Origin of the sequence: Planotetraspora mira, from assembly GCF_016863275.1 — a bacterium.
Lineage (GTDB): Bacteria > Actinomycetota > Actinomycetes > Streptosporangiales > Streptosporangiaceae > Planotetraspora > Planotetraspora mira.
The window spans coordinates 1-56590 of record NZ_BOOO01000004.1 but is presented as its reverse complement, the minus strand read 5'-3'; the positions used below and the strand labels follow the sequence as shown (position 1 = coordinate 56590).

The following is a 56590-nucleotide window of genomic DNA, read 5'->3' as shown; positions in this document are numbered from 1 at the left end:
GAGCCCCACGCCGCGATGACGGCGAAGGCGTCGGCTCCCTGGTCGACCAGTTCACGGGCCAGCTCGGGGAATCGGATGTCGTAGCAGGTGATGAGGCCGATCCTGAGCCCGGCCAGCTCCACGACGACCGGTGCGTCTCCCGGCGCGACGAGCTCGGACTCCCGGGCGCCGAACGAGTCGAACAGGTGGATCTTCCGGTAGGCCCCGGCGAGCCGCCCCGTCTCGTCGAGCGCTACGGCCGTGTTGAGGACCCGGCCGTCGCCGGCCGGTTCGAAGACCCCCGCGATGACGGCGATGCCGTGCTCCCTGGCCGCGTCGGCGAGCCCGGTGACGAACGGGCCGTCGAGAGGCTCGGCGGCCTCCGCGACGCCCCTGCCGAACCGGGTGAGCGTCGCCTCGGGGAAAACGGCCAGGTCGGCGCCTTCCGCCTGGGCGAGAGCGTCACGAACGGTCTCGAGGTTCGTCTTCGGATCGTGGTCGATGGGGATCTGGCACAGGGCTATGCGGGTCACGGATCCCAGTCTGCCGGTTGACGACCGGTTCCCACCAGGTGAGGGACCGCCAGACCCATTCCAGCGGGCCGTACCGGAAGCGCGTCAGCCACCACCGGCTGAACGCGGCCTGCGCGACGAGCGTGGCGACGGTCACGCCGACCACGGCCGTTCCCGTGCCGTCCGCTCTCAGCAGCGGCACCGCGGCCAGGATGACGGCCGTGCTGCTCACGTAGTTGGTCAGCGCCATCCTGCCGAGTGCCTCGAAGACGGCGGTCCGCCGGACGACGAGCAGGAAGCCGGTGCCGTACGCGGCCGCGCCGCACAGGGCCGCCGCCTGGTAGACCCCGCCGCCGGGCGGCGAATGGTTCCACCACCACGTCAGCGCCACGGCGAGCACCGCGCTCGTCCCGAACACGACCGGCGACGCCAGGCGCGCGGCTCCGCCGTACCTGACCGTGGCCAGGCCGAGCAGGAACAGCGCGGCGATCAGCACGTACGGCTTGCCCGTGACCATGGCGGCGACCGTCGTCCCCGTGCCGGCGAGCAGGACGACGGGGGTGGGCAGGAAGCTCACCGGGAGGAGGACGGTGACGCCGAGGATCGCGTACGGCAGCAGCACCTCACCCGGTTCGACCCACCAGTGGACGGCGCCGAGCAGGGCCAGGACGACGAGCCGCCGGAGCAGCACCAGCCGCGGATGACCGGTTCGCGACCGCGCCGACTGCAGGAACAGCGCGAAGCCCATGCCGAAGAGGAACGCGAAGATCGGATAGAAGCGGCTCTGGAACAGGTTGCCCATCACCCAGTCGATCGACGTCGACTTCCGGTGGGCGAGGGTGTGCTGCCAGGTGTTGACGAGCATGATCCCGCAGATCGCGAGCCCGCGGAGCGCGTCGAGCGAGCGGACGCGGCCGGTCACCGGGGAGTGGTCCATGCCGGCCAGTCCACCACGGACCCCGGGGCCGGTCACGAGATTCTGACGATCTGGAAGCCGGCGTCGGCGAGGATCCGCGGCAGGCTCAGCACGGTGTCGCGGTCCTTCTCCTTGGCGTCCGCCGACAGCCTGTCCCAGCTGTCCAGGTCGGGATGCCGTCTCCGCTCGGGGTCCCTCATCGGGCCCCACGCCCAGCCGTTCCTGATCAGGTCTTTGAGCCAGCGCTCGTGCTCCATCTGCGAGAGCCGCTCGATCTCGTGGTCCTTGAAGGCGAAGGCGAGTTCCGGCTCGACCCGCGGGGCGAGCGCGCAGCCGATTGCGGCGAGTTTGCGGCCGATGTCCTCCGCCTGCGCCCGGTTGGCCGCCTTCAGATGCGGGGGCAACCCGTCCCAGCCGACCATGGAGGCGTTCGCGGCGGCGGTGGTGTGGCGGGCCGCGTTGACGAGGAGGTAGTTGTCGTGGATCGCCCGCGCGAGGGTTTCCACCAGATCCTCGGTGATCAGCTGAGGATCGCCCGCCGCCTCGTTGATCGCGAAGATGCGCAGGGCCCCGGAGAGTCCTTCGAGCAGCCGGACGTCGTCGAAGGCGCTGCCGAACGTGGCCGTCTGCTCGACCCGCACGACCAGGGAGCCGGGCCCGCAACACCATAGCCTCAGGGATGTGAGCGCCGTCTTGAGCGCCAGGTCCTGGTCGGCGTAGCAGACGAACACCCGCTGGGGCGTCTCTCCGGGAAGCAGGTCGGTCAGCGGCAGGTCGCTGGGCGAGACGTCGTGGCAGGTGAGCGCGCACACCTCGCTGATGAACTCGAATCTGCGACACAGGGCGGGCGCGGCCTGGCTCGCATGGGCGTCGATCACCGTGACGGGCAGGCGGTGCGGAGGGGAGCCCTGCAGCCGCCGTCGCCTGGCGATCTCGGTGAGCAGGCTGCGGCCGAACGCGTCGAGCCCGATCACCACGATGGGGCGGTCGTTCACGATGGGGTGCTCTTCGAGCAGCACGCGGGCGGCCAGTTCGTCGAGGTTGAAGAAGTCCAGTCGCAGACGCGGCGTGCCGGGAAGGCTGAGCCTGCGCGCCCGGAGGGCGGCGCACAGGTCGGGGTCGGATATGTGCGCGTACGCGGAGAGGGGGTGCCGCTCACCGCTTCGGGGCATGCCGTGCGCGGCCAGCGCGATGGCGGTGTTGACGGAGCTGTCGGCTTCGCAGGCGTACAGCACCGAGGCCCGCTGCACGCCGGCGGCCCGCAACGTCGAAGGGCTCCGGGCGTCCCCGTTGACGTAGAGGACCTTGTTGTCGCCCATGGGAGGGGTGGCCGACGGGCCGATCATCACGATTCTCTCGCTCGTGCGGCGGAGTTTCTCGACCAGGGCGATCGCCACCGCTCCGGATCCGCAGACGACGACGTGGTCACGGGATTCACGGGCGCGTATCCGGCGCATTTCTGAAGAAAGGAGCAGACGGGCGCCTTCGACCAGGGTGTAAACGGTGACTCCTGGCGCCGCGAACCGGGCGAATTCCAGCGCGCCCGGCAGAGGCCCGTTTCCGTCGAGAGGGGCGGAGTCGAAGACGAACAGTTGCAGGTCCCAGTAGAGGAGGTCGAGACGTGTGGGGGGCCGGCCCTCCATGACCGGCGCGAGGATGTCCAGTCCGACGTATCCGGCCACCAGTGCCGCGAGCCCGAGAATCACGAAGGCGACCCGTACCACAAAGGTCGCGGAAAGCGTCATTCCTCTCTTCCTTCGCTGGGTGGCACGTGCCAAAGGACCTGTCCCTAGAAAGTAACCCGGCGAAACAGCACCATCTAGAGCTGTTAAGCGTGAAGTCGGCCAATCAGCCCGAATTAGTCTTTTCATCCGAATTCGCAGAGGCTCGTCCTGGTGCGGAGGAGGCGCGGCGACCGTCCGGCCGGGCTATGGGACCGGGGCCGCCCGGGCATAAAGTGGCCGCTGTGGAAGAGCCGCTGGTGGGACGGATGCGCGAGTTCGGCACGACCGTCTTCGCGACGATGACGAAGCTGGCCGTGGACACGGGTTCGATCAACCTGGGCCAGGGCTTCCCCGACACCGACGGGCCGGCCCGCATGCTTGAGCACGCCATCGAGGCGATCAAGGGCGGACTGAACCAGTACCCGCCGGGCCCTGGCGTCCCGGAGTTGCGGCAGGCCGTCTCCGATCACCGTAAGGACTGGTACGGCCTGTCCTACGACCCCGGCGCCGAGGTCCTGGTCACGGTCGGCGCCACGGAGGCGATCGCGGCCGCCGTGCTCGCCGTCTGCGAGCCCGGCGACGAAGTGATCGTCTTCGAGCCCTTCTACGACTCCTACGGCGCGGCCGTCGCGCTCGCCGGAGCCGTGCGCAGGCCCGTGACCCTGCGGGTCGACGCGGGCCGCTTCACCTTCGACCCCGCGGAACTGGCCGCCGCCGTCGGTACCCGGACCAGGGCCGTCCTGGTCAACTCTCCGCACAACCCCACGGGGACCGTCTTCACCCGGGCCGAGCTCGAGGAGATCGCGGCGGTCTGCGGGGAACACGACCTGATCGCCATCACCGACGAGGTCTACGAGCACCTGACCTTCGACGGCGTCGAGCACATCCCGCTCGCGACCCTTCCCGGCATGCGGGAGCGAACGATCATGATCTCGTCGGCCGGCAAGAGCTTCAGCGTGACCGGCTGGAAGACCGGCTGGATCTGCGCGCCGCCTTCGCTGACGCGGGCCGTCCAGACGGTCAAGCAGTTCCTGACCTTCACCTCCAGCGCCCCCTGGCAGCTGGCCGTGGCGTTCGCGCTGCGCGAGGAGATGGAATGGGTGGCCGCGCAGCGGGCGGCCCTGCAGGCCAAGCGCGACCGGCTGATGGCGGGATTGCGCACGGCCGGGTTCGAGGTGCTCCGCCCCGCCGGCACCTACTTCGTCCAGACCGACATCCGCCCGCTGGGGTTCGACGACGGCCTCGAGTTCGCCATGCGGCTGCCCGAGCTCGCCGGCGTGGTCGCCATCCCCACCCAGGTCTTCTACGACCGCCGGGAACGCGGGCGACATTTCGTGCGCTTCGCCTTCTGCAAGAGGGACGAGGTCATCGACGAGGCCGTCACCCGCCTCCAGCGTCTTGGCTGAAGTGTGCCTGTCACCTGCCTGTGAAGTGCTTGCATGGCCTTGGCACCGTTTTTAACCGGGCGTTAAGGTTTCAAGGTCATGAATTGGAAACGCAAGGTCAACTCGAAACTCGTCGGCCTGACCGGGTACTCGATCAAGCGGCCCGACTCGATCCCCGAGATGTTCATGCGGATGCCCAACGACGCCGTGCGGCCTCCGGCCGATCGTGCGACCGACCGCCTCCTGCGCGACCCCGTGTTCGTGTTGTCCTCGGTCCGCTCGGGGTCGACGTTGTTGCGCGTCATGCTGAACTGCCACTCCGAGATCCACGCACCCCACGAACTGCACGTGCGCCGCCTGTCGGTCAATCTCCCCACCGAGCCGTTACGGCAGGCGATGGACACCCTGGGGCACACGCAGAGCGACATCGAGCACATCCTCTGGGACCGCCTCCTCCACCGGGAACTCGCCAGGAGCGGCAAGCGCATCCTCGTGGAGAAGACGCCGAGCAACGTCTTCGCCTGGCGGCGGATCTCGACGTGCTGGCCGGAGGCGCGGTTCATCTTCCTGATCAGGCACCCGATGTCGATCGCCCAGTCCTGGGCGGAGGCGGATCCCGAGCGGCGTTCCCCGGAGGAGGCCGTCCGGCACACCTTGAACTACATGACGTACCTGGAGAACGCCAGGAGCCGACTGGCGGGCCTGACCGTGCGGTACGAGGAACTCACGGACGAGCCGGAGACCCAGCTGAGGCGGATCTGCGAGTTCCTCGGCGTGGACTGGGAGCCGTCCATGTTGCGGTACGGCGAACGGCAGGACGAGGAGTTCGTCAAGGGCATCGGCGACTGGCGGGACAAGATCCGGTCCGGTGCCGTCCAGCGGGGGCGGGCCCTTCCGTCCCCCGAGGACGTGCCGGAAGCGCTCCACGACATCAGCCGCAAATGGGATTACATGTAAGGGGCGGGCCCGTTCAGTCGCGGTTGTTGTGCATCGCCCGGGTGAGCACGTAGGCCAGGTTCACCACGGCCAGGACGCCGAAGACGAGCATGAGGCCGAGCGTGCCCGGCACGTTGGAGGACACGATCGCCACCAGGGGGATGGACAACGCCAGCGAACCCAGGCCGAGCGTCATCTGCGCCCAGTCGAGCGGCGGACGCTTGCCCTTCTTCTCGGCCAGCCGTGAGTCGATCACGGCGTTGACCCTGTCGACGAGCGATTCGGCCAGCTCCAGTTCGTACTGGGGGCCGAGCTCGCGGCGGGCGGCGAAGGCCGCGCCGACTTCGTTGGGTTCCAGCTTCTCGGGGGGCATAGATCGATTCTGCCGTCATTTCGCGCCACTGCGGCAGATCCGCGCCAAAGATGCGAAGGCTTGCCGAAGGATAGGCGTTCGATGGGCGATATTCGCCAATGTAGGGCCGCCGTGAGCTGGATAGTTTCGCGATGTGGGCGGACGCATACTGATCGCACTGGGCGGCAACGCCATGACCGCTCCCGACGGGAGCGCCGCGCCGGCTGACCAGCATCGGGCGATCGGGCGGGCGATGACACACGTCGCGAGCCTCATCAGGGCCGGTCACGAGGTGATGCTCACCCACGGCAACGGTCCACAGGTCGGCAACATCCTGCTGAAGAACCAGCTCACCGCCCACGTGCTGCCGCCGGTCCCGCTGGACTGGTGTGTCGCGCAGACGCAGGGCACGATCGGCACCCTCATCATGAACGCGCTGGAGCGGGCGCTGGCACCCGAGCGGGCCCGGCTGGCCACCGTGGTGACCCGGACGCTGGTCGATCGCGACGATCCCGCGTTCCACGATCCGGTGAAGCCCATCGGGCAGTACTTCGAGGAGGCGGAGGCCCGCCGCATCGAGGGCCGGGGCCAGACCTGGCGGCGGTTCGAGCGCGGCTGGCGCAGGGTCGTCGCCTCACCTGAGCCGGTGGAGATCCTCGACGCGCCCGCCGCGATCGCCCTCATGGAGGCGGGGTACACGGTGGTCGCCGCCGGAGGCGGGGGAGTGCCCGTCGTCCGCGGCGCGGACGGCGCGCTGGACGGCGTCGAGGCCGTCATCGACAAGGACCTCGCGGCCGCGGCGCTGGCCAGAGCCGTGCACGCGACGGACCTGGTCATCGCGACCGATGTGCCGAACGCGGTCATCGGGTTCGGCACGGCGTCCGCCCGGCCGATCGAGGAGATAACCACGGACGGGCTCCGCGTCCTGCAGGCCGCCGGGCACTTCGCCAGCGGCAGCATGGGGCCGAAGGTGGAGGCGGCCCTGCGCTTCGCCGAGGACGGCGGGCAGCGGGCGGTGATCACCTCGTTGGAGCACATCGGCGAGGCGCTATCAGGAAATATCGGTACAAGGGTATCCAGAGGGGCGGAGAGATAGATGCCGGATCCGATCGAGGTACGGAAAGTCGCCATCGAGAGCGTCACCGACGCGTCCGGGCTCGCCAGGCTGATCGACGACGGAGTCATCGAGGCCGACCGGGTCCTGGCGGTGATCGGGAAGACCGAGGGCAACGGAGGGGTGAACGACTACACCCGCATCCTCGCCGACCGGGCCTTCCGCGAGGTGCTCGTGGCCAAGGGGACGCGGTCGGAGGACGAGGTCAGGCAGGTTCCCCTCGTCTGGTCCGGCGGCACCGACGGCGTGCTCAGCCCGCATGCCACCGTCTTCGCGAGCCTCGACCCGGCCAAGGCCGTGCCGACCGACGAGCCGCGGGTCAGCGTCGGCGTGGCGATGAGCGAGGTGATCCTGCCCGAGGACATCGGCAGGCCCGCGATGGTGGAGAAGGTGGCCGCCGGAGTGCGGGAGGCCATGAAGATCGCGGGAATCGACGACCCGGCCGACGTCCACTACGTGCAGACCAAGACCCCGCTGCTCACGCTTTCGACGATCACCGACGCCAAGCGGCGCGGCCACTCGGTCGTCACCGAGGACACGCTCAAGTCGATGGACATCTCCAACTCCACGACCGCGCTCGGCATCGCCGTCGCGCTGGGGGAGATCGAGATGCCCGCGGCCGAGCAGATCCACAAGGACCTGTCCCTCTACTCGTCGGTCGCCTCGTGCTCCAGCGGCGTCGAACTCGACGTGGCCCAGATCGTGGTGGTCGGCAACGTCCGGGGCATCGGCGGCCGCTACCGGGCGGGTCACTCGGTCATGAAGGACGCCCTGGACGCCGACGGCATCTGGGAGGCCATCCGCGACTCCGGAATCGAGCTTCCCGAGCGGCCCCACCCCGACGATCTGGGCGACCGGCTGGTCAACGTTTTCATGAAGTGCGAGGCCGACCCCTCGGGACGGGTCCGCGGACGGCGCAACATCATGCTGGACGACTCCGACGTGCACTGGCACCGGCAGATCAAGGCCACCGTGGGAGGCGTCGCGGCCAGTGTGACCGGCGACCCGGCCGTGTTCGTCTCCGTCGCGGCCGTCCACCAGGGCCCCTCGGGAGGCGGCCCCGTAATCGCCATAGCCGACCTCGCTGGGTAGGGTCGTGAGCCGTGCCCGCCATTCCGCAGCCCCTGCGACCTGACGACGACGGCGGCGCGGACGCGTCGGTCTCCGCGGCCCTTTCCGGCTTCCAGGCCGGGACGGCGACCGCCGCCGACGTGCTCGTGGCCATCGGCGAGGCCCGGCTGCTCGTGCCGGTCGTGGCCCTGCTCACCGAGTCCGAGGTGGGGGAGCACGGGCTGAGGCAGGAGAAGGAGAGCGAGATGGCGCTCCCCAAGCTCGTCGGCAAGGACGGCCGGGAGGCCGTCCTCGCCTTCACGGGGGCCGAGTCGATGCGGAGGTGGCGCGCGGACGCCCGCCCCGTCCAGGCGACCGCCCCCCAGGTGTGCCAGGCCGCCCGCCACGAGGACGCGGCGGCCGTGGTCGTCGACGTCGCGGGGCCAGTCCCCTTCGTGATCGAGGGCGGCATGCTGCAGGCCCTCGCCACGATCGAGGAGGCCAGACGCGACTCGTCGGCCGTCGACCGCCTGGTGGAGGCGCTTCCCGGTGCCACCGTGGCCAGGGTGGGCGGCGAACCGCCGCGACGATGGTGGACCAGGAGACGGCGCGGATAGGGGCGGGGCCATGGCTGTTCAGGTGGCCCTGCCCGTCGCCGTCGCGGCGGTTCTCGGGCTGATCGCCGGTTCGTACGCCCGCGCCGTCGCCGACGGGTTCGGCGCCGAGGTGGACGACCACCGCAAGGAGGCCCGGCAGGCCTTCGCACGGGCGATCCGGATCGTCCCCTTGCCCCGCCGGCCGTACCTGATCGAAGGGGCGACCGCGCTCGCGGCCGGGCTGGTCACCTGGCGGCTCCACGACGACTGGCTTCTCGCGCCGTGGCTCTACGCGGTGGTGGCGGGGATCGCCCTCGCCGTGATCGACTGGCGGACCTTCCGGCTGCCCGACATGATCACGCTGCCGTCCTACCCGATCATCCTCGTGCTCCTCGCCCCCTCCGGGCACCTGGCCTCGGCCGTGATCTGGGGACTCGCGCTCATCGGCATCTACGCCGTCCTGTGGTTCATCCGTCCCACCGGGCTGGGGCTCGGAGACGTCAAGCTCGCCGGGATCGTCGGCATGCTCACCGGCGCGCTCGGCTCGCAGGCCGCGATCGTCGCCGGGCTGGGCGGCCACCTCCTCGGCGCGATCTACGCGGTCGGCCTGCTGGTCACGCGCCGGGCAAATCGCACCACCGAGTTCCCCTTCGGGCCGTTCATGCTCGTCGCGGCCCTCGTGGCGGTGCTGACCCGCGTGTGACACATGGAAGACTTGTCACCATGTTGCGCTGGTTGACGGCAGGGGAGTCGCACGGCCCCGAGCTTCTCGCGATCCTGGAGGGCCTGCCCGCGGGAGTGGCGGTGACCACCGCCGAGATCGACGAGGCGCTGCGCCGCCGCCGCCTCGGCTACGGCCGCGGCGCGCGGATGAAGTTCGAGCAGGACGTGGTGACGATCTCCGGCGGCGTACGGCACGGCCGCACGCTCGGCTCGCCCGTGGCCATCCGGGTGGGCAACTCCGAGTGGCCCAAGTGGGAGACGGTGATGGCCGCCGACCCGGTCGACCCCGAGGTCCTCGAGGGGCAGGCGCGCAACGCGCCCCGATCGCGCCCGCGACCCGGCCACGCCGACCTGGCCGGCATGCAGAAGTACGGCTTCGACGACGCGCGCCCGGTGCTCGACCGGGCCAGCGCCCGGGAGACCGCCGCTCGTGTGGCACTCGGCCAGGTCGCCCGGAGCTTCCTCAAGCAGGCCCTCGGCGTCGACATCGTCAGCCACGTGGTGGCCATCGGCGGGGCGTCCGCGCCCGGCGGCGTCATCCCCGGCCCCGGCGACATGGTGGCGGTCGACGCCGATCCCGTGCGCTGCGTGGACCCCGCGGCGAGCGCCGCGATGGTGGCCGAGATCGACAAGGCGCACAAGGACGGCGACACGCTTGGCGGCGTCGTCGAGGTCCTCGCCTACGGCCTGCCGCCGGGTCTCGGCAGCTACACCCACTGGGACCGGCGCCTCGACTCCCGGCTCGCCGGCGCGCTGATGGGCATCCAGGCGATCAAGGGCGTGGCGGTCGGCGACGGCTTCGAGACCGCGCGCCGGCCGGGCTCGCGGGCCCACGACGAGATCGAGAACACCGCCGGCGGCGTCCGGCGGATCACGAACCGGGCCGGCGGCGTCGAGGGCGGCATGACCAACGGGGAGCCCCTGCGGGTCAGCGCCGCCATGAAGCCGATCTCCACCGTTCCCCGCGCGCTCGCGACGGTCGACGTGCTGACGGGCGAGGCGGCCACGGCCCACCACGAGCGCTCCGACGTGTGCGCTGTGCCCGCCGCGGCGATCGTCGCCGAGGCGATGGTCGCACTCGTGCTGGCCGACGCCGCCGTCGAGAAGTTCGGCGGCGACTCGGTCGAAGAGGTCGCCCGCAACCTGGCGGGTTACCTCTCTTCTCTGGTGATCAAGTAATAAGGTTTGTGATCATGAGTTCCGCGTCTCAACAGCCCGCAGTGGTCCTCATCGGGCCGCCGGGTTCCGGCAAGTCGACCATCGGCCTGCTCCTCGCGGACCGCCTGGGGCTGTCCTTCCGCGACACCGACGCCGACGTCGAGACGGTCGCGGGCAAGCCCGTGAGCGACGTGTTCGTCGAGGACGGCGAGGCCAGGTTCCGCGAGCTGGAGGCGGTGGCCGTACAGGCCGCGCTGGAAGGCCACGACGGCGTGGTGTCGCTCGGCGGCGGAGCGGTCCTGCACGGTCCGACCCAGGAGCTGCTGGCCGGCCATCGGGTCGTCTACCTGCGGGTGGGGCTCGACCAGGCGGTCAAGCGGGTCGGCCTCGCCTCCGCCAGACCCCTGCTGGTGCTCAACCCGCGCAGCCAGCTCAGGAAGCTGATGGAGGAGCGCCGTCCGGTCTACGAGCGGCTGGCCGTCACCACGGTGGAGACCGACGACCGGGAGCCCGCGGACATCGTCGCCGAGATCGCGGCCACGTTGTGACCGCCACGCGCATCACCGTGCGGGGGGACAACCCCTACGACGTCGTCGTCGGCACCGGCATCCTGGGCGAGCTGCCCGGACTGCTCGCCGCGGGCGTCCGGACGGTGGCGGTGGTCCACCCGGCGAGCCTTCCCGAGATCGCGCGCCCGGTCTGCGGAGTTTTGGAGAATGCCGGGCTCGAGGTGCTCTCCCTGCCGGTCCCCGACGGGGAGGCGGCCAAGTCCGTCGAGGTCGCGGCCGAGCTCTGGTCGGCGTTCGGACGTTACGGCGTGACGCGGTCCGACGCGGTCGTCGGCGTCGGCGGGGGAGCGACCACCGACCTGGCCGGGTTCGCGGCGGCGACCTGGCTGCGCGGCGTGCAGGTGGTGCAGGTCCCGACCACGTTGCTGGGCATGGTCGACGCGGCCGTCGGCGGCAAGACCGGCATCAACACTCCCGAGGGCAAGAACCTCGTCGGCTCCTTCCACCCACCCGCGGGTGTCCTGTGCGACCTGGCGACGCTGGTGAGCGTGCCCCGCGAGGACTACGTCGCCGGCCTCGCCGAGGTGATCAAGGGTGGCTTCATCGCCGACCCGACGATCCTCATGCTGATCGAGGACGACCCGGCCGGTGCCTGCACGCCGGAGGGCGGGCACACCCGCCAGCTGATCGAGCGGAAGATCCAGGTCAAGGCCGACGTCGTCGGCGCCGACCTGCGCGAGAGCGGCGTGCGGGAGATCCTCAACTACGGTCACACCCTGGCCCACGCGATCGAGCGGGTCGAGCACTTCCACATCCGGCACGGGGAGGCCGTGGCGATCGGCCTCGTGTACGCGGCCGAGTTGTCCCGCCTCGACGGCCGGATCGGCAGGGACGTCGTCGAGCGGACGCGCTCCATCCTCACCTCGGTCGGGCTGCCCACGGCCTACCGCAAGGAGGCGTGGCCCGAGCTACGCGACCACATGCGGGTCGACAAGAAGAGCCGCGGAGCCACGTTGCGCTTCGTCGTGCTCGACGGGATCGCCAAGGTGTCGCGCCTGGAGAACCCGTCGGAGGAACTACTCGAAGCCGCCTACCGGGAGGTCGGCCGATGAGGGCCGTGCTCGTGCTGAACGGTCCCAACCTCGGTCGTCTCGGAAGCCGGGAGCCCGACGTCTACGGCGCGCAGACCTTCGACGACCTGTCGGCCCTGTGCCGGGAGACCGGCCGGGAGCTCGGCCTGTCGGTGGAGGTCAGGCAGACCGACGACGAGGCGGAACTGGTCGGCTGGATCCACGAGGCCGCCGATTCCCGCACCCCCGTCGTCCTCAACCCGGCGGCGTTCACCCATTACTCCTACGCGTTGCGCGACGCGATCGCCCAGCGGACGGCACCCCTGGTCGAGGTGCATCTGTCCAACCCCAGCGCCCGGGAGGAGTTCCGCCACACATCGGTCGTGGCGGCCGTCGCGACGGGGACGATCGCCGGTTTCGGCATGCGGTCATATGAACTGGCACTCCGCGCTATCGCCGATACTGGTGAGTAACGACTGATACAGCAGAGCAAGGCGGGGTTCGATGAACTACAGGTCATATGTCGCAATAGGAGATAGTTTCACCGAAGGCCTGAACGACCCCCTCCTCGCCGGTCCGCCCGTCGTCACAGGTCAGGTGACCAGGTACCGCGGGTGGGCCGACCGGGTGGCCGAGCGGCTGGCCGAGCAGGAACCCGGGTTCACCTACGCCAACCTGGCGATCCGCGGCAAGCTCATCGACCAGATCGTCGAGTCGCAGGTGCCGCAGGCGGTCGAGATGCGACCGGATCTGATCAGCTTCTGCGCGGGCGGGAACGACCTGCTCCGGCCGGGCGCCGACCCCGACCGGATGGCCAAGAAGCTCGCGTCGGCCGTCCGGACCCTGCGCGGCAGCGGCGCCGAGGTGGTGCTGTTCACCGGCATGGACCCCCGGGACACGCCGATCATGCGCGTGGCACGCGGAAAGTTCGCCATCTTCTTCATGCACGTCCGGGGGATCGCCGACCTGTACGGCTGCCGCCTGGTGGACATCTGGTCGCTGCAGTCACTGCGGGACTGGCGGGCGTGGAGCGCGGACAGGCTGCACCTGAACGCCGAAGGCCACCGCATCGTCGCGGGGAAGGTGCTCGACGTGCTCGGCGTCCCGTCGGACGACTGGCGGACGACCTGGCCGGCGCGCGAGAAGGTGGACGCGAGGCTCAAGCGTCGCGAGGACGTCCAGTGGGTGCGCGAACACCTGGCGCCGTGGGTCGGCCGCCGCGTGCGGGGCACGTCCTCCGGCGACGACCTCGACCCCAAGCGCCCGGGTCTGACTCCGCTCATCTAGCGAGAGCGCTCTCACGCGACGTAGGCTCGGGGGATGGAGCTTACGGGGATCCGTACCTATCCATTGAAATCCGCGATGGGACTGTCGCGTGAGAGCGCTCTCGTGCATCCGTGGGGGCTCGAGGGGGACCGCCGCTGGGCCGTGGTGGGCGAGGACGGCGAGAACCTGTGGCTCGGTGAGTTCCCCCGCATGGTCTCGGTGCGGGCCCGCGACCTCGCCGGCGGAGGTCTCACGCTGTCTGCTCCGGGGCTCCCCGACCTGACGGTCCCCCCTGCGACCGGCCCCGCCGTGCCCGTCGGGTTCTCCGGTCTCGACCGGGCCGTCGCCGCCGACGAGACGGCGCACGCGTGGTTCACCCGGCTGCTGGGCTGCCCGGCGCGGCTCGTCTGGCTGGACGACCCTCGCCTGCGGCCGGTCTCCGCCCGTCACGGCGGGCTTCCCGGAGACGTCGTCAGCTTCGCCTGGGACGCTCCGCTGCTGCTCACCTCGGCCGCCTCGCTGCGCCGCCTGGACGACTGGATCGCCGAAGGCGCCCTGGAACGGGAGGAGGAGGCGCCGCGGCCGCTGTCGGTCGCCAGGTTCCGGCCCAACGTGGTCGTCGACGGCGCGGAGCCGTACGCGGAGGACGGCTGGGCGGGGGTCCGCATCGGCGAGGTGGACTTTCGCGTCTCAGAGCTGTGCGACCGCTGCGCCGTCACGACGATCGATCCGGACACGCGGGTCAAAGGCAGGGAACCGCTGCGGACGCTGGCCAGGCACCGCCGGTGGGACGGCAAGACCTGGTTCGGCGTCCGGCTGGTGCCGAGGAACCCCGGCACGATCCGCGTGGGGGATCCCGTCACGCCCTCGTGACGCTGTTCGATCGCGGTTCAGGGGAAGTTCGCCCAGCGTGCAGGGGTTATGGGGAGCCATGGTCTCCGTTCGCTCCTAGCGTGGGCCCCGCTCGTGCCGGCCGGTGGCCGGCGTGCCGAGGCGACGGGTGAGGAGAACCTTGAACGTGAAACGATTGAAGCGACGACGCGTGGTGGCATCCGCCGGGGCGCTGATCGCGGCCGCGATGCTCTCGCTGGGATCGACATCCGCGGTCGCGACGACCGGCGGGCACAGTGCCGCAGAGCACGAACGACTCCGGGTGATGACGCTCAACATCTTCTACGGGGGCGACGACCTCGATCTGAAGACCGGCGATTTCTGCGCGAAGCCGAACGGGTGCCCGCAGACCCTGGTGCAGATCGAACACGCCATCACGCAGGCGCGTGCCGACATCGTCGGGGTGCAGGAGCCGGAGCGGGACGTCGAGAGGATCGCGTCGGCGCTCGGCTGGTACGGCAGCGACCGGGCCCATGTGATGTCGCGGTTCCCCATCATCGATCCGCCGGGCGGCAACGGCCTGTACGTGTACGTCGAGGTGGCGCCGGGTCGTGTCGTGGCCGTCGCCAACACCCACACGCCGTCCGACCCCTATGGCCCGTATCTCGTCCGGGACGGCGGCACGGTGAAGCAGGTGCTCGATCTCGAGCGCAAGACCCGGCTGCCCGCCGTACAGGACCTGATCGAGGTGCTTCCGTCGCTGGCACGCAAGGGCATCCCGGTCATGCTGACCGGAGACTTCAACAGCCCCTCCCACCTGGACTGGACGCCTGCGGTCGCGGCTGAGCGCCCGGAAGTCCCCTACGCGGTGAAGTGGCCGGTCAGCAGCGCTCTCGCGGAGGCGGGACTGCGGGACACCTATCGGGAGGCCCATCCGGACCCCGTCGCCGTCCCCGGGTTCACCTGGACGCCAGGCAGCCCCGAGGCCGACGCGCACGAGGTGTTCGACCGGATCGACTGGGTGCTGACCGCCGGTCCGTCCCGCACGATCGACAGCACCGTGGTCGGCGAGAAGGGCGGGCCCGACGTCGGCGTGGGTGTGTCGCCCTGGCCGACCGACCACCGGGGAGTCGTGTCCACGCTGGACGTCGTGCCGGCGGTGCCTCAGGTTCTGGTGGCACCGGCCACCCGCCGGGTCACGATCGGCGGGAACCTGCCCGTCACCTACCACGCCCCCGGACGGCAGGGCGAGCGGGTGGAACTGCGGGACGCGAAGGGCCGGGCCGTGACCTCGCGACCGACGAGTTCGAGGACCGACGGCACGGTCACGTTGTCGGCCAAGGGCCTGCGCCGCGGCGCCTACGACGTCGCCCTCGTCTCCCGCGGCAAGGTGGTCTCCAAGGCGCCGGTCTGGCTCTACCCCGCCGGCGAGCCGACCAAGGTGTCGGTCGGCAAGAGCAGCTACAAGCAGGGCGAATCGATCAAGGTCGACTGGTCGAACGCACCCGGCATGGGTCTGGACTGGGTCTCGGTCTACGCCTGCCCGGGCGGCAAGTGCCAGGACACCTCCGAGTACCTCGTGTACACCTACACCGGCTCGGCGATCGAAGGACAGGCGAAGATCGGACCGAAGTCGATCGGAGCCGACTCCTCGTGGCCGCTGGCCCCCGGCCGGTATGTCGTGAGGCTTCTGCCCGACGACGGTCTGGTCTCCGTGGCCCAGTCGGCCATGTTCACGGTGACCAAGTAGCGACCGGGAAGTAGCGACCGGGGAGTGGCGATCGCCTACCCGGTCAGGCTCCGTCCGTGAGGCGGGTCAGCGCCTCACGGACCTTGGCCGGGTCGGTCGTGCGCCAGAACGGCGGCAGCGAGCCCAGCAGGAACCCGCCATAACGGGCGGTGGCCAGCCGGGGGTCGAGCACCGCCACCACGCCCCTGTCGTTCATCGACCGCAGCAGGCGGCCCGCGCCCTGCGCCAGGAGCAGCGCCGCATGCGTGGCCGCGACCGCCATGAAGCCGTTGCCGCCGGTCGCGGCGACGTGCCGCTGTCGTGCGGAGGCCAGCGGATCGTCGGGCCGGGGGAACGGGATGCGGTCGATGATGACCAGGGTGAGCGACGGGCCGGGCACGTCCACGCCCTGCCACAGGGACAACGTTCCGAACAGGCACGTCGCCGGGTCGGCGGCGAACTGCTTGACCAACTGCGAGGTCGAGTCGTCGCCCTGGCAGAGCAGCGGCACGTCCAGCCGCTCGCGCAGAGCCTCGGTGGCGGCCTTCGCGGCCCGCATCGAGGAGAACAGTCCGAGCGTGCGCCCGCCCGCGGCCTCGATCAGCTCGGTGATCTCGGTGAGGTACTCCTCGGGCAGGCCGTCGCGGCCGGGCTGCGGGAGGTGCTTGGCCACATAGAGGATCCCGCTGCGCGGGTGGTCGAAGGGCGAACCGACGTCGAGGCCGGTCCAGTCGTCTCCGCTGAGCCCCCACTGGCGGGCCATGCCGTCGAAGGAGCCGCCCAGTGCGAGGGTGGCGCTGGTGAGGACGACCGTGCGGTCGCCGAACAGCTTGTCGCGCAACATCCCGCCCACCGACAGGGGCGCCACGCGCAGCGTCGGGGGGATCCGGCCGCGCCCCTCGTCGAGCCAGACGACCTCCGCCCGGTCGGCCTCGGAGTCTCCGCCGAACGCGTCGAGCATGCGCTGGGCGGTGTCGTGCACCTCGTCGAGGGCGGTGAACGTCGCCTTGCGCAGGCCGGCGTTCTCCGGGTCGTCCTTGTCCTTGTTCCGCGGGCCCAGGGCCTTGATGCAGGCGTACGCGGAGTCACGGACCAGGGCGAGGGTCAGGCCCAGCGACTGCGGCAGGTCGTCGACCCGGCCGGGCGGAGCGGCGGCGAGCAGGGCCGCCAGGTCCTCACCGGCCTCCTGGAGCCGGTCGGCCAGCGCCTGCTCGATCAGCCTTCCCACACGGCGGACGGCGACACCCACCGTGCTCTCCGACAGCTCGTCGGTGACCACCGACGTGACCCGGTCGACCAGCTCGTGGGCCTCGTCGACGACGACGACGTCGTGTTCCGGCAGGACGGGGAAGTCCTCCATCGCGTCGATGGCGAGCAGCGCGTGGTTGGTGACCACCACGTCGGCCTGGCCGGCACGCTCCCTGGCCAGCTCGGCGAAGCACTCCGCGCCGCTCGGGCAGCGCTGCGCGCCGAGGCATTCCTTGGCGTGCACGGAGAACTGCCGCCACGCCTGGTCGTTGACGCCGGGGACGAGTTCGTCGCGGTCGCCCGTCTCGGTCTCCGAGGCCCACTCCTGGATCCTCTGGACCATGCGCCCGGTCGCGCTCACCTCGCGGGGATCGAAGAGCTGGTCCTCCTCGTCGTCGGGCATGCCCGCGCCCATCTTGTGGCGGCACAGGTAGTTGCGGCGGCCCTTGAGGATCGCGAACTCCGGCCGATGGTGGAGCACGCCCTCGAGCGCGTCGGCGAGCCTGGGCAGGTCGCGGTCGACGAGCTGGCGCTGCAGGGCGATCGTGGCGGTCGACACCACGACGGCGTTGTCGGTCTCCGCGGCATGCCTGATGGCGGGCACCAGGTAGGCGAGCGACTTGCCGGTGCCCGTGCCCGCCTGGACCGCGAGGTGCTCCTTGCCCTCGACGGCGTCCCGCACCGCCTGGGCCATCTTGACCTGCCCGGGGCGCTCGGAGCCGCCCAGCTCCGTCACCGCGGTGGTGAGCAGTTCCTCGACGGGCGGGAGGTCGCGACTGTCCTTGGGCACGGGAGAACGCTACCCGCTGCCGCCGACATCCGAGGCGTGAGCGGACGGTTGCATCCTGGCGTTCCAGGAGCCGGAAATCGTCTCCCGTGGCACACTAGGCGTCACACTCTCAAGGTCAACGACGATCTACCGAGTAGGGGACAAAGAGGACAGGAAAGACGTTCGGTAGGGTTTCCCGAGGTCGAGTGGACGGATAAGGGCAGGTAAAGGCACTATGTCTGTCATGTCGGAAGTTGTCCCGTTGCCATCATTCGGTGAGGTGTTCTTCGACGCCCGCGGCCAGGACCGGGTTCTCCGGGTGACCTGGCACGAGGGAACGCTGGTCCTGAGCCTGTGGCGCGGCGAGATGTGCACCGGGAGTTTCCGGATGCCCATGGATGACGTCGGGCGCCTCATCGACGGTCTCGACGACGGCTACGCGGAGGCGGGCGGTCAGTACGTCGACGACGGACAGGATCCCGGCACCGGCCCCATGGCCCGTCAGGACGCGGTCCAGCCCGAGTACCCCGGACAGCCCGAGTACCCCGGACAGCCTGAATACGCCGGGCACTCCGAATACGCCGGACATCCTTCCGACTATCCCGCTCCCCAGGCCGAATACCCGGACTACCCCGGCACCGGCCAGTACTCGCGCCCGGCGCCGGACCAGTACGGCGGGCCGGCACAGGACCAGTACGGCGGGCCGGCACAGGACCAGTACGGCGGGCCGGACCCGTATGGGGGCCCCGCGCCTGACGCGTACGGAGGGCCCAGCGGCCCGCAGCCGCCGATGGGGTCGAACGACGTCCTCGTGGCACGCGGGGCTCCGCCCAGGGAGGCTCCCCGCGAGGTGCCCCGCGAGCGGCCGTTCGCCCCCGGTCCCTACGAGGAGCCGCCCCGCCAGTACGGCGCGCCGCCCCCCGGTCAGCAGGGCCAGCCCGGTCACCCGGGTCAGCAGGGCCAGCCCGCTCATCCGGGTCAGCAGGGCCAGCCCGCTCATCCGGGTCGGTCCGGCCGTCCAGGTCAGCCCGCCGGAGGTCACCCCGGCCAGCAGGGCCGCCAGCCCAGGCCCGTCGCGGGACATCCCGGTCAGCCCGCAGCGGGACATCCCGGCCAGGCCGGCTACCAGTACGACACGGGTCCGCAGACCCCGCCGTACCCGCCGCAGCCGCAGGGGCGGGTCGACCCGAGCGACCCGCTCGGCCTCGGCCAGGGCCGGCCGTACCCGCAGGACTACCAGCAGGAATACGGTCAGGACTATCCGCAGGAGCCCATGTACGCCACGGGCGAGCGCATACGGCCGGACCAGCGGCCGGAGCAGCGGCCGGACGACCCCCGGGACGATCAGCGCGTCTGGTGACGAGCCTGGCGGGTCATCGAGTGCCCCGATATAAGTAACCTCATCGGTTGATGGACATCTCCACCGCATCGCAGTTCCTGTTGCTTCCCGCCGGCGCCCTGGCGGTCACCGCCGTCGCGAGACGGCGGGGGTGGTCCGCGCCCCTGTTGCTCGTGGTCGCGGGCCTGGTCGCCTCGTTCGTTCCCGGGATGCCCGGCTACGGGCTGGACCCGGAGGTCGTCCTTTCCGTGTTCCTGCCGCCGATGCTCTACTCGGCGGCGCTCGACAGCTCATATCTCCGCCTGCGTGCCGTGAAGCAGGTGGTCGGGCTGCTCGCGGTCGGGCTCGTCCTGTTCAACACGGTCGTGATCGGGCTCATCGCGCACGCGCTGATCCCGCGACTGCCGCTCGCCGCGGCGTTCGCGCTCGGGGCCATCGTGGCCCCGACGGACGCCGTGTCCGCCATCGCGGTCGGCAGGAAGCTCGGCCTGCCGCGAAAGTCGATCACGATCCTCGTCGGGGAGGGCCTGTTCAACGACGCCACGGCGCTCACGGCGTACCGGGTGGCCGTCGCGGCGGCCGTGGCGGGCACCGCGGCCGACCTGTTCGGCGCCGGTGCGGAGTTCCTCTACTCGGCCGGGGCCGGCATCGTGATCGGGCTCGCCATCGCGTACGTCGTGGCGGCCGTGCTGCGCAGGCTCAGCGACTCGCTGATCGCCAACGGGATCTCGCTGCTCGTCCCGTACGGCGCCTACATCGCGGCGGAGGCCGTGCACGCGTCCGGAGTGATCTCCGTGGTGATCGCCGGAATCTATCTGGGCCACCAGATGAGCCGCACGAGCTACGGCACCCGCATCCTGTCCGGCGCCGTGTGGAAGGTCGCCGATCTCGTGCTGGAGTCGATCGTGTTCGCCCTGATCGGCCTGCAGGTGCGGCCGATCGTCATGGGGCTGGCGGATGAGAACCTCACCCGGGTGGGGGTGTACGCGGTCGTCCTGTTCCTGCTCGCCGTGGTCCTCCGGGCTGTGTGGGTGCCGATCACCGTCTACGCGCCGAGGCTGATCAGAAGGGTGCGTGAGCGGGAGGCGCGGGCGCCCGCCTGGCGCAACGTGGTGCTCACGAGTTGGGCGGGCATGCGCGGGGTGGTCTCCCTCGCCGCGGCCTTCGGTCTGCCGAAGGACTTCCCTCAGCGCAACCTGGTGTTGTTCCTGACGTTCGCCGTCGTCATCGGCACCCTGATCGTGCAGGGACTGTCGTTCCCGTGGCTCATCAGGCGGCTCGGCGTGTCCAACGACGCGGAGCGCTACTCCGACGACCTCGCGGAGGCGGCTGCCCAGCAGGCCGCGTCGGCGGCCGCGCTGGCGCGGCTCGACGAGCTGATCGCCGACGGCGTCCTCGACGTCCATGAGGAGGTCGTCGAGCAGTTGCGGTCGCGCGCCGAGCGTACGGCGCTGCGGGGGTGGGAGAGGCTCGGCGGAGGCACCGGCCTCGACGGCGCGGAGACCCCGTCGACGGTCTACCGGCGGCTCCGCCGCGAGATGCTCACCGCGCAGCGTGAGGTGTTCGTCCGGCTGAGGGACGAGCGGCGGATCGACGACGAGGTGCTCCACCGGGTGATGCAGGAACTCGACTTCGAGGAGGCCACGCTCGAGCGGAGCTGACCTCCCCGGCCGGCGTTCCGCGGTCCGGTGCTCAGCCGAGCGCGTTGTCCACGAAGCACCAGCGCCATTCCTCACCCGGTTCGTAGGACCGCATCACCGGATGCCCGGACTGATGGAAGTGCGCGGTCGCGTGACGGCTGGGGGAGGAGTCGCAACAACCCACGTGGCCGCACGAAAGACACTTGCGCAGGTGGACCCAGCGCCCGCCCGTCTCCAGGCACTCGGCGCACCCCTCCGCGGGGAGGGGCGCAGGGTCGCCCGCGGACTGCAAATGCTCACAGATATCCATAAACTTGATGCTAGCCCGGCCGAAATTACGATTGGGTAGGGTTCTGGCCATGCGACCCCTCCCCCTCTCCGCCGCTGCCGCCGTGGCCGCATCGGTCCTGTTGCTCTCCGGATGCTCCGCCGCCGACAAGGCGCAGTCCTGTCTCGAGGCGCCCAAGCTGATCAGCGAGACGATCAGCAAGGTCACCGCCGCGGCCAACGATCCCGAGGCGATGCAGAAGGAGATCTCCGACGGCGCCGCCAAGCTGAACGACCTCGCCAACGACGCGGGGGACACCACCCTCAAGGAAGCGTTGCAGGGGATGTCCGACAGCCTCCAGAAGCTCAACGTCGACGACGCCAACGCCGCCGTCGACGCCGCCCAGAAGGCCGCCACCGACAGTGCCGCCTATCTGAAGCAGATCACGGAGGCCTGCCTGTAACCCGGCAAATCCAGGGGAAAAGGGGCAAAATTACCCTGTTCCCATGGATGGGCACGAGCCGGACCCCAGGTTCACGTTGGCCAACGAACGCACGTACCTCACCTGGCTGAGCACGTCTTTGGCCCTCAGCGCCGGAGGCATCGCCATGGCGGTCGTGCCGGAGGGGGTCTTCGTGCCGTGGGTCCGCACGCTGCTGGCCCTGGTGCTCGTGTTGTTGTCCGCCGTCTCCGCCGCCACCGCCTACCCGCGGTGGCGGCACATCCAGCAGGCTCTGCGCCGTGACCAGCCGCTTCCGCCGCCCGCCCTCGCCCCCCTCTTCGGGTACGGCGTCGCCACGGTGGCGGTCGTCGCCCTGCTCCTGATCCTCCTCGGGCGATGACCGCCGGACTGCACAGCGAGCGGACGCGGCTGGCCTGGGTCAGGACGGCGACCGTCCTGGCGGTCGCCGGACTCGTCGCGGCCGGAGCGGGCCTGCGCGGCGGCGAAGGGCCGGGGATGATCGCGCCCTTCGCGGTCGCCGCGCTCTGCGGAGCGATCCTGCTTCTGCGCACCGGCGCGCGGTACAGGCGGGTCGAGCGGGCCCTGCGCGAGGCCGGCCCGCTGGACGACACGACGGACGCGCGCCTCGCGTGGGTCGGCGTGCTCTGCGTGGTCGCCGGGTCGCTGGCGCTGGTCCTGTCCCGCTGACCGTCCCGCACACCGCTGGTGGGGCGTCTCAGCTCTCTTCGCGTGCCGCCTCGATGGTCTCGGCCACCTCGGCGTGCCGCTCGGACTCCTCCTGGATGAAACGCTCCGCGTCCAGTTTCTCCGCGATCTCCTCGTCCTGCTTCATGAGGGCGTCGAGGCTCTGCCCCGCCATGTCGAGCACGCCCATGTCGGCGTAGGCCTTCTGCAGGCGGGGGCTCCACAGCCCGATGTCCTTGACGCAGGGCACGATGCGGCTGAACAGCAGGGAGCGGAACAGCCTGAGGTACTCCGACTTGTCGGTGGCCTCCATGGCCTGGGCCGTCTCGTCCTTGCTCAGGCCGAGGGTCTCCCAGGTCTCCTCGCCGCGGAGGCGGTCGCGCATGAGGTAGCAGCCCTCGATGACGAAGTCCTCACGCTCGCGCCGCTCGGTCTCCGTCAGGCCCCGGTAGTAGTCCCGCAGGGCCATCCGGCCGAAGGCGACGTGCCTGGCCTCGTCCTGCATGACGTACGCCAGGATCTGCTTGGGCAGCGGCTTGGTGGTGATGTCGCGCATCACGCCGAACGCGGCGAGTGCGAGGCCCTCGATCAGCACCTGCATCCCGAGGTACGGCATGTCCCACCGGGAGTCGCCGAGCGTGCTGTCCAGCAGCGCCTTGAGGTGCTGGTTGATGGGATAGACGACCCCGACCTTGTCCTGGAGGAAGCGGGCGTAGGTCTCGGCGTGCCGCGCCTCGTCCATCGTCTGCGTCGCGGCGTAGAACTTCGAGTCGAGATCGGGCACCGACTCGACGATCCGGGCCGAGCAGATCATGGCGCCCTGCTCGCCGTGCAGGAACTGGGAGAACTGCCAGGAGGCGCTGTGCAGCCGGACGTCCTTGCGCTGCTGCGGGCTCATGCGCTCCCAGAGCGGCGTGCCGTAGATGGAGATCGACTGGTCGGGGACGCCGAGCACATCGTAGGGATCGACCTCGAGGTCCCAGTCGATCCGCTTGACGGAGTCCCACTGCTTGTCCTTGCCCTTCTGGTACAGGGCGAGCATGCGGTCTCTGCCGTCGTCGTACTCCCAGGTGAACCGCGCGGCGCCGGTCATCTCCACGTCCCATGTGGAGAGCTCGGCGGGGATGGTGTAGAGCTCGTGAGTCGACACGGGGGCCCTCCTCGACGTACACCGTACGTAGTGATTTCGAGACTGACACGTACGCTGTACGTCCGTCAACGGGGTGGGAGACAATCGCCACATGCTCAGCCGCAGCAGGATCGTCGACGCCGCCGTCGACCTCATCGAGCGCGAGGGCGCCGACGCCGTCTCCATGCGCAGGATCGCGGCCGGGCTCGGGGTCGGGGTCATGTCGCTCTACAACCACGTTCCCAACAAGGCGGCGCTGCTCGACGCCATCTCCGAGAGCGTCCTGTCGAAGATCGAGTTCACCGACGACCCGTCGGCGCACTGGACCGACCGGGTGCGCGTCCAGGCGAGGGCGTTCCGGCAGATCGCCCACCACTACCCGCGCTCGACGATGGTGGTGTTCAGCCGCCAGCTCCACTCCACGGCCGGGCTGCTCCCGGTCGAGCGGGCCCTGTCCACGCTTCGCGACGCGGGGTTCGAGGGGGGCGAGGCGGTGCGGATGTTGCGCATGTTCGTCGCCTACATCGTCGGCTCCCTGCTCAGGGAGGTGGGCGTCACTCCGACGTTCGCGCCCGTGCGGGGCGACGCGACGGTGGTCGACGTCGATCCCGCCCTGTTCCCCGAGGTGAGCTCGCTGGCGCCCTACCTGACCTCGTGCGACCACGACGAGGAGTTCGAGTTCGGGCTGGAGTTGCTGGTCCAGGCGATGTCCGTGCGGGCGGGGAAGCAGGCCGGACGGCGAAGCGCCCGGGGATGACCCCGGGCGCTTCGGTGGGAACGGTCCCTTCCCCTGGGCGTTCCCGGTCCTGCTCAGTACCAGTTGTGCGACTGGAAGTGACCCCAGGCGCCGCATGGTGAGCCATACCGGCCCTTGATGTACCGCAGGCCCCAACGGATCTGGGTCTGCGGGTTGAACCGCCAGTCCTCGGCGACGTATCCCATCTTGCTTCCGGGCAGCGCCTGCGGGATCCCGTAGGCACCGGAGCCGGCGTTGTAAGCCCGGTGATTCCAGTTGCTCTCCCGGGTCCACAGGCTGTCGAGGCACTGGAACTGCGTGCTCGGCCATGCCCGCCGGCTGACGAGGCGGAAGGCGTAGGCCTTGCTGCGGGTCCTCGTCGGTGCGGGCGCCCGTTGAATCTTGCGGGCCTTCACCGTGACGCGCATCTTCCATGTCGCGACATGGATACCTTGACTGGTCTGCGCGTCCTGGCTGGTCGTGGACTGCTCGGCCATCGCCGGTGTGGCGCCCGCGCCGCCGATCACGCTGATCGCGATCACAGCAACCGCTGTTTTGCGCAGAACACTGAAACTGTCCAAATCGGTCCTTGTCGTCGGGTCGCGTGCGGAAGGCGGGCGCGTGTGGCACGCGATCGCCGGCCGGACCGCGCTCATGGCGTGAGCGCGGCCGTCCGCTCGGCCTGCAACGGATCCAAGACAACTTCCGGCAGGCACCGCGACGGGTCCTTTACGCGGATTGAAGTACGCCGACCCGGCCCACGGCCGTCACCTGAGACACGCGGCGGACGGTTCTTTGCCGATTCGGTTCCGGGCGGCGGGCGTCTCGCGGGACCGCGCTGACGTTACGCGCCGCCTCTTGACCTGGATGATCGGGAGCGGCACCGGCACGTCGGGCCCCGAACATCGTTCGGTATAGTCCGCTCATGAGCCTTCTCGAAACCCCTGTCGCCACCCTTGAGGGCGCCCCCACCACTCTCGGTGAAGTCCTCGGCGGTCGCGCGGCCCTCGTGGTCAACGTCGCCTCGAGGTGTGGCCTGACGCCGCAGTACGCCGGACTCGTCCGGCTTCAGGAGAGCTATGCCGACCGCGGGTTCACCGTCGTCGGCGTCCCGTGCAACCAGTTCATGGGTCAGGAGCCGGGTTCGGCCGAGGAGATCCAGGAGTTCTGCTCGACCACCTACGGCGTGGACTTCCCGCTGCTGGAGAAGGTCGAGGTCAACGGGGACGACAGACATCCGCTGTACACGGAGCTGACCACGACCGCGGACGCGGAGGGCGCCGCCGGCGACGTTCAGTGGAACTTCGAGAAGTTCCTTCTCTCCGCCGACGGCGAGGTCGTGGCGAGGTTCCGGCCGCGCGTCGAGCCGGAGTCGCCCGAGGTCGTCGAGGCGATCGAGAAGGTCATCTCCTAGGCCCGCAACTGGCCCGCACGATGAGCTCGGTCGGCAGGGTCACCGTCCGGGGACGGCGGCCCTGCCGCAGGACCAGTTCGGCGGCACGGTAGCCCACGTCCTGGGCGGGCTGTGCGATGACCGTCAGCGGGGGAGAGCACAGCTCGGCCCAGGGCACGTCGTCGAACATGACGAGCGACACGTCCCTCGGTATCCGCACGTGGAGCTCGCGTGCGGCCAGCACCATGGCCTCGCCGAGCATGTTGCCCCCGGTCAGCACCGCAGTGAGGTCGGCGCGGTGCTGCAGCAGTCCCGCGGCGGCCGCGTACGCGGAGTCGCGGCTGGCGCGCGCGTGGACGACGAGCTCCGGGTCCGCCGGCACGCCCAGCGAGGCGAGCGTGTCGGTGAAGGCGGCCACCCGCTGCGACTGCCCGTGCCGGGCCAGGAAGGCGATCTTCTTGTGGCCGAGGCCGACGAGGTACTCCACCGCGGTCCGGACTCCGGCGCGGTCGTCGGCGACCACTCCGGGAACGTCGTCGCGCACCTGCCTGTCCGCGAAGACCACGTTCAGACCGGCGCGCAGCGCGGGCGCCCACGTCTCGCCGTCGCCTGAGGGGACCGCGATGACCCGGTCCATGCTCTGCTCGATGAGCGTGCCGATGAGCTCGGCCTCCTGCTCCGGGTCGTCCCCCGTCACCCCGATCGTCACCGGCTCGCCGTACGACCTGGCGCACGACAGCACACCGTCGGTCAGCCGGGCGTAGAAGCTGTCGGTGATGTCCGGGACGAGAAGCCCGATCCCCCCGGACCGCTGCTGCCGGAGGTTGCGCCCCAGAGCGCTCGGCCGGTAGTCGAGCCGGGCCGCCGTCGCCAGCACGCGTTCGCGTGTCTCGGCGCTGGCCGATCCGCCGGACAGGACCCGGGACACCGTGGCGACCCCGACTCCCGCCGCCTCCGCGACGTCCTTGATCGTCGTACGGCGTTGCGCCATGTTCATGGAAACGATTCCATCATGCTTCCATCCCTTATGGGACCAAAACCTTGACATTAGACGGTAGTTCGGGTGAGATTCCTGAAAACGTATCCAAGTACCTTGTTTGGGAACCGCGAAGGACTGGCATGGCTTCAATCGTTCTGAGCAACGTCGACAAGATCTACGCAGGAGGCGTCAAGGCCGTCAACGGCCTGAACCTTGAGATCAGGGACGGCGAGTTCATGGTGCTGGTCGGCCCGTCGGGATGTGGCAAGTCCACCGCCCTGCGGATGATCGCCGGCCTTGAGGACATCAGCGGCGGCGAGATCTCCATCGGTGACCGGGTGGTCAACCACCTGCCTCCCAAGGACCGGGACATCGCGATGGTGTTCCAGAACTACGCGCTGTACCCCCACATGACCGTCGAGGAGAACCTCGCGTTCGGCCTCAAGCTCCGCAAGATGCCGAAGGCGGAGATCCAGAAGCGCGTCGGCGACGCCGCCCGGATGCTCGGCCTGGAGCAGTACCTCAAGCGCAAGCCCGCCGCGCTCTCCGGTGGTCAGCGCCAGCGTGTCGCCATGGGCCGCGCCATCGTCCGTGAGCCGCAGGCCTTCCTCATGGACGAGCCGCTGTCGAACCTCGACGCCAAGCTCCGCGTCTCCATGCGCGCCTCGCTGAACCAGCTTCACGAGCGCCTCGGCGTCACCACCGTCTACGTCACCCACGACCAGGTCGAGGCCATGACCCTCGGCGACCGTGTCTGCGTGCTGCGCGACGGCCTGCTCCAGCAGGTGGACACCCCGCAGAACCTGTTCGACAGCCCGGTGAACCTGTTCGTCGCCGGCTTCATGGGCTCCCCGTCCATGAACTTCACCTACGCCGAGCTCACCCGGGACGACGACGGCGCGGCCGTCGCCTTCGCGGACTACAAGCTGCCGGTTCCGGACTCGACCTTCGACGAGAAGCCGGGCCTCGACCGCTACATCGGCAAGAAGATCATCCTCGGCATCCGCCCGTCGGACTTCGAGGACTCGGTCGCGGCCAACGGCAACGCCGCCGGCTGGGTGCGCATCCCCGTGCGCGCGAACGTCACCGAGGAGCTCGGCTCCGAGATCAACGTCCTGTTCACGATCGACGCCCCGCCGGTCGAGCACAAGGACACCGTGGCCGCTCAGCACGACGGTGACGAGGAAGAGGCGGCGGCGCTGCCGCTGGCCGGCGACAAGTCCCTGTGGACCGCCCGCGTCAACGCCCGCAGCCACGTCCGTCCCGGCCAGGACATCGAGCTGGTCGTCGACACGCACAACCTGCACTTCTTCGACGTCGACTCGGGCCTGTCCATCGGCCACGAGGCCAACGTCGGCAGCTGACTCGAGCATCGGCCGTTTTGGAAGTGCGGCGGTCGGCTTGACGCCGCCGCACTTGCAAAACGGCCGTGCCGTCTCGGGAAGGTCAGTCGTACATGTCAGGTCCTCCCCGTCGTGATCACGTATGGCGCTCCTCACGCCTCGCCGGCACGTCGTAGACGACCAGGCTGATCAGCGCCTGCGAGGGCCGCTGTGCGGGATGTTCAGGCACCGGGGTGACGACATCAGTCCGGGTGGGATCAATGATCTCCTGCCGGATGCCTGGCAGGTATGGCGGGCGTCTCTTGCGTCCACCACGATGCTGTCACCGTGCCGTAGCTCATTGATTCGGTTGAACGGCGCCGAATAGATGGTCCGGTGCTCGGAGATCAAGAAATTTCCTGTCTGGCCGGGCATTGCCGTACCGGGATAACGGCCCGGGCCTTTGCGCAATTCCTCGGAATCGGTGCCTTCGACTATGGCGTACTTGTAATCAGCGCCCAATCGGGGATGCGGAGCAATGCGACCCGCAGGGCCGCCTTCGTGGCGTAATCAGGTTAGGGTCGTCGGGCACACGCAGAGTATCGCCTCCACCGGAGTGCGGTACAGCGCTCCTGACCAGGGCATTGGCGAATTCTTTGGGATGCCGTAGGACCCGGGTGAGGGGCGCGCGGCCCGACTCGGGAATCGCTGCCGCGGCGTGTCGCACTGCCACAGCTCGCCGCATTCGGTACTTTCGCGGATCCCGCGATGGGCCAAGAGTTCACCGCGCCGGCATGACCGCGATCAGCAGTGGCTGAAGATGGTCCGTGCGCACCACGATCGCACGCGTAACCGGTGAAACAAGCCGACTGTCAATAAAGAGAGAACGGTCACCGATCATTCAGTAAGCATCGTGCGGTGAGGCGTTCCTCTTGATCGGACGCCCGTATAACAGGTCGGGGTAGCAAGCATCCGCTGGTATTCCGGCGAAATGTTCTGTGACCGGAAGGATCGTTATCGGGGGAGTCCGAAATGGCACGAAAAAACACGATGCCTATTCTTTTGGCGATGATGGTCGCGGGCGGACTGATGCGCGGATCCACCGGAATCGCCGCTGCGGACGCCAATGCCGGCCCCGCCGGAGCGTCGCACGCCAACGCCGGCCAATTGCCGTTCACAGGCGCGCCGGTGGGAGTCATGGCCGCGGCGGGCGTGGGCCTGCCGGCCGTCGCCATCACGTGCATTCTGCTCTCCGTACGGCGTCGCCGGGCTTCTTGTGCGAAGTAGAAAACGCCGACTGCTCGTCATCGGCCTGCCGGCGCTAGGCCTCGGCCTCACGCTGGCCGGGGGCTGGACGGCATATCGCGGTCTGAGCGTGCGGGATCACCTGGAGGCGACCAGGACCGCGCTGCTGCGGCTGAGCGCGGGAGACCCCGCGTCGCTGGGCGAAGGGCTCGCGGACGCCCAGTGGCATGCGGCTGAAGCGCGGCGGCTCACCGGCGGTCTGGATTGGTCGCTGATCGCCCATGCTCCCGTGGTCGGAGACGGCGCGACGACCGTGCGCGGGCTGGCTGAGGCCGCCGCGGAACTCACCGATGTCCTGGCGGGAGTTCACCGGGCGGGCGCGCCGTTCATCACGGGGAATGCGCCTTCGCTGGGCAATCTGCGGCGACTGCTGGCCGGCATCGATGCGGCGGCGCCGGTCCTGGACGACGCCGCCTCCCGGCTCGCCACGGTGCGATCGAGCCTGGCGGAGACGCCGGCGTCGACCGGCCTGGACGTTCTGGACGGAGCGCGCGGCACGGCGCTGCGTGAAGTCGATCGGCTTCGCGGCTGGTTGGGTGATGCGGCGACCGCCGCCGCACTGCTGCCTCCGATGCTGGGCCACGATGGGCCGCGCCGCTACTTCCTGGCGTTCCAGACCAATGCCGAGGCGCGGGGAACCGGAGGCCTGGTCGGTGCGTTCGGCATCCTGAAAGCCGGCCGTGGCCGGCTCGCCATCGAACGGCTGTCCCCGAACAACGATCTCCCTGAGTCTTCCCACCCTGCCGCCGACAACGGCCAGGAATTCCGGTCGCGCTACGGGCCCGGCGCGACCTCCACGCTCTCCGTTTCCAACCTCTCCCCGCATTTCCCATACGCGGCGACCACCTGGACCGGGCTCTGGGAACGGCAGACCGGTCAGCGGCTGGACGGAGCCATCGCGACCGACCCGATCGGCCTCGCTTACCTGCTGGAACTGATAGGGCCGGTCAGGCTCCCCGGGGGGGAGACGGTGACGGCCGGGAACGTCGTCGACCTCACCGAGCGCGCGGCCTACGCCCGGTACCAGGACCCGGGAGAACGCAAGCGGTTTCTCATCCAGATCGCGGGTGCCGTCAGCGAGGCGCTGATCAGATCCCGGCCCGAGCCCGCACGGTTGCTGCCGGTCCTGTCCCGGCTGGTGGGCGAGCGGAGGATCCAGATCTGGAGCCGCTGGGATGCCGAGGAGCAACGCCTCGCGACTGCTCCGGTGGGCGGCGTCCTGCCGGAGCAGCCGGGACCGTTCGCCGGGCTGGTGATCAACAACTCTGCCGGCAGCAAGCTCGACTACTACCTGGAGCGCTCCGTCACCTACAACCTTGGCGGGTGTGGCAGCGGCGGGCTGCGGTCCACAAGAGTGCGGATCCGGCTCGCCAACGACGTGCCGCAAGGGCGACTTCCCACCTATGTCACCGACCGGCTCGACTCCCCGGAGCGTCCGCACACCGTCGGTTCCAACCTGCTGTGGGTGTCCCTCTACGCCGGGGTCGGCACGAGGGTGAGCGCGGCGCGCCTCGACGGTCATCCCACTGGGATCATCACAGAGGTCGAACGATCCCACCCCGTCTACTCGACCCTCCTGGAGTTCGCCCCCAGGCAGTCGAGGACGCTGGAGTTCGACCTGCTGGAACCCTCCTCCGCCGCGGCGCCGGTGGTTCCGGTGCAGCCGCTGGTTCGCCCCCAGCACACCCAGATCATCCAAGACCGCCAGGGCTGCGCCCCTTGACCGGCGGGCGAGCGGTGCCGGCATCCCGCGTAGGCTTCCACATCCTGTTCGTGTGCACGGGTAACATCTGCCGGTCGGCACTGGCGGAGCGGCTGACCCTGTCGGCCCTCGGGCCAGGTTCCCCGCTGCTGGTGACCAGCGCGGGGACCCGTGCCGAGCCGGGGCGTCCGATGGCTGAGAGGGCGCGGCGCGTGCTGGTCCGGCTCGGCGGGGACCCAGCGGGCTTCGCCTCGCGCCCGCTCACCCCCGCGCTGGTCGTCGGCGCTGATCTCGTGCTCACGGCCTCATCAGAGCACCGTGCCGAAGCGGTGGCCCTGCATCCCCCCGCGGCCCTGCGTACGTTCACCATCGCCGAGTTCGGCACGCTGGCCCGGGCCGTGCCCGCGCAGAGCCTCGACCGCCATGAGGATCCCGTACGGCGGGCCCACGCCTTGGTCGCGGAGACGAGGGCACTACGCGGGCTGGTCCGGGTGGAGCAGCCCGACATCGCCGACCCCTACGGAGGCTCCCGGAGGGCCTACCGGGTGGCGGCCCTCCACATCGCGAACTCGCTCGCCGTCCCGCTCAAGCTGCTCACACACTCAGCGGTGTCTTGACCTCGGACTCGTAGCCGTACCCGTAGTAGTGGCCGCGCCTGGCCGGCGTGAAGTTCAGGACGGTCCCGAGGAGGCGGGCGCTGATCGACGACAGCAGCTCTGTGGCGCGCGTCACCTGCTCGCGCCGGGTCTTGCCGTACCGTGCGACGAGCAGCGCGCCGTCGCAGATCGCCGCGAGCGCCGCGGCGTCGGTGACGGGCAGCAGTGGTGGCGCATCGATGATCACCATGTCGTAGTCCCCCGTGAGCTGAGCCAGCACCGATCGCATCCCGTGCGAGCCGAGCAGCTCGCTGGGGTTCGGCGGGATCTGGCCGCTCGGAAGCACCGCCAGGTTCTGCTGGCCCCAGGTTTGGATGACGTCGCCCAGGCGCGCCTTCTCGATCAGGACGTCGGTGAGGCCGGCGGACCCCTCGATGCCGAGGTAATCAGGGATGCGTGGGCGGCGGAGGTCACCGTCGACCAGGATCACGCGCCATCCTGCCTGGGCAAGCGTGATCGCCAGGTTGGCGGAGACGGAGGACTTGCCCTCGCTCGGCAGGCAGCTGGTCACGACGAGCGACTTCGGCTGCTTGTCCACCCCGATGAACTGCAGGTTGGTCCGCAGCGAGCGGAACGCCTCGGACCTCGACGATCGGCCCTGGTCACGGACGATCAAGGGATGCCGCCGCGCGTCTCGCTCATATCCGATGACCCCGAGAATCGAGCTCTTCGAGGTCTGCTGCAGCGCCTCCGAGGTCTTGATGGTCGTGTCCAGCCGATCCCAGAGCAGGAGCGAGCTGAAGGCGACGAGCAATGCGATGATCACGGCAATCGCGATATTGAGCAACGGCCGGGGGCTGACCGGTTCCTCCGGGACCTCCGCCCGATCCACAATCGTGACCTTGACCGCTGGACGGCTGTCCGGAGTCGACCGCTCAATCTGGTCGATCATCCGGCTGAATTCGGACCCCAGGTTGTTGGCCAGCAGCGCAGCGCGCTCGGGGTCGTGGTCACTGACCTTCGCGCGGAGCAGTACGGTGCCGGGGATGGGTTCCGCCGTGATGTTCGCCTGGAGTCCCTGGACGTCCTCGCCCGCGGCGATCCGGCTGACCAGTCGACGACTTGTCAGCAGACTGGCGTAGGACTGCACTCCCTGGGACAGCGCCCCGGCCTGGTACGCGGGGGAGAGGCTGCCTTGCTTGTCGTAACTGGAGAACAGCATGGTGGTCGTCGCAACGTACTTGGGCGGAGTGTTCGCGCTCACGACAAGGGCGGACGCCACCCCGATGATCAGCGAGAGCAGGATGAGCAGCCAGCCCCTGCGTACGAGTCGCATGCAGTGGAGCAGATCCATCTGATCATTGCCGCCTTTCTCGAATGATCGCCGGAGTCGTCTCAGGACGCACCGACGGGTAAACCCGCACCCGTTGTGGCAGGCCGATCAGAACGCAAGCGGCCCCTATTCCGCTGATCGTCGCGATGAGCGGCGAGATCCAGCCCAGCGTCATCGCGAGATCGAGGACGCCGGCAGCAGCCGCGGTGGCGGAGAGGACGAGGGCCGTCAGCCTCGTGCTGAGGCCGAGTTTGCGGAGTCGATGGGAAAGATGGTCGTTTCCGCCACGCATCATTGGCCGGCCCGCCCTCTTCCGCGACACGACGACGATGCCCGTGTCGACGATCGCGACCAAGGTCGGCAGAAGCAACCCCGCGATCACCGTTTCCGTGCTCCGCCCGGTGACCAGCAGGGCCGCCGAGCTGGCCAGGACGAATCCGATGAACAGCGATCCTGCGTCGCCCATGAACACCTTGGCCGGTGCCCAGTTGTGCAGAAGGAAGCCAAGCCCGGCGAAGGCCAGCGTGCACAGGAGCAGTCCCACCACGGGCTGTGCGTACACGAACGCCGTCCCGGCGAGACAGGTCGCGCTGACCGTTGTGATGGCTCCGAGAGCGCCGTCCATGTTGTCGAGGAGATTGAAGGAGTTGGCGACCACGACTATCCACAACGTGGTGATCGGACCGTCCAGCCATCCGCCGGTGACCGTCGCCTGGACCCCGCTCAGCACGACTGCGCCTGCCGCTACCGTCTCGACCGCCAGCCGGGTGAGCGGGGAGAGCGGTGACAGATCGTCGATCAGGCCGAGCAGGGTTATCACCACCGCGGCGATGACGATCGCACCGGCCCGGCGATCGGCCAGACCGAGAAACACGACCGGGGGGACGGCGGTTCCCAGCATGATCGCGATTCCGCCCAGGTAGGGGACGGGCCGGCCATGGGCCTTGTAGCCGGCTGGGCGATCGGTGAAACCCCAGCGCAGCGCAAGACGCCCGAGGATATGGGTGCCTCCCGCGGCCAGCGCGAAGCCGGCCGTTCCGGCGGCGAGGAGGGTGGTGGTGTTCACCGCGGCACTGCCGCCAGATCAGCCCGGGCCTCGGCGATGGTCTCCACCAGTATGTCGGCGAGCGATCGTGTCGGTACCCATCCGGTGAGCTCGCGAAGCTTGGTGGTATCGGGAACCCTGCGCGTCATGTCCTCGAAGCCCGGCCCGTAGGCCTCGGCATACGGAACAAGGTCGATCCCGGATGTGCCCCCGCTGAGTTCCGTGACCAGTTTGGCGAGCTGCAGAATGCTGAGCTCGTCGCCGGCACCGATATTGAACGTCTGACCGATCGCCCTGTCATTGTCAAGCAGCAGGACCAAGGCCTCCACGACGTCCCGCACGTGGACGAAGCAGCGGGTCTGGGTGCCATCACCGTAGACGGTGAGTGGGAGATCGCTGATCGCCTGCTTGATGAGCCCTGGGATGACCATGCCGTAGGCCGCGCTCTGCCGCGGTCCCACCGTGTTGAAGAACCTGACGATGATCGTCGAAAGGCCGCGTTCCCTGTGATAGGCGTTGGCCAGGATCTCGTCGACGGCCTTGGCCGTGCTGTACGCCCATTTGGCCACGGAGGGGCTGCCCAGGATGCGATCGGACGTCTCCGGGAGCGGCCCGCTGGAGTTCTTCCCGTAGATCTCACTCGTGCTGGCGACAAGAATCTTCCGGCGATATCGGTGAGCAGCCTCGATGACGATCTCCGTGCCGCGGATGTTCGTCGTGAGAGATCGCAGCGGCTGCTCCAGGATCAGCTTGACCCCGACGGCGGCAGCGAGATGTACCACCACGTCACAGGTGTGGACCAGTTCGTCGACCACGAGTTCGTCCAGGACCGAGCCCTGGACCACGCGCAACCGGGGATTGTCCGCTTGGTGGGCGAGATTAGCGGGACGCCCCGTTGACATGTTGTCCAAAACCACTACGGAGTCGCCGCGGGCGAGCAGCGCATCGGTCAGATGGGACCCGATGAAGCCACTCCCGCCAGTTATCAGGTAGGTGTTTCCGCTTGACATAGTCAACGACTTCTCTCCATCCATATGGCGGTTGACAGGATCGTTGGACAGGTGCGTACGAACGAGGTGCGAGTCGGTCAGGCGCCTTCGCCCGGGCCACTCCCGTTCTGGAGATTCGTTTTCATCGCCTTCTCGAGCCAGGCCACGGTCAGGCGGAGTCCTTCGTCCAGCGGTACGGGCCGCACCCCGGGGAACAGTTCGAGCAGCAGGCGGGAAGACGCCTGTGACTCTCGGATGTCCCCCGCGCGCGGGGGGAGGAAGTTCGTCTCGATCGGCCGGTCGAGGACGGTTTCCAGGGTGTCCTTGAGGTGCAGCAGAGACACACGCGTGCCGAACGCGAGGTTGACCGGCTTCCCGCTCGTGACGCGGCGGACGGCGGCTTCGGCTAGGACGCTCACCACCGATCCCACATAGGTGAAGTCCCGTGCCTGATTCCCGTCGCCGTAGATCGGGACTGGCCGGCCGTGCAGAGCTGCGGACACGAACGCCGGGATGACGGCCGCGTATGCGTGGTCGGCGGCCTGCATGGGTCCGTAGACGTTGAAGAAGCGGAACGGCAGGACTGGCAGGCCGAAGCTTTCCGCGTATGCCAGGGCGTAGGTCTCCGTGGCGAGCTTGCTGACGCCGTACGGGCTGAGCGGCCGCGTCGGGAGGTCCTCGTGCTTGTACGGTTCCTGGCAGTTGCCGTAGACCGAGGACGAGGACGCGAGGATGACGTGCGGCTTGGTGCCGCGGCACGCCTCGAGAACGTGGAGCGTTCCCGTCGCGTTGGCGGCATGCGAGGCGATGGGGTCGATCAGGGATCGAGGCACCGACGGCCGCGCCGCGAGGTGGATCACATGTGTGACGCCTGCCGTGAGTTCCGCCAGTAGTTCCCGGTCCAGAATGCTGCCCGTCACGACGTCGACCCCGACGTCTGCGAGGTTGGCGAGATCCCCGGTGCTGAGGTCGTCCAGCACCGTGATGCTCTCGACTTCCGGACGGGTCGTGAGCGTCCGGCAGAGGTTGGCGCCGATGAACCCGGCGCCGCCCGTCACTAGGATTCTCATGTGGTGCTCCCTGGCGTCAGTTGGGGTCCCGGCGCGGCGGACACCGACCGGTAAAGCGCTTCGGTGTCCGCCACCAGGCGCTCCACTCCGAAGGAGTCCGACGTCCAGTGGCGGGCGGACTCGCCCATCCGGCGCGCGAACGCCGGGTCGGACAGCAGGCGGAGGGTGTGCTCAGCCAGCTCATCCGCGTCGAGGCCGGCCAGCAGGCCGGTGGAACCGTGGCGGACGATCTCCGGGATACTTCCCACACGCGTGGAGACAACGGGAGTTCCAGCCATCCCCGCCTCGATGAGGGTCAGCGGCGTGCCCTCGCTGTCGGAGGTCATCAGGACCACGTCGGCCGCCGCGTAGACGGTCTCGACGTCGTGCCGCCACCCCAGTAGGCGGAAGGAGCCCCACATGTCCGCGATGCCCCGCTCCAGCTCCTCCTTGAGCTCGCCGCCTCCGCAGACGACGAACCGGCAGGTGGGCAGACGCCGGAGTACGGCGCTCGCGGTGGCCAGGAACCGGTCGGGCCGCTTCACCCGGGCGAGCCGGCCGACGAATGCGACGACGGGTGCGTCAAGGGGGAGGTCCAGAGCGGTACGGGCCTCCTCGCGGTCGGGAATCCGGCCCAGCCGTACGCCGGGCGGGATCACGACGTACTGCTCCGGCCGGCCGATCCCGGCGGCGATCAGGTCGTCGCGGACCTTGGCTCCGACGGTCACCAGACGATCGGTCATGGACGCGAGGCGCCGTTCCGCCCAGATGTAGAGGCGGCGCTTGGACGGCGAGAAGTAGCCCTCCAGGACATGCCCATGGAACACGTGCACCCGGGCCGAACCGACGCCGGCGAGGCGGGCGGCCGTACGGCCGAGCGCGCCGGCCTTCGCCGTCCGGGTGTGCACGATGTGCGGCCGGAACTCGCGCATGGCACTGATCAACTGCAGGAGCGCGCGAGAATCGTGAGTCGGCCTGACCGAGCGGCCCAGGCCTGGGATCCGATGGACCTGTGGCGTCGCGCCCCGGAGCTGGAAATGATCCCCCTCGGCGCCGTCGACGTAGCCCGTGTAGAGGCGATGGTCGAACTCATCGGAGTTCAGCCCCTTGTACAGTCCCATGACCTGCGTTGCCGGGCCGCCGACGTTCATGCGCGCAATGATTTCCATGACACGAATACGGCCGTCCGGTGTCATCACGGGCCCCTCGCTGACAGATGCGGTTCACGCCGGAGAAACTAACTCGGAAGCAGGTCTCCACCACGACGCGCTCACCGTGACGGCGAAGAGTTTCCGAATTCGGTACCTGAACATGATCAAGCACTCGCCGTCCCGTCAGCAGGCGAACGGCCTGGTCACGCGTTGTCAATCAGGCAGGTCATATACATGGCCGGGCGGCCGGAGTTCGATGGAAAAAGGAAGTCAAGGGGCCGTGTTCCGCTTGAGGCCGACCCGTTCATCGATTTTCCTTGCCTTGACCGGTGAACTCGGGAGCCGACGCAAAGCGCTTCCCGGCCACCCCGTGCCGGGATTGTGGACGGTGCAGACGAAGGATCGGCAGATTGAAGCACGTGAATTGCCATTCCTATTTCAACTGCAGGCGAGAGATGCCAGTGGGTGGGAGCAGATGAGTGATCTTCGAGTGTGCGAGGTAGTGAAGACCCTTGACCTCGGAGGCGTCGAGGTGCTGCTCGTCGAGCGGCTTCTGAGGGCTCGCAAAGAGATCGTGGACTACACGGTGATCTGCCTGCGGGCATCGACCGACGAACTCATCGAGCGGTTGCGCTCGGCCGGAATAACCGTCATCGATCTCACCGGGTCTCCCAGGCTTCTGGTTTATGCCAGGCTCGTCGCCGCGGTCCGCCGGGTCGCACCCCAGGTGTTGAATGTGCATTCCCCGGCTCCCGCCATCGTTCTCCGCCCGTTCGTTCGATTCGGCCGGCGCCGGCCCGCTCTCGTCTCGACCGTTCACTGCGAGCGATGGCCGAAGACGATGCGTCTTGACCGCCTGACCCGTGGGCTGGACGACTGCACCGTCGCCGTGTCACCACTCGTGGCCAGGTCGCGTGCCGTCGTCGGCGCTCGTCGCGTGCTGACCCGCATGCACGGGGTCAACGTGCAGGAACAGCGGCGGTGGGCCGCCCGGGCGCGCCTCCTGCGGCGTGAGTTCAACCTGCCGGAGGACTCGTTCCTGTGCGCCTGCGTCGCCAACTTCCGTCCGCAGAAGAATCACCGGCTGCTCCTCCAGGCGGTCGAAGAGGTCGTGCGGCTCCGGCCGGATGCCGTTTTCGCGCTCGCGGGTGACGGGCCGTTGCGGGACGAGGTCGTCCGCGACGTGGAGACGCGGGGCCTCGGCGACCGCGTACGCGTGCTGGGGAGGGTCCCGCGGGCCGCACGGCTGGTCGCGGCAGCCGACCTGCTGGTGCTCAGCTCCGACTATGAAGGGCTGCCCGTGGTGGTCATGGAGGCGCTGGCGGCCGGGGTCCCTGTCGTCTCCACCCGGGTCGGGGGAGTGCCGGACCTGATCACCTCCGGCCGGAACGGGATCTTGACCGAGCCGGGTTCGGCCGGTGACCTGGCCGAGGCGATGCTCCAGGCGATGGAGCCGCAGAGACATCGTGAACTGCGGGCCGGAGCCCTGGCCGACGCGGAGAGTGTGGACATGGCCGACACGGCAGAGTGGTTCGAAGAGCTTTACGCGGAGCTGGCCGGGGACGTGAAGGCCTGATGTGCGGGATAGCGGGGATCGCTTCGACGGCGACACCGGATCCCGAGATCGTGCGGCGGATGTGCGATGTGATCGTGCACCGGGGTCCCGATGGTGAGGGCTACTACAGCGATGAGAACGCGGCCCTGGGGATGCGGCGGCTGGCGATCATCGATGTGGCGACCGGCAACCAACCAGTCAGCAGCGAGGACGGCGCGGTCGTCGCGGTCTTCAACGGCGAAATCTACAACTTCGCCGAGTTGCGGCAGGACCTGGAACGACGCGGGCACCGACTGCGTTCCGCCGGTGACTCCGAATGTCTCGTGCATCTCTATGAGGAGCACGGCACCGACATGGTCCACCGGCTGAGGGGGATGTTCGCCTTCGCCATCTGGGATCGCGCCCGGGGACGGCTCGTTCTCGCGAGGGACCGTGTCGGCAAGAAGCCGCTGTTCTGGCGGGCTGATGGCGACACGGTCTGGTTCGGGTCGGAGCTGAAGTCGCTCGCTCAGGATCCCGGCATGCGCAGGGACATAGATGTGGTCGCCTTGCATCATTACCTCACCTACCAGTACGTCCCGGCGCCGTGGTCGATTTACCAGGAAGTGCGCAAGCTCCCGCCCGGACACGTCCTGGTTTGGGAGCAAGGCCGCAGCAGGGTGCATCGTTACTGGTCGCCCGATTGGACCACGCGCCGAGTCGCCGACGTGAGTGAGGAGGAAGAGCGGCTGCGCGAGCTGCTCCTGGAAGCGACGAGGATTCGCATGGTGAGCGAGCGCCCCATCGGGGCGTTCCTCTCCGGGGGGATCGACTCGTCGGCGGTCGTCGCCGCCATGGCGATGCACAGCGGCGAGCCGATCAAGACGTTCTGCATCGGCTTCGAGGACAGCCGGTACGACGAGCGTCACAAGGCGCGGATGGTAGCGGAACGATACGGCACCGATCATCACGAGCTGGTCGTCACGGGCGGCATGCTCGACGTACTGCCGCGCATCGCCTGGCAGTTCGACGAACCGTTCGCCGACTCCTCGGCGATCCCGAGCTTCTATGTCGCCGAGCTGGGTCGCAGGCACGTCACGGTCGCGCTCAACGGTGACGGAGGGGACGAGTCCTTCGGCGGTTACCAGCGCTACGCCCTCATGAACATGGCTCGCGGGATGCCCCGCCTGCCCCGCCCGCTGGCGGAGGCGTGCGGCCACTTCGGCCGGGCAATGGTGGAGCGGAGCGACTACGGGACCCTGAGCCGGCGCATCGGCCGGGTCATCCGGTTCGCGGCCGATCCTCCGTCGCGCCGCTATGCGGGGCTGATGCGTCGCTGTACGGAGGAGCAGAAAGCGAGCATCTACAGCGACGAGCTGTGCGACCTGCTGGCGGGGGTGGACAGCGGCAGCCTGATCGAGGATCTCTTTCTGGGCTCGCGTGCCGGGACAGACCTGGGCCGTGCCCAGGACGCCGACACCGCCATGTACCTTCCGGGCGACCTTCTGGTGAAGGTCGACACCACCACCATGGCGCACTCGCTGGAGGGCCGGTCCCCGTTCCTGGACCATCACCTGATGGAGTGGGCCGCTGGGCTGCCCGGGGCGCTGAAGGTCCGCAACGGGCAGACCAAACGGCTGCTGAGACGAGCGGTCGCCGCCTGGCTGCCGCAGGAGCTGTTGCGCGCCCCGAAGCAGGGGTTCGGCGTCCCCCTCGCCGCGTGGCTGCGCGGCGAACTGCGTGACCTGGCCTGGCAGGTCCTGACCGACGAAACGGCACGCGGCCGTGGCCTGTTCCGGCCGTCGGCCGTACGCGATCTGTTGCTGAGGCACTTGGGCGGCGCGGACCACAGCGACATCCTGTGGTCCTTGGTCCAGTTTGAGCTCTGGCAACGGGCGCATGCGGGTCAGGGGAGCCCATGGGCCGGCGCGACATGTCCCGGACCCGCCCAGGGTGACTCGGCTCGAGGACTGAACCCGGCGAACGAGTAACACCGAGCGGGTCAACCAGACGGGGGACGTCGCGATGCCCGTACCCCTCGTCCGTGCAGGTCATCGCGGGTCAGGAATCCGGGATCATTCCCGGCGCCATGAGGGGAACGCGTGAGGGGATCGCGGGCCGACCCTGCTCGTGGCTGAGCGGGTTCGCGCACGCGAGATCGATGACGATGAAGGCAACCGGCTGCCGCGCATCGTACGGCGTGGCGGCGGGCGGCGGTGACCTGGCGGCGGGCGCGAATGATGCTGTCGGCTCAGGGCACGCCTGTCGCGAAGATCGCGCTGATGGCGTTCACCGGCGAAGACCGGGTGCGATCTACAACTTCGACGCCGATGGGCTGCAGGAAGTGGTACTTGTTGCCGCTTCTGGAATGCGGAGAGGCTCCGAGATCTCTGTCTTCGCCGCCGGCCTCTTGGTCCAGGCGATCGCGGCAAGCAGGCTCGTGATCATCATCAGTGGCATCCGTTGCCTGAAGATCAGGCCGATATTGGCGACCGTCGTCGCATAAGCGATGAAGCCGGGAACGATGAACAGCGCGAGCATCAACAGCATCCTTCGATCCCGCCGCCACAACTCGCGGGCCCCGATCACCGCGTTCCAGAGTAGGTAATACCAGATCAGCGTCTCGATCTTGCCGAGCTGCAGTACAAGGCTCCCATCAGTCCATGGGAACGGCGACAGGAGCGTGTAGAGCAGCTTCGGCCCGAGTGCCCCCCATGCGTTGCCGCCGTCGTCGAAGGTCACCCCGGAGCTTCCGGCGCTGGCGGTGAACATGCGCACCTGCGTGGATTGAGCTTCAGTCAATTCCTTCTGTATCGACGCCGTCGGCAGGGAGTCTGCGGTTCCGGCGAGAAAGAGCAGGCCGATCATCAGCAGTTCGATGAGAATGGCGGTGCTACGCAGAGACAAGATTCGCTTGGGGCTGAGGGCGCCGAGGACGAGTGGCGGCACGCACATGAAGACCATGTATGGCCGCACGTGCCACAGCGTCCAGAGCAACGGCCCGACCAGTATTACCTTCCGAATGTCGAAGCGTTGCAGGTTCGACAGGCCGAGACCGATACAGGAAACGACCAGGAAGGCATTTATGCCATCCTTGAACGTGTCGGACGAATGCAGCACGAACGACGGCATGAACGCCGTCACGATGAGCAGCCGAAATGCCGAAGACTCGTTCGCCCCGACCAGTATTGCAATCTTGTAAATGACAACGCACAGGGCGCACGAAATGAGTGCCACAACCGCCGTGCATGCTAGCGCGGCCGGGCCGCCGCATATGTACATGATGGCCGCGAAGAGATTGCAGATCGCGGTGACGGAATACAGATCCGGCAGTTGTTCGGTGGTGACGAAATGAAATCCGTCGAGCTCCCAGTATGTCAATATCTTTCTGGCCAGGCCCATATACGTGACGTTGTCGCCGCCATAATCGATAGCATTGGGCTGCATGATCAAGATGTGAACGATTATTCTGACGATGAAGGCGGCCAGCAACACCGGTAGCACACGTCGAGACATATGGTGGGCGAAACTTGTTTGCACGATCACGATGAGCATCGCTGCAGTGACGGCAACGACAAGGTACTCCACTGGAAAATACCTCCACACGCCTTGAGGTCGACCCTGGGGCCGGTCTTTCGAAATCAGCTCCAAGCGCAGACGTCGTCATGGAGTCGGTCGAACGATTCCGCCGTTCGGCTGATGTTCACAAGATCTGCGCTGTTGCATGCCCGTTCGCGAAACCGCGCGTGGATCTCGGTCTGCATCACCGCAGGATGGTCTACGCGAGCACGTGGGGATCTCTAGGCCTGGTCAGGAGCAGGACCCTGCCCCCAGCGTCGTGACGTCGATCGGAGCACCGCTGTGGGGAGGGGAAAGCGGAAGTTGACGAGCAAGACCTCCGTGCCGCCGGTCCCCAGGTTCTTGACGATGTCGCAGACGTGCAATTTCATCACGATGCGGCCTTCGAAGACTCCCCATGCCGACGGTGGCGGAGTGAAAGGGTGGCACGGTGCATCCCGGCTTCTTCTGATGCGCGGCCGAAACCGTTCTGAATCCCCTTGGCGTGATGTTCGGTGCTCACCCGAATCAGCATCGCGCGCACGGAGTGAACAGCGTCGGCGACAGCACCATACGACCCCAAGATATTGTGCAGCTCTGCCCCCGGTATTACCCATACGGCTGCGAGAAGCTCCGTGTTCTGCGCCCGGGCCCTCGGGCGGCACGTCCTCGCCCACGCTCCCCGGCGTGAACGAATGGCGAGGCCTCCCCGGCAGCCACCGGGGAGGCCTCGATCACGACGTCAATCTGACATCTGGGGGGTGACGTACGGCGCATGCGTCGACGGAGCGGGCGGGTAGACCGCCTTCGCCTTGGATTTGCTGTTCTGCTTCTGCATCGGATTGGTCTGGTTGTCGGTCTTCTGGAACGGCGTGATGAGCAGGGCGAAGTCGCGCAGCAGGTGCTGGAGCTGGTGCTGGTGCTGACGCTCGTGCTGACGCTCGTGGTTGCGGTTCCAGTTCCGGTTGTGGTTGCGGTGTCCACGGCCCCACCCGTCGCCGCATCCGCGGCAGCCGCTCATGATGGTGGTGGCGTTCGCGGCGCCGGCGGCCGCGGCGGTGTCGAGGGCGATGGCTCCACCGGTCAGCGCGGTGCTGATGGCGAGAACGCCGACGAGGCTCTTGAAGTTCGACATTTCATTTTCCCCCTGAAAACGTGTTCCCAATTGCTTTGATGGTTCCCCGGCGATCGGGTATATGCGCTTGCGGAGACCCTTTTCGGGCCATCCATCTGTCGTCTTGCTTTCCGGGGCGACTGAGCGTCAAACGACGATCAGTCGCTTTTGCACGCCGGTTGTCGCTTTATTGATGACGTTGACCAAATAGCGAGTGTATTGCTGTGAATTGTCATTTATGTCTGATTTGCACTCCGTCCGGCGCTGGTCGGCGCGCGGTGACACGTCGTTCGCGGAAGGAGCCCGCACACGCGTGCCGAGGGCACCCGGCGCGCCGAGGCCCTTCATCGCCGTCATCCCGCGCGTGTCTCGCATCCCGCTCAGTAGCTCAGCGGGTCTTGGGAAGGGCGACTGGTGAGCGTTTCCCTATCGCATGATGCCGGACTCTGCGGAGTGTATTTCGCTACCGCCGGCTCGGTCGCTCGCGATCGGCCGATCTTCTCTTCGTATGAGTTGATCTTAGTACGCAACTCGCAATAATCGGCGGAGCGGATTGCTCAAGCGTTGGCACAATACCAAGTGCTAACCAGATGCTGTACTGATCGATTGCGGCTCGGCTGAGTTTACTGCCGAATACGGCCTCTGCGACTGTTCGTCGGTATTGTTCAAGCAGTTGGGGATCGCTTCCGCACGCTTTGATCGCCGGGGTCTGGTGGGTGCCGCATTTATCGCAGATCAGGTGGATGTCCAGCTCGGCCAGCACAGTCCCGGGCGGCGAGTTCGCCGTACGACGGGTGCTCGGGCCGCCTGCAGCACCCGCAGGTCGTCGAAAATGATCAGGAGATGCTCTCGGACCTGACATACGGATCCAGTGCCGACCGCATGGTGGCCGGGCGCGGTAGTAGCGCGGATTTCGGGATTCCCGCCGACCGTGCGAACCATGAGATCTCCAATGCGGCCATGAGAACGTAGGTGATGGTGGACGAGAGGGCGGCACCCACCGCGCCCAATCGAGGAATGAGTACCAGGTTGAGCAGAATGTTCGCGGCCGCCGCTCCGACAGGGATGGCAGTCATGCTGATGGGCCGGCCGAGGCGTACGAGATATTGCTCGACCGGGCGCATCAGGAAGAGCGCGATCATTCCTGGTGCCAGCACCAGCAAGGGGGCGACGCAACCCGCGTAGGACTGGCCATAGAGCAGAGGTATCAGCGTGGGGGAGAGCGCGGCGAGCACCCCGATGAAGGCCGCAGACAGGAGCAGGCTCAGCCGGATGATGCGGGCGGTGACCTGCGCGGCGTCGTTCATGTCGCTCGACGCCTGCTGGGGAAGGGCGACCTGTGTGATCGCCTCGGCTGGGATGCGCGCGAGTTCGAGCACTGTGACGGCCACGGTATAGATGCCCACCGCCGCGGCGGAGTCCAAGGCGTGGAGCAGCAGAATGTCCACCGTCAGCAGAAGGTGGAAGGCCACCACCCCGACGTGGTAGCGGCTCCCGAGGGCCAGTTGGTGGAATGCCAGCCGACCTCCGCCTCTGAGGGGGCGAAGGCCCAGCGCCCGGATGAGAATGAGAGAAGGGACGGTTATGGAGATCGTCCAGCACACCACGACGCTTGCGACCGTGACATTGCCGATGGCGATGAGGACCAGAAGAGGGAGACACTGGATCAGGCCCGCTGCGACCGTCGCGCGGTTGACGACGCCCACTTCTGACCGCAGCAATGCGATGCCTCGGAGGTTGGTCGTCATGACACCGAACGGCACGGAAAGCAGTGCCAAGTAGAGCAGCGGAGACGTTGTGGGCATGGCGCCGAGCAGCGTCAGCATCATCCCGACCAGTGCGGCGACAGTCCCCAGGATCAGGCCGAGAAGCAGGCCGTTCACGGCAAGACAGTGTCGTCGCGCCCGATCCGCCCAGAGGGAGATCTGCGTCTGCTCGATGGAGAAGTGCCCCATGACGATGGCCGTGGCTGCCGCGGTGGCGATGATTGCGTAGGTTCCCCGGCCCTCAGGCTGGAGAGTGCGCGCGAGCAACACCCCTGTCACGGTCGCCAGCAACAGCCGGAGCACTCGGCTCGCCATCGTCTGAGCGACCTTGCTCAGTGACGAGTTCACATTTGAGCCGCGGAGCATCGCACCTCACTCGAGCTCTGCGCATCGGGGAGGGCGTGTGCCCTGTGCCAGAGCTCGAACTGCAGCAGCGTCCAAAGCTGTACGGAGTGGTCGGCCCCCATCTGATGGCGTTGGAGCAGGTTTCGCACCACCGACGGGCGGAACATGCCCCTACTCCGCGCGGTGTGGTCGGTCAGCATGTCGAAGGCCAGATCGCGCAGCTCCCGTCGGAGCCACATGGCCAGCGGAACACCGAACCCTTGTTTGGGACGGTTCATGAGTTCCTGCGGAAGCCAGGGGGCGACCGCGCGTTTGAGCAGCCGCTTCGTCTGACCTTCATGCACCTTGAGCTGCAGCGGGAGGCTCGCTGCCCATTCCATCAGATGGTGGTCGAGGAAGGGGGACCGTGCCTCAAGAGAGTTGGCCATGGTGGAGATGTCCGCCTTCACCAACAGATCCCCGGGAAGGTAGGTGTTGACGTCCACATCCATGAGCCGCCCAAGGTCTGTATCCGCCCGCGACTCTAGGAAGGCTTCCTCCAGGAGGTTGTAGCTGTCCACACCGGCCGCCTGTGTCCGGAGCTCGTCGCCGTAGAGCGCGTTCTTTCCTTCAGTGGTGAAGGCGGACATCATCAACGCGTAGCGCCGGGCCGGCGGCTCAGCTGCGAACTGCAGGAGCCGGCCGAGACGCCGGGTGGCGGTGCCCGGTGCGCTCTTTTCGGCGAAGAAGCTGCCGACTCGCAGCGGGACTCTGGCCAGCGCACGGGGAAGAACCGGAATCCGGCTACTCCTGGCGGCCAGCGTGTAGCGGTTGTAACCGCCGAAACATTCGTCGCCGCCGTCGCCGGTGAGGGCGACCGTGACATGCTGGCGGCTCAGCCAGGCCACGTAGAAACTGGGTATGGCCGATGAATCGGCGAAGGGCTCGTCGAAGTGCCATGTGATCTTCGGCAGGACGTCCAGCAGATCGGGTGTGATCACCAGCTCACGATGCTCGGTCCCGTAGCGCTCGGCGACCAGGCGGGCCCAGTGTCGTTCGTCGTAGCGCTCGTCGGTGAAACCGATACTGAACGTCCTGACCGGCTCGCCGCGCTGCATCGCCATGGCCGCGACCACCGCCGAGGAGTCGATGCCGCCGGACAGGAACGCTCCGATGGGCCGCTCACTGACCATCCGAATCCGGGTCGCCTCCAGGAGTAGTTCCCGAAGCCGTTCCTCCTCGGCTCGTTCGTCCGTCACATGTCGTGGCGTGGAGTCGAACCGCCAGTAGGGATTCACGGTGACGCGGCCGTCTTCCCAGGTGAGCACATGGCCTGGAGAGAGCTTGTAGGTCCCTTGGTAGATGCTCCACGGAGCCGGAACGTACGAGTATGTGAGGTAGTGGTGGAGAGCCACCGGGTGAACCTCACGAGACATGTCCGGGTCCGTGGCGAGTGCTTTGAGCTCCGACGCGAATCGGATCGAGGAATGATCCGATCGCCAATAGAGCGGCTTCTTCCCGACCCGGTCCCTGGCCAGCACCAGGCGCCTGCGATCCCTGTCCCAGATGGCGAACGCGAACATGCCGCGGAGTCGCTGGACGAGTTCCACACCGAATTCCTCGTAGAGATGCACGAGGCACTCGGAGTCGCCCTCGCTGCGCAGGATGTGGCCTTTGGCGATCAGCTCGCGGCGCAGTTCGGCGAAATTGTAAATCTCGCCGTTGAACACGGCCACGATCCGGCCGTCCTCGCTGTAGACGGGTTGGTCACCTGAGGCGACGTCGATGATGGCGAGGCGTTGCATGCCCAGAGCCGCATGTTCATCGGTGTGGAAGCCTGCCCCGTCGGGCCCCCTGTGAGTGATCGCCCCACACATGCGGCGGGTGAGCTCCGGGTCGGGACGCGATGTCGACACGATTCCGGCTATCCCGCACATCGCTTCTCCAAAAGTCGCTGGTACAGCTTGATGTGGTCATCGACCATGACGTCCAGGCAGAGGTTCTTGCGCGCCCACGCGTGAGCTGCGGCTCCCAGGGCGGCGGCGAGTTCCGGATTCTCGACCAGGCGGGTGATTCCCTCGGCGAGAGCGGCGGGGTCAGCGGGGGGGACGAGGATTCCGCGGTCTTCGAGCAGTTCGGGCGTCCCACCGACCGAAGTCGCGATGACCGGCCTGCCCGCCGCCATCGCCTCCATGACCGCGTTGCTCAGGCCTTCAGACAGAGAAGGCAGGACCACCATGTCGGCGCGCGCCAGGAATCCCGCGACGTCCCTCTGGTCTCCCAGAAAGCGGACGTCGACGCCGAGCGCGCGGGCTTGGCTTTCAAGGTCATCACGTTCTGGTCCGTCTCCGGCGAGCACGAGTGTGATGGGCAGCCCCTGACGGGAAAGCAAGGCGGCGGCCTCGATGAGGAAACAATGTCCCTTTCCCGGGCTGAGGCGGGCCAGGCACAGCACGAGGGGAAGCGTGGTGTCGATCTTCTCTGATGCGATCGCTTGGAACGCCGAATCGGGAAGGCCGTTACGGATCACGCTCAGCTTCCGTGCCGGGACACGCTCGACCGTACGGGCATCCTCGGCCACGGCAACCGCATTGGCGACGACGTGATCGGTCATCCCAGTCACGGCCCTTTCGAGGGCATGTACCCATCGGGGTCTCTTCTTGAGAAGATCACTCTGGTTGCGCCGCCCTGCCACCACGACCGGGACTCGTGCCAGGCGGGCGGCCGGCGGGCCCATGACGTAGCTCTCGTAGAGAAACGCGTGCAGGACCTCCGGCTTCAGCCGTCTCAGCAGGCAGACCATGCGTGCAAAGGCGCGCAGGTTCCTGGCCAGAGCCACAAGGCGGGGTTGCCTTCGGGAGAAGCCGAGATGATGCACGTGGACCCCTGCGTGCCGGAGATTCGACTCATGCGGTCCTCCTCTCGACAGCAGGAGTACGTGGACCGCGACGCCTGAATGCCGCAATTCCCGTGTAAGCAGGGACAGTTGTCGCTGGGCTCCGCCCAGATTCAACTCCCCGATGAGAAACGCCACGCAGTTGATGCGGGCCTTCACTCCGACCGCCATGGCGGTTCAACTCCTTGGCCAAGGATTACTGGCTGCTAAAGACTCGGCGCCGCGTACTTCCTGGTCGTGGTCGGCGACCGGCGAACATTGCCACGCCTGTCTCCGATGCGGATCGCCGGTATTCCGGGTCGTTAAGGAGCGCCCATGATCTGCCGGCGATCCGCGCTGTTCGCTACCGTTCTATGCCGGTGTCCCGATCTCATATACGGCATAGTCGCCGGAACGGAAACGAAGCTTTGCGACGTCCCCGATACGCGATTCTGGGTTTATTCGGCGTTCATCGACGAAGAGCCAGTGAACTCCGTAACGCTCTTGCAGTTGACGCATCGTGTTCCACGATGGGCGGTAAAATGCCGCGTCGTTCAGGCTGAGCCTTTCGGCATCCCAAAACGGTAGACCGTCGACTCGCTGGCCTCCCATACGCCAGCGGTCATTATTCGTCGGAGTGTACATCCACCCCTCGACCAGGACGCGCCGTTCGGTCAGTGCGGCAACCCATGCTTGGCGACTGTCGCATGGGCTCTCGTATCCCCAGAGGCAATGCGAATTCGTGGCGACCAACTGGTTCGGCTCAGAATGGGCCCGCAACCAGCGTCCTGCCGTCACGATGCCTTGTGGGACGGCCTGTGCGACGAGGGGGTGGGCCAACCCATGGAAATTCGCGGGGGAGTTGGGTGTGTCCCTTTCCACGGTCGACAGGACGCGCGTGAACCAGGCGGCGGGTAGGCCGGCACTTGTGAGGAAAAGGACGATGACCGTCCAGGCGCGTAGCCCGGCCCGCCCTGTGACATACATAACTATCACCGGCACGGCCGCGATGACGAGGAGCACAATATACGGAAGGAAGAGGGGCATATCCGACTGGCCGGGCTTCAGGGGAACCCTGACACCGCAGAGCATGCGGATCAGGTAAGTGGCCACCACCCCGATGGCTACCGAAATGAAAATCGTCCGCAGCGACGGCCGTGTCCGTCGCACGAGCAGAGTGAGCCCGTAGACGGCAAGGATGGCCAGATAGGGACAGGCCGCCTGAAGGAAGTACCCCTGAGCATTGTGCGGATGGCCCAGCAACAACATTGCTCCGATACCCGCGGCGCCCATGCCCAGCATGAGAAGCACTGCGGGTTGCCTGAGCAACCGAGGCCGGCTCAGCAGGCCGAGGATCCCCAGCCACATGACGGACCAGTTCGCCACATACATGAGTGCTACGCCGACTACGGCCGCGAACGAGGGCTCGACCGTGCTGAACAGGCCGGTCAATTTCCCCCATTCTCCTCGCGCGACGGAGAGAGGCGCCAAGGTCAGCCCTTGCCGCGTTTGGCCGAACAGCACAACCTGGGCATAGAGAAAACACAGAGCGGTCATTCCAAGTGCGACGGCTGTCGGCCACCGGAGCTTGCGCCGCGTGACTACTTCGACCGCGGCTACCGTACCCAGTCCAGCGGCCAGTATGGGCAGGTTTGTGGCCTTCGCCCCCATCGCCACCACGAGAAAGACGCCCAGCAGGAGCCATACGCCTAGAGTGTGCCGTCGGCGCTGAAGAAGATCGACGAGGAGGAGAACAACCGGGGCGAAGAGGAGGGCTCCAAATGTCTCTGTGGGGCTCTCCCACGATTGAAAAGGAGCCGTCTCGAATACGCTGGTCCTTGTCCCAAGATAAAGATTCGGAGCCGCTATGAAGACTGTGCTCACGACGGCCGCCAGTGCCGCCGGCCATGAATTGATAACGCGCCGCCCGATCGCACCCAGCAGGATGACGACAGCGGCGAACATGGGCAGCATGCCCACGCGGACAAGCAGTACCAACGGTTCCACTCCGGTCACCCAGCTCGCCGCCGCGAAGTACGTGTAAAGGAACCAGTGGTAGAACAGCGGTTCGCCGGCCACCATGGGCACCGTGGGCGGCATATGGTTTTTCAACTCACCGATCAAGGACAAGTGATATGGCACGTCTATATTCGACGCCGCCATCGCCGGCCAGGTGAGGGCATTCGACTTGAAGTACGAAGAACTCCAGACGATCAGATACGCAATCGTCAGAGCAAGAGCCCAGGACCACCAGGCGGGCGCTTTCAGGCGAGTTGTCCGCTTCCAATGACTTCGCAGCCGGGGAACGATCAGGAAGGCCGCATAAGTTGCGATCGGCCACACCAGGACCAGAAGTGGCACTCCGATAGCCCGGGCTCCGATATAGGTGAGTACTTCTATGGCGTAGCCGAGAATAAGGCCGAGTGCCATTTCCTCTGCCAGCGTGTGGGCATGGCCGAGCACTGCCCGGATGATCAGCATGCCGGGAAGCAGCAGTCCGAAGACGGTATAGGCGCTGAACGAAGCTATGTCGGAGCTGGAAACACCCGAAGAGATCAGTACGACCAGAGTGAAAGCCGTCACAGCCGCCGCCGGCAGCCACGTCCGGAATCCAGTCAGCCATCGGCGTCGAGTGGAATGTCCTTTTTCCGCGATGCGCTCGGCTGATTGAACTGGTTTGACCGGGCCTGGCGCAGGACTCGCCAGGGGCGAAGATTCGACCATACGCGTAAGCCTGTCGATTTTGGCGCGATAAGGCCGTCTGGACACCCCGCTCTTGTGAGGTCATTGCCGGTCCGAGGCGAAACGGTTGCTCTTGGGAAAAGCCGATCCCCGGCTGCCGCGCCGGCCCTTACCGCCCGCCGTGTCACACGTGATATCCATACCTCTGCAGGCGAGACGCGAGGGAACGCTCGAGAAGCGCGAGCTGCTTCGGGGCAAGGTTTCTCCGAAAAGCGTCGGCACGCCCAGGGGAAAATTCCTGGCGTGCGAAGCCCCTCTCGAAGCCCTGTGTCCAGGGCAATCCGAGAAACTCCAGGATGATGTCCATATGCTTACGCGGGTCCGCGAGCAGATCCTCGTAGCGCACCTCGAGCCAAAGATCGGGGGGCACGGCTGTGCGCGCGACCTCGAAGGCGTCTATCAGTAGTTTCCAGCCGATCCCGGCTAGATGTGCCAGAGACCTTCCCTCGCGGTCCCACTCCTGGGCGTAACCCTCGGGGAGCGTTCCCAACTCCCAGCGTGACGGCCCGAGATGCCCACTCCACCACGGCATTTGGAGCAAAGAGTTCGCCACCGCGCGCCCGTCGCGCACGATGTGCACGAATCGAGCCTCAGGAAACACCGCGTGCAGGAACGAGGCTCTGGGCCAGAGGGTGAACTTATGAACGAAATGCCGCCCTGGTGCCGTGGCTCCTCGGCTCTCGAAGAAGGACCTCAAGCGATTCGCCAGCCAAGGGCTTGCGTCCGCGGCCACCAGATCCCGGAACGGATTGACCACGGTGGGGGAGACCTCACGGCTCAGGGCCGCGTAGCCCTCAGAAGGGCGTAGCCATTTCACCCTGGAACCGGTAGGCATTCGCCGGTAGATAACTCCGTTGAGCGGCCGAATCAATGCGGGAACTCGCCGCCACCGGTCGTCCACGTTGGATACGAAGCTCGCATCCGGGTGACGGGCGATTACGTCGTGGACAAGTGTGGATCCGCAGCGTCCGGTTCCGATGAGGAAGTCAAGCATGTGAACTGGTCCGATCCGTATTAATGGCTCCCCGTACTCTTGCAGTGCCGCGACGTACGGCCGGGGTGATGCTGAGGGCCAAGGCGATGCATGCCAGTGGAACCGCCGGCAGGGCGAAGCGGTAAGAGTTCTGGTTCGTGGCGGTGGCGAGCACCAGGAGTGCCACTGCCATCGACCACGGCAGCAGTGCCGGGATCGATAGCCGACGTTTGCAGCGCAACATCAAAACCGCCGGTGTCACCATTGCGAGGAACAGCATCAGCCCCGGCAGGAAGATCAAATACTGGTACCGTTCGAGGAATGCGGCGAAGGGCGCGACCGCCGTCGGCGCGCCGCTGTAACCGTATGTTCGGGCGATCTCCCCCTGCTCCGGTGGAATTTTGTCGGGAACAGCAGGGAATAGGAAGGCGGGGTCACCGTGCACCGGTGGGTCCCGCCGGAGAACGGTGTCGGTCAGGTCGCGCAGGACGATGAGGGCGTAGTCCACGGGTTGGGCGACGATGGCACGCAGCGCGAAATTCCGTGCGAGGGAGTTGTTCTCAGGGCTGAGCGGCGGACCTGGTCTCCTGTACAACCAGGCGTTCTCGTCGGTCAGGTATTCCTGGGGGCGCTTGGTATCGAGCAAGAAGTTCCACGGCCACGTGGCGGCGGCTCGGTGCGGTTCAGGCGGGCAAAGCTGTATGAGATCGGCTGGTGGACGTATCTTCGAGCAGTCGGCAAACGACATGGTGCGCGACCAGAGGAGTATTCCGTCGTTCGAGCCGAGTGCGAATACGTTGTTGTGTGCCTGAAACCACAGACCATAGGAACAGAGCGGTACGAGGCAGGTCGCCACAGCCGTGAGCAGTGTGCGCAACGTGACCCGCCACGCGACTAGAAGGCCGAGGAATAGCAGAACGAGCGGAAGGCCTATCGATCGGGTGAGCGTGGCGGCGGTGAGCAACAGGGCCGCTGCAGCGACTGTGCGCGGTGTGAGTCGGCGCCGCCAGAGCGTGACGACGACGGCCCCCGTCACAAGGCAGGTGAAGAGGGTCTCGCTGAGCAGGGCATGCTCGATCACCAACTGGCGAGGATCGAGGAGAAGGGGAAGGGAGGCGGCCGCTGCCAGCACCGGTCGCACCTGCCATCGGCGGAGCAGGGCATAAATCAAAATTCCGGTGACCAGCCCCAGAAGGTGCTGGGCGGCGACCACAAGCGCGCTGCTGTGAAAGTCCAGGAACATTCGAAGGAACACGGAATAGCCGGCAGGTCGCCAAGGGTTGGGTACGATCCGCAGCGCGTCGGTGACATAGGCGGTGGTGTCCCCGTGCCAAAAGGCCTGGTGATATCCCAGCATGGCAGCTGAACGCAGCAGTACTGCGGCAATGACCGTGAGAGCGATAGGAGCGCGGGCAGCGGCGAGGATACGTGATTTGCCGGGCGTGGAAGCGAAGCCGCTGGTCGCCAGGTCACCGAGCGCACTTCCGCGGTGCGCCCGATCGACCCGATAGCTTGAGATGATTTTGAGCATGCCTTTGACTTTCATTGGCATGTTCACCGTCCTTTTCTCCGGCTACCGATCGACTCCAGACAGTAATCGGCATGTGGCGCGGAACCGCCTAGTGGTCACAGTTGGGAGAGCCCTCCCATATCCGGCACGGACTCCGTATTCGGGACTTTCGTCCACACCTGGAAGCGCTCTTCATCCTGCCCGCGCCGGTGCGGAGCCAGATCGTTTCCCGGGGTGGCCTGCCCGTGAAATTTAGAAAGATGTCTTCAACACCTTCGCCTTATAAAGGGCTGGCAAGAAGTGCGTCGAGTGCGGCCGATCCTGCGAGTCGTGAGCATCAGCCTTGTCAATGCTTGCGAGCATGTCCAAGGCCGCGGATGTTCTACGCGGGTGTGGAGCACGCTCGAATTCGCGAGAGTCCGACGATTCTCCGGCCGCAGCAGGTTCGCCCTTTAGATGTCATAGGCCGCTGCGGACGTCGGCATATTTCCCGCCACATTCGTCCTCGTCGTCGTGCCGGTATATGCGGCGCCGCTTGCTCGGATACGACCTTGTCCCGGCAGACCGCGTCGCTTACCGCATAGTTGACGGTTCGGGTTCGTGACCAGCCACCGTTGCCGCCGTAATCGGGGGATCGTACGTGTTGAACTGTGAGAAAGTCGCCCCGAGGTGGCAGATGAACCTCGCAGGCCTGATCGCTTGCGGTCTTGGCTTGGTTGTCATGTTCGGCTCGATCCAGGGTGCCTGGGGCCAGGCGTACACACCGACGCCGTCTGCGACGGCGTCCGGGATGCCGATGCCGTCTATGGTGCCGTCTGCGGTGCCCGTTGCGGTGCCGTCTGCGACGGCGTCCGGGATGCCGGTGCCGTCTGCGGTGCCGTCTGCGGTGCCGTCTGCGGTGCCCGTTGCGGTGCCGTCTGCGACGGCGTCCGGGATGCCGGTGCCGTCTGCGGTGCCGTCTGCGGTGCCGTCCGGGATGCCGATGCCGGTACCGTCCGCGACGCCGTCGGGGATGCTGGAACCGAGCCAAGGGAAGACGCCGCTCTCCCATCCCGGGGAGAGCTTGCCGACTCGCCGATCGAACCAGCCGCACAGGAGTCGCCAAGCGGCGGCCTGCCCGCCCACCTCCATCATCTGCATTGAAAACAGCCTGCCTGGAAGCCCCCCCAGTGAATGGGACGTCCCAGGAGCAGGCAGCAGCAACATCCAGGGCTTCGCGACGAACATGAGCGTCAACGTCGGGGAGACGGTGCAGTTCAAGGTGAAGACCGATGCGACGGATTACCGCGTGGACATCTACCGCGTCGGCTACTACAGCGGGCTGGGAGCTCGGAAAATCACCACCGTCCAGCCCTCCGCCACCCTGCCTCAGACGCAGCCGGACTGCCTGAGTGACCCCACCATAGGACTGATCGACTGCGGCAACTGGGCGGTATCCGCCTCCTGGGCCGTGCCGAACAACGCCGTCTCCGGGGTCTACCTCGCAAACCTGGTGCGAGAGGATGGGGCAACCGGTGTAAGCCAGATAATTTTCGTTTTGCGGGATGATGCTCGAAATTCGGATCTACTGGCTCAAACCTCTGACTCAACGTGGCAGGCATACAACACCTACGGTGGGAACAGCCTTTATCTGGGGAGTCCGGTAGGAAGGTCCTATGCGGTCAGCTACAACCGTCCAGTGACCACGCGGGGCAGCAGTTGTTGCAAAGGGTCGGTCGAAAGCTATTTCTTCAACTCCGAATACCCCATGGTCAGGTGGCTGGAGGCCAACAGTTACGACGTCAGCTATACGAGCAACGTCGACACGGCCAGGCGGGGAGCGGAACTGCTTGACCACAAGGTCTTCCTGTCCGTCGGGCACGACGAGTACTGGTCGAACGACATGCGGAACAACGTGGAGAACGCCCGCGCCCAGGGCGTCGATTTGTCGTTCTTTTCCGGTAACGAGGTGTTCTGGAAGACGAGATGGGAGGACAGCATCGATGGATCGACCACGCCGTTCCGGACACTTGTCTGCTACAAGGAGACTGCTGCGAACGCCAAGATCGACCCGAGTCCTCAGTGGACCGGTACGTGGCGCGATCCGCGTTTCTCCCCGCCGTCCAATGGCGGTAGGCCGGAGAACGCGCTGACCGGCACGCTGCACATGGTGAACGGCACCCGCAACGATCCAATGACGGTCCCGGCTGAATACGCCCCCATGCGGTTTTGGCGCAACACGTCTGTCGCGAACCTTTCGCCTGGTCAGACGGCGAACTTCGCCGCCGGAATGCTTGGCTACGAATGGGACGAGGCGCCCTACAACGGATTCCAGCCGGCGGGCCCTGTGCAACTGTCCAGCACCACACTCGATGTGACGCCGCAGTACCTGCTCGACTTCGGGTCCACATACGGCGCGGGGGTGGCGACCCACCATCTGGTGCTCTACCGGGCGCCGAGTGGCGTGCTCGTCTTCGGCGCAGGAACCACTCAGTGGTCATGGGGACTCGACGCCGTTCATGATCGCCCCGGTACGCCCGCGGACATCCGGATACGGCAGGCGACCGTGAATCTCTTCGCGGACATGGGGGTCCAGCCGGCGACGCTCCAACCGGACTTGGTTCCGGCGACACAGTCGACGGACACCGCTCCTCCGACGTCTGCCATCAGCAATCCCGTGAACGGTGCGACCTTGTCGGCGAGAAGCCCCGTCACGGTACAAGGCACGGCGGCGGACACCGGTGGCGGAGTCGTGGCCGCCGTCGAGGTGTCCGTGGACGGCGGGACGACCTGGCGTCCGGCGACAGGGCGCACGAACTGGGTGTTCAGCTGGACGCCGACGACTCCGGGGACGGTGAAGATCCAGACCCGAGCGGTCGACGACATCGGCAACCTGCAGGCGACCCCCACCATGACCACCGTCACCGTTGTGAATACACTCTGGCCGCCGACCACGACGCCCGCGGTCGACTCCAATAACGACACCAAGCCGGTGGAGATCGGCGTGAAGTTCCAGTCGACGGCTCCGGGCACCATCACGGGGATCAGGTTCTACAAGGGGTCGCAGAACACGGGGCCCCATGTCGGCAGCCTGTGGACGAGCAGTGGTCAGTTGCTCGCCTCGGCGACTTTCACGGGGGAGACGGCGTCCGGGTGGCAGCAGGTGAACTTCTCGACGCCGGTGGCGGTCAGTGCCGGGACGACCTATATCGCCTCGTATCACAC

52 protein-coding genes (1 of these 52 cut by a window edge) are annotated in these 56590 nt (G+C 67.5%); 27 read left to right on the top strand and 25 right to left on the bottom strand.

Features of this window, described 5'->3' with window-relative positions; all coding sequences use genetic code 11:
• The 3 genes in view from Pmi06nite_RS03830 to Pmi06nite_RS03820 are tightly spaced (at most 32 nt apart) and all read right to left on the bottom strand, a layout consistent with a single transcriptional unit that may run on beyond the window.
• Positions 1 to 512: the 5' portion of a carbon-nitrogen hydrolase family protein gene (locus Pmi06nite_RS03830; protein WP_203951426.1), read on the bottom strand. Its footprint begins 280 nt before the window's first position; the window shows 512 of its 792 coding nt (coding positions 1-512); the start codon lies at positions 510 to 512; the stop codon falls past the left edge of the window.
• Entirely contained in the window at positions 442 to 1428 is a 987-nt protein-coding gene (locus tag Pmi06nite_RS03825) for a DUF418 domain-containing protein (RefSeq protein ID WP_203951425.1), read from the bottom strand. The genes Pmi06nite_RS03830 and Pmi06nite_RS03825 overlap by 71 nt, the downstream gene beginning before the upstream one ends.
• 32 nt (positions 1429 to 1460) lie before the next feature.
• Positions 1461 to 3152 (bottom strand): RyR domain-containing protein, encoded by a 1692-nt coding sequence (locus Pmi06nite_RS03820; protein ID WP_203951424.1) that lies wholly within the window; start codon positions 3150 to 3152, stop codon positions 1461 to 1463.
• Between the two features lie 221 nt (positions 3153 to 3373).
• Here Pmi06nite_RS03820 and Pmi06nite_RS03815 point away from each other — a divergent pair, with 221 nt between their 5' ends.
• Complete coding sequence (locus Pmi06nite_RS03815; RefSeq protein ID WP_239113611.1) at positions 3374 to 4537, top strand: pyridoxal phosphate-dependent aminotransferase; 1164 nt, start codon at positions 3374 to 3376, stop codon at positions 4535 to 4537.
• 78 nt (positions 4538 to 4615) lie between these two features.
• Entirely contained in the window at positions 4616 to 5473 is an 858-nt protein-coding gene (locus Pmi06nite_RS03810) for a sulfotransferase family protein (protein ID WP_203951422.1), read from the top strand.
• 13 nt (positions 5474 to 5486) lie between these two features.
• Here the strand turns inward: Pmi06nite_RS03810 and Pmi06nite_RS03805 are convergent, their stop codons facing one another.
• A complete protein-coding gene (locus Pmi06nite_RS03805; RefSeq protein WP_203951421.1) occupies positions 5487 to 5825 on the bottom strand; it encodes a hypothetical protein in 339 nt (112 codons plus the stop codon).
• Positions 5826 to 5958: 133 nt separating this feature from the next.
• On the opposite strand from Pmi06nite_RS03805, the gene Pmi06nite_RS03800 reads away from it, so the two are divergent.
• From Pmi06nite_RS03800 to Pmi06nite_RS03750, 11 genes are all read left to right on the top strand, one after another.
• On the top strand, positions 5959 to 6900 hold the full coding sequence (locus tag Pmi06nite_RS03800; protein ID WP_239113609.1) for a carbamate kinase: 942 nt from the start codon (positions 5959 to 5961) through the stop codon (positions 6898 to 6900).
• Positions 6901 to 8010 (top strand): barbiturase, encoded by a 1110-nt coding sequence (bar, locus tag Pmi06nite_RS03795; RefSeq protein WP_203951420.1) that lies wholly within the window; start codon positions 6901 to 6903, stop codon positions 8008 to 8010. It abuts the gene before it with no gap.
• Positions 8011 to 8021: 11 nt separating this feature from the next.
• Entirely contained in the window at positions 8022 to 8585 is a 564-nt protein-coding gene (locus tag Pmi06nite_RS03790) for an SseB family protein (protein ID WP_203951419.1), read from the top strand.
• A 10-nt stretch (positions 8586 to 8595) separates the two neighbouring features.
• A complete protein-coding gene (locus Pmi06nite_RS03785; protein ID WP_203951418.1) occupies positions 8596 to 9267 on the top strand; it encodes a prepilin peptidase in 672 nt (223 codons plus the stop codon).
• 20 nt (positions 9268 to 9287) lie between these two features.
• Complete coding sequence (aroC, locus tag Pmi06nite_RS03780) at positions 9288 to 10466, top strand: chorismate synthase (RefSeq protein ID WP_203951417.1); 1179 nt, start codon at positions 9288 to 9290, stop codon at positions 10464 to 10466.
• A gap of 14 nt (positions 10467 to 10480) precedes the next feature.
• Entirely contained in the window at positions 10481 to 10993 is a 513-nt protein-coding gene (locus Pmi06nite_RS03775; RefSeq protein ID WP_203951416.1) for a shikimate kinase, read from the top strand.
• Positions 10990 to 12066 (top strand): 3-dehydroquinate synthase, encoded by a 1077-nt coding sequence (gene aroB, locus Pmi06nite_RS03770; protein ID WP_203951415.1) that lies wholly within the window; start codon positions 10990 to 10992, stop codon positions 12064 to 12066. Before Pmi06nite_RS03775 ends, aroB begins: the two co-directional genes overlap by 4 nt.
• Positions 12063 to 12497, top strand: a complete 435-nt coding sequence (aroQ, locus tag Pmi06nite_RS03765; RefSeq protein WP_203951414.1) for a type II 3-dehydroquinate dehydratase — start codon at positions 12063 to 12065, stop codon at positions 12495 to 12497. Before aroB ends, aroQ begins: the two co-directional genes overlap by 4 nt.
• 31 nt (positions 12498 to 12528) lie before the next feature.
• Positions 12529 to 13311, top strand: coding sequence for an SGNH/GDSL hydrolase family protein (locus Pmi06nite_RS03760; protein ID WP_203951413.1), 783 nt, complete (start codon positions 12529 to 12531; stop codon positions 13309 to 13311).
• Between the two features lie 33 nt (positions 13312 to 13344).
• A complete protein-coding gene (locus Pmi06nite_RS03755) occupies positions 13345 to 14163 on the top strand; it encodes an MOSC domain-containing protein (RefSeq protein ID WP_203951412.1) in 819 nt (272 codons plus the stop codon).
• A gap of 145 nt (positions 14164 to 14308) precedes the next feature.
• Entirely contained in the window at positions 14309 to 15871 is a 1563-nt protein-coding gene (locus Pmi06nite_RS03750; RefSeq protein ID WP_203951411.1) for an endonuclease/exonuclease/phosphatase family protein, read from the top strand.
• Between the two features lie 43 nt (positions 15872 to 15914).
• Here Pmi06nite_RS03750 and Pmi06nite_RS03745 read toward each other — a convergent pair whose 3' ends face one another.
• Complete coding sequence (locus Pmi06nite_RS03745) at positions 15915 to 17888, bottom strand: ATP-dependent DNA helicase (protein WP_203951410.1); 1974 nt, start codon at positions 17886 to 17888, stop codon at positions 15915 to 15917.
• 223 nt (positions 17889 to 18111) lie between these two features.
• On the opposite strand from Pmi06nite_RS03745, the gene Pmi06nite_RS03740 reads away from it, so the two are divergent.
• Complete coding sequence (locus Pmi06nite_RS03740; RefSeq protein ID WP_203951409.1) at positions 18112 to 19227, top strand: hypothetical protein; 1116 nt, start codon at positions 18112 to 18114, stop codon at positions 19225 to 19227.
• A 50-nt stretch (positions 19228 to 19277) separates the two neighbouring features.
• The gene (locus Pmi06nite_RS03735; RefSeq protein WP_203951408.1) at positions 19278 to 20867 is read left to right on the top strand and encodes a Na+/H+ antiporter; all 1590 of its coding nucleotides are present in this window, start codon (positions 19278 to 19280) and stop codon (positions 20865 to 20867) included.
• Between the two features lie 31 nt (positions 20868 to 20898).
• On the opposite strand, the gene Pmi06nite_RS03730 is transcribed toward Pmi06nite_RS03735, so the two are convergent.
• Positions 20899 to 21156, bottom strand: coding sequence for a ubiquitin carboxyl-terminal hydrolase 14 (locus tag Pmi06nite_RS03730; protein ID WP_203951407.1), 258 nt, complete (start codon positions 21154 to 21156; stop codon positions 20899 to 20901).
• 49 nt (positions 21157 to 21205) lie between these two features.
• On the opposite strand from Pmi06nite_RS03730, the gene Pmi06nite_RS03725 reads away from it, so the two are divergent.
• Genes Pmi06nite_RS03725 through Pmi06nite_RS03715 form a run of 3 tightly spaced genes read left to right on the top strand, consistent with a single transcriptional unit; the run spans position 21206 to position 22264 of the window.
• Positions 21206 to 21577, top strand: a complete 372-nt coding sequence (locus tag Pmi06nite_RS03725; RefSeq protein WP_203951406.1) for a DUF8711 family protein — start codon at positions 21206 to 21208, stop codon at positions 21575 to 21577.
• Positions 21578 to 21620: 43 nt separating this feature from the next.
• Complete coding sequence (locus Pmi06nite_RS03720) at positions 21621 to 21956, top strand: YidH family protein (RefSeq protein WP_203951405.1); 336 nt, start codon at positions 21621 to 21623, stop codon at positions 21954 to 21956.
• Positions 21953 to 22264: a DUF202 domain-containing protein gene (locus tag Pmi06nite_RS03715; RefSeq protein ID WP_203951404.1), complete on the top strand. Its 312-nt coding sequence runs from the start codon at positions 21953 to 21955 to the stop codon at positions 22262 to 22264. The genes Pmi06nite_RS03720 and Pmi06nite_RS03715 overlap by 4 nt, the downstream gene beginning before the upstream one ends.
• A 28-nt stretch (positions 22265 to 22292) precedes the next feature.
• On the opposite strand, the gene Pmi06nite_RS03710 is transcribed toward Pmi06nite_RS03715, so the two are convergent.
• Positions 22293 to 23411 carry a ferritin-like domain-containing protein gene (locus Pmi06nite_RS03710; RefSeq protein ID WP_203951403.1) on the bottom strand — a complete coding sequence of 373 codons (1119 nt, stop codon included), beginning with the start codon at positions 23409 to 23411 and terminating at the stop codon, positions 22293 to 22295.
• Positions 23412 to 23502: 91 nt separating this feature from the next.
• On the opposite strand from Pmi06nite_RS03710, the gene Pmi06nite_RS03705 reads away from it, so the two are divergent.
• Complete coding sequence (locus Pmi06nite_RS03705) at positions 23503 to 24147, top strand: TetR/AcrR family transcriptional regulator C-terminal domain-containing protein (protein ID WP_203951402.1); 645 nt, start codon at positions 23503 to 23505, stop codon at positions 24145 to 24147.
• A gap of 53 nt (positions 24148 to 24200) precedes the next feature.
• On the opposite strand, the gene Pmi06nite_RS03700 is transcribed toward Pmi06nite_RS03705, so the two are convergent.
• The gene (locus Pmi06nite_RS03700) at positions 24201 to 24782 is read right to left on the bottom strand and encodes an aggregation-promoting factor C-terminal-like domain-containing protein (RefSeq protein WP_239113606.1); all 582 of its coding nucleotides are present in this window, start codon (positions 24780 to 24782) and stop codon (positions 24201 to 24203) included.
• 269 nt (positions 24783 to 25051) lie between these two features.
• Between Pmi06nite_RS03700 and Pmi06nite_RS03695 the strand changes: the two genes are divergently transcribed.
• Positions 25052 to 25540, top strand: coding sequence for a glutathione peroxidase (locus Pmi06nite_RS03695; protein ID WP_203951401.1), 489 nt, complete (start codon positions 25052 to 25054; stop codon positions 25538 to 25540).
• Here the strand turns inward: Pmi06nite_RS03695 and Pmi06nite_RS03690 are convergent.
• Positions 25530 to 26516, bottom strand: coding sequence for a LacI family DNA-binding transcriptional regulator (locus Pmi06nite_RS03690; protein WP_203951400.1), 987 nt, complete (start codon positions 26514 to 26516; stop codon positions 25530 to 25532). The genes Pmi06nite_RS03695 and Pmi06nite_RS03690 overlap by 11 nt on opposite strands.
• A 122-nt stretch (positions 26517 to 26638) precedes the next feature.
• Here Pmi06nite_RS03690 and Pmi06nite_RS03685 point away from each other — a divergent pair, with 122 nt between their 5' ends.
• Positions 26639 to 27862, top strand: coding sequence for an ABC transporter ATP-binding protein (locus Pmi06nite_RS03685; protein ID WP_203951399.1), 1224 nt, complete (start codon positions 26639 to 26641; stop codon positions 27860 to 27862).
• Between the two features lie 168 nt (positions 27863 to 28030).
• On the opposite strand, the gene Pmi06nite_RS42920 is transcribed toward Pmi06nite_RS03685, so the two are convergent.
• Positions 28031 to 28342, bottom strand: a complete 312-nt coding sequence (locus Pmi06nite_RS42920) for a sortase domain-containing protein (RefSeq protein ID WP_203951398.1) — start codon at positions 28340 to 28342, stop codon at positions 28031 to 28033.
• Positions 28343 to 28888: 546 nt separating this feature from the next.
• Here Pmi06nite_RS42920 and Pmi06nite_RS03675 point away from each other — a divergent pair.
• Genes Pmi06nite_RS03675 through Pmi06nite_RS03665 form a run of 3 tightly spaced genes read left to right on the top strand, consistent with a single transcriptional unit; the run spans position 28889 to position 31444 of the window.
• On the top strand, positions 28889 to 29107 hold the full coding sequence (locus Pmi06nite_RS03675) for a hypothetical protein (protein WP_203951397.1): 219 nt from the start codon (positions 28889 to 28891) through the stop codon (positions 29105 to 29107).
• Positions 29097 to 30848, top strand: coding sequence for a DUF4012 domain-containing protein (locus tag Pmi06nite_RS03670; RefSeq protein WP_203951396.1), 1752 nt, complete (start codon positions 29097 to 29099; stop codon positions 30846 to 30848). The genes Pmi06nite_RS03675 and Pmi06nite_RS03670 overlap by 11 nt, the downstream gene beginning before the upstream one ends.
• A gap of 50 nt (positions 30849 to 30898) precedes the next feature.
• Entirely contained in the window at positions 30899 to 31444 is a 546-nt protein-coding gene (locus tag Pmi06nite_RS03665) for an arsenate reductase/protein-tyrosine-phosphatase family protein (protein ID WP_203951395.1), read from the top strand.
• Here the strand turns inward: Pmi06nite_RS03665 and Pmi06nite_RS03660 are convergent.
• The 5 genes from Pmi06nite_RS03660 to Pmi06nite_RS03640 form a co-directional block, all read right to left on the bottom strand.
• Complete coding sequence (locus Pmi06nite_RS03660) at positions 31422 to 32777, bottom strand: tyrosine-protein kinase domain-containing protein (protein ID WP_275409544.1); 1356 nt, start codon at positions 32775 to 32777, stop codon at positions 31422 to 31424. The two genes, Pmi06nite_RS03665 and Pmi06nite_RS03660, sit on opposite strands and share 23 nt — an antisense overlap.
• A 4-nt stretch (positions 32778 to 32781) precedes the next feature.
• Complete coding sequence (locus Pmi06nite_RS03655) at positions 32782 to 33822, bottom strand: MraY family glycosyltransferase (RefSeq protein WP_203951393.1); 1041 nt, start codon at positions 33820 to 33822, stop codon at positions 32782 to 32784.
• Entirely contained in the window at positions 33819 to 34811 is a 993-nt protein-coding gene (locus tag Pmi06nite_RS03650) for an NAD-dependent epimerase/dehydratase family protein (protein WP_308442480.1), read from the bottom strand. The genes Pmi06nite_RS03655 and Pmi06nite_RS03650 overlap by 4 nt, the downstream gene beginning before the upstream one ends.
• 77 nt (positions 34812 to 34888) lie before the next feature.
• A complete protein-coding gene (locus Pmi06nite_RS03645; RefSeq protein WP_203951391.1) occupies positions 34889 to 35860 on the bottom strand; it encodes an NAD-dependent epimerase/dehydratase family protein in 972 nt (323 codons plus the stop codon).
• Complete coding sequence (locus tag Pmi06nite_RS03640) at positions 35857 to 36990, bottom strand: glycosyltransferase (RefSeq protein WP_239113604.1); 1134 nt, start codon at positions 36988 to 36990, stop codon at positions 35857 to 35859. Before Pmi06nite_RS03640 ends, Pmi06nite_RS03645 begins: the two co-directional genes overlap by 4 nt.
• 475 nt (positions 36991 to 37465) lie before the next feature.
• Here Pmi06nite_RS03640 and Pmi06nite_RS03635 point away from each other — a divergent pair, with 475 nt between their 5' ends.
• Both Pmi06nite_RS03635 and asnB (Pmi06nite_RS03630) read left to right on the top strand, forming a co-directional pair.
• The gene (locus Pmi06nite_RS03635) at positions 37466 to 38566 is read left to right on the top strand and encodes a glycosyltransferase (protein ID WP_203951389.1); all 1101 of its coding nucleotides are present in this window, start codon (positions 37466 to 37468) and stop codon (positions 38564 to 38566) included.
• Positions 38566 to 40515, top strand: coding sequence for an asparagine synthase (glutamine-hydrolyzing) (gene asnB / locus Pmi06nite_RS03630; RefSeq protein WP_203951388.1), 1950 nt, complete (start codon positions 38566 to 38568; stop codon positions 40513 to 40515). Before Pmi06nite_RS03635 ends, asnB (Pmi06nite_RS03630) begins: the two co-directional genes overlap by 1 nt.
• 322 nt (positions 40516 to 40837) lie before the next feature.
• Here the strand turns inward: asnB (Pmi06nite_RS03630) and Pmi06nite_RS03625 are convergent, their stop codons facing one another.
• From Pmi06nite_RS03625 to Pmi06nite_RS41780, 10 genes are all read right to left on the bottom strand, one after another.
• On the bottom strand, positions 40838 to 42112 hold the full coding sequence (locus tag Pmi06nite_RS03625) for a hypothetical protein (RefSeq protein WP_203951387.1): 1275 nt from the start codon (positions 42110 to 42112) through the stop codon (positions 40838 to 40840).
• A gap of 712 nt (positions 42113 to 42824) precedes the next feature.
• The gene (locus Pmi06nite_RS03620; protein ID WP_203951386.1) at positions 42825 to 43217 is read right to left on the bottom strand and encodes a hypothetical protein; all 393 of its coding nucleotides are present in this window, start codon (positions 43215 to 43217) and stop codon (positions 42825 to 42827) included.
• 126 nt (positions 43218 to 43343) lie between these two features.
• Positions 43344 to 43571 (bottom strand): hypothetical protein, encoded by a 228-nt coding sequence (locus tag Pmi06nite_RS03615; protein WP_203951385.1) that lies wholly within the window; start codon positions 43569 to 43571, stop codon positions 43344 to 43346.
• A 461-nt stretch (positions 43572 to 44032) separates the two neighbouring features.
• Positions 44033 to 45328, bottom strand: a complete 1296-nt coding sequence (locus tag Pmi06nite_RS03610) for a lipopolysaccharide biosynthesis protein (protein ID WP_373317244.1) — start codon at positions 45326 to 45328, stop codon at positions 44033 to 44035.
• On the bottom strand, positions 45307 to 47163 hold the full coding sequence (gene asnB, locus Pmi06nite_RS03605; protein WP_239113695.1) for an asparagine synthase (glutamine-hydrolyzing): 1857 nt from the start codon (positions 47161 to 47163) through the stop codon (positions 45307 to 45309). The genes Pmi06nite_RS03610 and asnB (Pmi06nite_RS03605) overlap by 22 nt, the downstream gene beginning before the upstream one ends.
• Before the next feature lie 47 nt (positions 47164 to 47210).
• A complete protein-coding gene (locus tag Pmi06nite_RS03600) occupies positions 47211 to 48353 on the bottom strand; it encodes a glycosyltransferase (RefSeq protein WP_203951382.1) in 1143 nt (380 codons plus the stop codon).
• Between the two features lie 180 nt (positions 48354 to 48533).
• Positions 48534 to 50885, bottom strand: a complete 2352-nt coding sequence (locus Pmi06nite_RS03595; protein WP_203951381.1) for a hypothetical protein — start codon at positions 50883 to 50885, stop codon at positions 48534 to 48536.
• 142 nt (positions 50886 to 51027) lie between these two features.
• Entirely contained in the window at positions 51028 to 51897 is an 870-nt protein-coding gene (locus tag Pmi06nite_RS03590) for a sulfotransferase family protein (RefSeq protein ID WP_203951380.1), read from the bottom strand.
• Positions 51890 to 53407, bottom strand: coding sequence for a hypothetical protein (locus Pmi06nite_RS03585; RefSeq protein WP_203951379.1), 1518 nt, complete (start codon positions 53405 to 53407; stop codon positions 51890 to 51892). Before Pmi06nite_RS03585 ends, Pmi06nite_RS03590 begins: the two co-directional genes overlap by 8 nt.
• Before the next feature lie 552 nt (positions 53408 to 53959).
• The gene (locus tag Pmi06nite_RS41780; protein WP_239113601.1) at positions 53960 to 54526 is read right to left on the bottom strand and encodes a hypothetical protein; all 567 of its coding nucleotides are present in this window, start codon (positions 54524 to 54526) and stop codon (positions 53960 to 53962) included.
• Positions 54527 to 54611: 85 nt separating this feature from the next.
• On the opposite strand from Pmi06nite_RS41780, the gene Pmi06nite_RS03580 reads away from it, so the two are divergent.
• Positions 54612 to 56590, top strand: a 1979-nt coding sequence (locus Pmi06nite_RS03580; RefSeq protein WP_239113597.1) for a N,N-dimethylformamidase beta subunit family domain-containing protein, incomplete at its 3' end; no start/stop codon positions are given.

Coding starts and splice junctions, on each gene's coding strand:
- Pmi06nite_RS03825 (WP_203951425.1), bottom strand. CDS start 1,428: ATGGACCACTCCCCGGTGACCGGCCGCGTCCGCTCGCTCGACGCGCTC.
- Pmi06nite_RS03820 (WP_203951424.1), bottom strand. CDS start 3,152: ATGACGCTTTCCGCGACCTTTGTGGTACGGGTCGCCTTCGTGATTCTC.
- Pmi06nite_RS03810 (WP_203951422.1), top strand. CDS start 4,616: ATGAATTGGAAACGCAAGGTCAACTCGAAACTCGTCGGCCTGACCGGG.
- Pmi06nite_RS03805 (WP_203951421.1), bottom strand. CDS start 5,825: ATGCCCCCCGAGAAGCTGGAACCCAACGAAGTCGGCGCGGCCTTCGCC.
- bar (WP_203951420.1), top strand. CDS start 6,901: ATGCCGGATCCGATCGAGGTACGGAAAGTCGCCATCGAGAGCGTCACC.
- Pmi06nite_RS03785 (WP_203951418.1), top strand. CDS start 8,596: ATGGCTGTTCAGGTGGCCCTGCCCGTCGCCGTCGCGGCGGTTCTCGGG.
- aroC (WP_203951417.1), top strand. CDS start 9,288: ATGTTGCGCTGGTTGACGGCAGGGGAGTCGCACGGCCCCGAGCTTCTC.
- Pmi06nite_RS03775 (WP_203951416.1), top strand. CDS start 10,481: ATGAGTTCCGCGTCTCAACAGCCCGCAGTGGTCCTCATCGGGCCGCCG.
- aroQ (WP_203951414.1), top strand. CDS start 12,063: ATGAGGGCCGTGCTCGTGCTGAACGGTCCCAACCTCGGTCGTCTCGGA.
- Pmi06nite_RS03760 (WP_203951413.1), top strand. CDS start 12,529: ATGAACTACAGGTCATATGTCGCAATAGGAGATAGTTTCACCGAAGGC.
- Pmi06nite_RS03755 (WP_203951412.1), top strand. CDS start 13,345: ATGGAGCTTACGGGGATCCGTACCTATCCATTGAAATCCGCGATGGGA.
- Pmi06nite_RS03740 (WP_203951409.1), top strand. CDS start 18,112: ATGTCGGAAGTTGTCCCGTTGCCATCATTCGGTGAGGTGTTCTTCGAC.
- Pmi06nite_RS03735 (WP_203951408.1), top strand. CDS start 19,278: ATGGACATCTCCACCGCATCGCAGTTCCTGTTGCTTCCCGCCGGCGCC.
- Pmi06nite_RS03730 (WP_203951407.1), bottom strand. CDS start 21,156: ATGGATATCTGTGAGCATTTGCAGTCCGCGGGCGACCCTGCGCCCCTC.
- Pmi06nite_RS03725 (WP_203951406.1), top strand. CDS start 21,206: ATGCGACCCCTCCCCCTCTCCGCCGCTGCCGCCGTGGCCGCATCGGTC.
- Pmi06nite_RS03720 (WP_203951405.1), top strand. CDS start 21,621: ATGGATGGGCACGAGCCGGACCCCAGGTTCACGTTGGCCAACGAACGC.
- Pmi06nite_RS03715 (WP_203951404.1), top strand. CDS start 21,953: ATGACCGCCGGACTGCACAGCGAGCGGACGCGGCTGGCCTGGGTCAGG.
- Pmi06nite_RS03705 (WP_203951402.1), top strand. CDS start 23,503: ATGCTCAGCCGCAGCAGGATCGTCGACGCCGCCGTCGACCTCATCGAG.
- Pmi06nite_RS03700 (WP_239113606.1), bottom strand. CDS start 24,782: ATGAGCGCGGTCCGGCCGGCGATCGCGTGCCACACGCGCCCGCCTTCC.
- Pmi06nite_RS03695 (WP_203951401.1), top strand. CDS start 25,052: ATGAGCCTTCTCGAAACCCCTGTCGCCACCCTTGAGGGCGCCCCCACC.
- Pmi06nite_RS03690 (WP_203951400.1), bottom strand. CDS start 26,516: ATGAACATGGCGCAACGCCGTACGACGATCAAGGACGTCGCGGAGGCG.
- Pmi06nite_RS03685 (WP_203951399.1), top strand. CDS start 26,639: ATGGCTTCAATCGTTCTGAGCAACGTCGACAAGATCTACGCAGGAGGC.
- Pmi06nite_RS03675 (WP_203951397.1), top strand. CDS start 28,889: ATGATGGTCGCGGGCGGACTGATGCGCGGATCCACCGGAATCGCCGCT.
- Pmi06nite_RS03660 (WP_275409544.1), bottom strand. CDS start 32,777: ATGGATCTGCTCCACTGCATGCGACTCGTACGCAGGGGCTGGCTGCTC.
- Pmi06nite_RS03650 (WP_308442480.1), bottom strand. CDS start 34,811: ATGTCAAGCGGAAACACCTACCTGATAACTGGCGGGAGTGGCTTCATC.
- Pmi06nite_RS03645 (WP_203951391.1), bottom strand. CDS start 35,860: ATGAGAATCCTAGTGACGGGCGGCGCCGGGTTCATCGGCGCCAACCTC.
- Pmi06nite_RS03640 (WP_239113604.1), bottom strand. CDS start 36,990: ATGAACGTCGGCGGCCCGGCAACGCAGGTCATGGGACTGTACAAGGGG.
- Pmi06nite_RS03635 (WP_203951389.1), top strand. CDS start 37,466: ATGAGTGATCTTCGAGTGTGCGAGGTAGTGAAGACCCTTGACCTCGGA.
- asnB (WP_203951388.1), top strand. CDS start 38,566: ATGTGCGGGATAGCGGGGATCGCTTCGACGGCGACACCGGATCCCGAG.
- Pmi06nite_RS03620 (WP_203951386.1), bottom strand. CDS start 43,217: ATGTCGAACTTCAAGAGCCTCGTCGGCGTTCTCGCCATCAGCACCGCG.
- Pmi06nite_RS03615 (WP_203951385.1), bottom strand. CDS start 43,571: ATGCGAGACACGCGCGGGATGACGGCGATGAAGGGCCTCGGCGCGCCG.
- Pmi06nite_RS03610 (WP_373317244.1), bottom strand. CDS start 45,328: ATGCTCCGCGGCTCAAATGTGAACTCGTCACTGAGCAAGGTCGCTCAG.
- asnB (WP_239113695.1), bottom strand. CDS start 47,163: ATGTGTGGGGCGATCACTCACAGGGGGCCCGACGGGGCAGGCTTCCAC.
- Pmi06nite_RS03600 (WP_203951382.1), bottom strand. CDS start 48,353: ATGGCGGTCGGAGTGAAGGCCCGCATCAACTGCGTGGCGTTTCTCATC.
- Pmi06nite_RS03595 (WP_203951381.1), bottom strand. CDS start 50,885: ATGGTCGAATCTTCGCCCCTGGCGAGTCCTGCGCCAGGCCCGGTCAAA.
- Pmi06nite_RS03590 (WP_203951380.1), bottom strand. CDS start 51,897: ATGCTTGACTTCCTCATCGGAACCGGACGCTGCGGATCCACACTTGTC.
- Pmi06nite_RS03585 (WP_203951379.1), bottom strand. CDS start 53,407: ATGCTCAAAATCATCTCAAGCTATCGGGTCGATCGGGCGCACCGCGGA.
- Pmi06nite_RS41780 (WP_239113601.1), bottom strand. CDS start 54,526: ATGCAGATGATGGAGGTGGGCGGGCAGGCCGCCGCTTGGCGACTCCTG.